49 protein-coding genes and 1 pseudogene (1 of these 50 only partly in view) are annotated in these 56,700 nt (G+C 73.6%); 25 read left to right on the top strand and 25 right to left on the bottom strand.

What is annotated here, in order from left to right; all coding sequences use genetic code 11:
* Nucleotides 1–323, bottom strand: partial view of a LysR family transcriptional regulator gene (locus tag ABT232_RS32860; protein ID WP_351846901.1) — the 5' end (the start) only. 547 nt of this gene lie to the left of the window's left edge; only the first 323 of its 870 coding nucleotides appear in the window; the start codon lies at nucleotides 321–323; its stop codon lies beyond the left edge, outside the window.
* Nucleotides 324–479: 156 nt separating this feature from the next.
* On the opposite strand from ABT232_RS32860, the gene ABT232_RS32855 reads away from it, so the two are divergent.
* A complete protein-coding gene (locus ABT232_RS32855) occupies nucleotides 480–1,283 on the top strand; it encodes an EamA family transporter (protein ID WP_450871953.1) in 804 nt (267 codons plus the stop codon).
* A gap of 169 nt (nucleotides 1,284–1,452) precedes the next feature.
* Nucleotides 1,453–1,797 (top strand): cupin domain-containing protein, encoded by a 345-nt coding sequence (locus ABT232_RS32850; protein WP_351846895.1) that lies wholly within the window; start codon nucleotides 1,453–1,455, stop codon nucleotides 1,795–1,797.
* On the opposite strand, the gene ABT232_RS32845 is transcribed toward ABT232_RS32850, so the two are convergent.
* Nucleotides 1,787–2,794, bottom strand: coding sequence for a LacI family DNA-binding transcriptional regulator (locus tag ABT232_RS32845; RefSeq protein WP_351846892.1), 1,008 nt, complete (start codon nucleotides 2,792–2,794; stop codon nucleotides 1,787–1,789). The genes ABT232_RS32850 and ABT232_RS32845 overlap by 11 nt on opposite strands.
* A 121-nt stretch (nucleotides 2,795–2,915) precedes the next feature.
* Here ABT232_RS32845 and ABT232_RS32840 point away from each other — a divergent pair, with 121 nt between their 5' ends.
* Both ABT232_RS32840 and ABT232_RS32835 read left to right on the top strand, forming a co-directional pair.
* Nucleotides 2,916–4,073: a Gfo/Idh/MocA family protein gene (locus ABT232_RS32840; RefSeq protein ID WP_351846890.1), complete on the top strand. Its 1,158-nt coding sequence runs from the start codon at nucleotides 2,916–2,918 to the stop codon at nucleotides 4,071–4,073.
* 44 nt (nucleotides 4,074–4,117) lie between these two features.
* Nucleotides 4,118–5,122: a Gfo/Idh/MocA family protein gene (locus tag ABT232_RS32835; protein WP_351846887.1), complete on the top strand. Its 1,005-nt coding sequence runs from the start codon at nucleotides 4,118–4,120 to the stop codon at nucleotides 5,120–5,122.
* 1 nt (nucleotide 5,123) lies between these two features.
* Here the strand turns inward: ABT232_RS32835 and gad are convergent, their stop codons facing one another.
* The 3 genes from gad to ABT232_RS32820 all read right to left on the bottom strand — a co-directional run bounded on the left by gad (nucleotide 5,124) and on the right by ABT232_RS32820 (nucleotide 8,862).
* Nucleotides 5,124–6,506: a glutamate decarboxylase gene (gad, locus tag ABT232_RS32830; protein ID WP_351846885.1), complete on the bottom strand. Its 1,383-nt coding sequence runs from the start codon at nucleotides 6,504–6,506 to the stop codon at nucleotides 5,124–5,126.
* A 473-nt stretch (nucleotides 6,507–6,979) separates the two neighbouring features.
* Nucleotides 6,980–7,936 carry a GNAT family N-acetyltransferase gene (locus ABT232_RS32825; RefSeq protein WP_351846882.1) on the bottom strand — a complete coding sequence of 319 codons (957 nt, stop codon included), beginning with the start codon at nucleotides 7,934–7,936 and terminating at the stop codon, nucleotides 6,980–6,982.
* Nucleotides 7,933–8,862 (bottom strand): alpha/beta fold hydrolase, encoded by a 930-nt coding sequence (locus tag ABT232_RS32820; protein ID WP_351846879.1) that lies wholly within the window; start codon nucleotides 8,860–8,862, stop codon nucleotides 7,933–7,935. The genes ABT232_RS32825 and ABT232_RS32820 overlap by 4 nt, the downstream gene beginning before the upstream one ends.
* A 59-nt stretch (nucleotides 8,863–8,921) precedes the next feature.
* Here ABT232_RS32820 and ABT232_RS32815 point away from each other — a divergent pair, with 59 nt between their 5' ends.
* Nucleotides 8,922–9,512 (top strand): CGNR zinc finger domain-containing protein, encoded by a 591-nt coding sequence (locus tag ABT232_RS32815; RefSeq protein ID WP_351846877.1) that lies wholly within the window; start codon nucleotides 8,922–8,924, stop codon nucleotides 9,510–9,512.
* A gap of 52 nt (nucleotides 9,513–9,564) precedes the next feature.
* On the opposite strand, the gene ABT232_RS32810 is transcribed toward ABT232_RS32815, so the two are convergent.
* From ABT232_RS32810 to ABT232_RS32795, 4 genes are all read right to left on the bottom strand, one after another.
* Nucleotides 9,565–10,383, bottom strand: coding sequence for an AfsR/SARP family transcriptional regulator (locus tag ABT232_RS32810; protein ID WP_351846874.1), 819 nt, complete (start codon nucleotides 10,381–10,383; stop codon nucleotides 9,565–9,567).
* 329 nt (nucleotides 10,384–10,712) lie between these two features.
* Complete coding sequence (locus ABT232_RS32805) at nucleotides 10,713–11,930, bottom strand: alpha/beta hydrolase family protein (protein WP_351846872.1); 1,218 nt, start codon at nucleotides 11,928–11,930, stop codon at nucleotides 10,713–10,715.
* Nucleotides 11,927–12,658, bottom strand: a complete 732-nt coding sequence (locus ABT232_RS32800; RefSeq protein ID WP_351846870.1) for a TetR/AcrR family transcriptional regulator — start codon at nucleotides 12,656–12,658, stop codon at nucleotides 11,927–11,929. The genes ABT232_RS32805 and ABT232_RS32800 overlap by 4 nt, the downstream gene beginning before the upstream one ends.
* 154 nt (nucleotides 12,659–12,812) lie before the next feature.
* Nucleotides 12,813–13,709, bottom strand: a complete 897-nt coding sequence (locus ABT232_RS32795; RefSeq protein WP_351846868.1) for a 4'-phosphopantetheinyl transferase family protein — start codon at nucleotides 13,707–13,709, stop codon at nucleotides 12,813–12,815.
* Nucleotides 13,710–13,917: 208 nt separating this feature from the next.
* Here ABT232_RS32795 and ABT232_RS32790 point away from each other — a divergent pair, with 208 nt between their 5' ends.
* The 8 genes from ABT232_RS32790 to ABT232_RS32755 all read left to right on the top strand — a co-directional run bounded on the left by ABT232_RS32790 (nucleotide 13,918) and on the right by ABT232_RS32755 (nucleotide 23,508).
* Nucleotides 13,918–15,813: a fatty acyl-AMP ligase gene (locus tag ABT232_RS32790; protein ID WP_351846865.1), complete on the top strand. Its 1,896-nt coding sequence runs from the start codon at nucleotides 13,918–13,920 to the stop codon at nucleotides 15,811–15,813.
* A 114-nt stretch (nucleotides 15,814–15,927) separates the two neighbouring features.
* The gene (locus ABT232_RS32785; RefSeq protein ID WP_351846862.1) at nucleotides 15,928–16,224 is read left to right on the top strand and encodes an acyl carrier protein; all 297 of its coding nucleotides are present in this window, start codon (nucleotides 15,928–15,930) and stop codon (nucleotides 16,222–16,224) included.
* Nucleotides 16,221–19,310 (top strand): type I polyketide synthase, encoded by a 3,090-nt coding sequence (locus ABT232_RS32780; protein WP_351846859.1) that lies wholly within the window; start codon nucleotides 16,221–16,223, stop codon nucleotides 19,308–19,310. The genes ABT232_RS32785 and ABT232_RS32780 overlap by 4 nt, the downstream gene beginning before the upstream one ends.
* Entirely contained in the window at nucleotides 19,310–20,332 is a 1,023-nt protein-coding gene (locus ABT232_RS32775; protein WP_351846857.1) for a 3-oxoacyl-ACP synthase III family protein, read from the top strand. Before ABT232_RS32780 ends, ABT232_RS32775 begins: the two co-directional genes overlap by 1 nt.
* Nucleotides 20,329–22,290: an HAD-IIIC family phosphatase gene (locus tag ABT232_RS32770; protein WP_351846854.1), complete on the top strand. Its 1,962-nt coding sequence runs from the start codon at nucleotides 20,329–20,331 to the stop codon at nucleotides 22,288–22,290. Before ABT232_RS32775 ends, ABT232_RS32770 begins: the two co-directional genes overlap by 4 nt.
* Nucleotides 22,287–22,526, top strand: a complete 240-nt coding sequence (locus ABT232_RS32765) for a phosphopantetheine-binding protein (RefSeq protein WP_351846851.1) — start codon at nucleotides 22,287–22,289, stop codon at nucleotides 22,524–22,526. Before ABT232_RS32770 ends, ABT232_RS32765 begins: the two co-directional genes overlap by 4 nt.
* The gene (locus ABT232_RS32760; protein ID WP_351846849.1) at nucleotides 22,523–22,705 is read left to right on the top strand and encodes a hypothetical protein; all 183 of its coding nucleotides are present in this window, start codon (nucleotides 22,523–22,525) and stop codon (nucleotides 22,703–22,705) included. Before ABT232_RS32765 ends, ABT232_RS32760 begins: the two co-directional genes overlap by 4 nt.
* On the top strand, nucleotides 22,702–23,508 hold the full coding sequence (locus tag ABT232_RS32755) for a thioesterase II family protein (protein ID WP_351846846.1): 807 nt from the start codon (nucleotides 22,702–22,704) through the stop codon (nucleotides 23,506–23,508). Before ABT232_RS32760 ends, ABT232_RS32755 begins: the two co-directional genes overlap by 4 nt.
* Here the strand turns inward: ABT232_RS32755 and ABT232_RS32750 are convergent.
* The 4 genes from ABT232_RS32750 to ABT232_RS32735 all read right to left on the bottom strand — a co-directional run bounded on the left by ABT232_RS32750 (nucleotide 23,447) and on the right by ABT232_RS32735 (nucleotide 28,998).
* The gene (locus ABT232_RS32750) at nucleotides 23,447–24,325 is read right to left on the bottom strand and encodes an MBL fold metallo-hydrolase (protein ID WP_351846843.1); all 879 of its coding nucleotides are present in this window, start codon (nucleotides 24,323–24,325) and stop codon (nucleotides 23,447–23,449) included. The genes ABT232_RS32755 and ABT232_RS32750 overlap by 62 nt on opposite strands.
* Nucleotides 24,326–24,501: 176 nt before the next feature.
* Nucleotides 24,502–26,493 carry an AMP-binding protein gene (locus ABT232_RS32745; protein WP_351846841.1) on the bottom strand — a complete coding sequence of 664 codons (1,992 nt, stop codon included), beginning with the start codon at nucleotides 26,491–26,493 and terminating at the stop codon, nucleotides 24,502–24,504.
* A complete protein-coding gene (locus tag ABT232_RS32740) occupies nucleotides 26,490–27,665 on the bottom strand; it encodes a thiolase family protein (protein ID WP_351846838.1) in 1,176 nt (391 codons plus the stop codon). Before ABT232_RS32740 ends, ABT232_RS32745 begins: the two co-directional genes overlap by 4 nt.
* Before the next feature lie 4 nt (nucleotides 27,666–27,669).
* Nucleotides 27,670–28,998 (bottom strand): MFS transporter, encoded by a 1,329-nt coding sequence (locus ABT232_RS32735; protein ID WP_351846837.1) that lies wholly within the window; start codon nucleotides 28,996–28,998, stop codon nucleotides 27,670–27,672.
* A gap of 141 nt (nucleotides 28,999–29,139) precedes the next feature.
* Between ABT232_RS32735 and ABT232_RS32730 the strand changes: the two genes are divergently transcribed.
* Complete coding sequence (locus ABT232_RS32730) at nucleotides 29,140–29,769, top strand: TetR/AcrR family transcriptional regulator (RefSeq protein ID WP_351846835.1); 630 nt, start codon at nucleotides 29,140–29,142, stop codon at nucleotides 29,767–29,769.
* 183 nt (nucleotides 29,770–29,952) lie between these two features.
* A pseudogene (locus ABT232_RS32725) lies at nucleotides 29,953–30,243 on the top strand (porin PorA family protein); the annotation flags it as partial.
* Between the two features lie 147 nt (nucleotides 30,244–30,390).
* On the opposite strand, the gene ABT232_RS32720 reads toward ABT232_RS32725, so the two are convergent.
* The 9 genes from ABT232_RS32720 to ABT232_RS32680 all read right to left on the bottom strand — a co-directional run bounded on the left by ABT232_RS32720 (nucleotide 30,391) and on the right by ABT232_RS32680 (nucleotide 41,746).
* Nucleotides 30,391–31,293: a sugar phosphate isomerase/epimerase family protein gene (locus tag ABT232_RS32720; protein ID WP_351846832.1), complete on the bottom strand. Its 903-nt coding sequence runs from the start codon at nucleotides 31,291–31,293 to the stop codon at nucleotides 30,391–30,393.
* A 1-nt stretch (nucleotide 31,294) separates the two neighbouring features.
* Complete coding sequence (locus ABT232_RS32715) at nucleotides 31,295–32,170, bottom strand: ATP-binding cassette domain-containing protein (RefSeq protein WP_351846830.1); 876 nt, start codon at nucleotides 32,168–32,170, stop codon at nucleotides 31,295–31,297.
* Nucleotides 32,171–32,178: 8 nt separating this feature from the next.
* Entirely contained in the window at nucleotides 32,179–33,255 is a 1,077-nt protein-coding gene (locus tag ABT232_RS32710) for an ABC transporter permease (RefSeq protein ID WP_351846827.1), read from the bottom strand.
* On the bottom strand, nucleotides 33,255–34,310 hold the full coding sequence (locus ABT232_RS32705) for a sugar ABC transporter substrate-binding protein (protein WP_351846825.1): 1,056 nt from the start codon (nucleotides 34,308–34,310) through the stop codon (nucleotides 33,255–33,257). Before ABT232_RS32705 ends, ABT232_RS32710 begins: the two co-directional genes overlap by 1 nt.
* A gap of 149 nt (nucleotides 34,311–34,459) precedes the next feature.
* Nucleotides 34,460–35,446: an aldo/keto reductase gene (locus ABT232_RS32700; protein WP_351846823.1), complete on the bottom strand. Its 987-nt coding sequence runs from the start codon at nucleotides 35,444–35,446 to the stop codon at nucleotides 34,460–34,462.
* Between the two features lie 65 nt (nucleotides 35,447–35,511).
* Nucleotides 35,512–36,231, bottom strand: coding sequence for a ScbR family autoregulator-binding transcription factor (locus ABT232_RS32695; RefSeq protein WP_351846820.1), 720 nt, complete (start codon nucleotides 36,229–36,231; stop codon nucleotides 35,512–35,514).
* Between the two features lie 197 nt (nucleotides 36,232–36,428).
* Nucleotides 36,429–37,193 (bottom strand): glucose 1-dehydrogenase, encoded by a 765-nt coding sequence (locus tag ABT232_RS32690; RefSeq protein WP_351846818.1) that lies wholly within the window; start codon nucleotides 37,191–37,193, stop codon nucleotides 36,429–36,431.
* On the bottom strand, nucleotides 37,183–40,752 hold the full coding sequence (gene car, locus ABT232_RS32685; protein WP_450871952.1) for a carboxylic acid reductase: 3,570 nt from the start codon (nucleotides 40,750–40,752) through the stop codon (nucleotides 37,183–37,185). The genes ABT232_RS32690 and car overlap by 11 nt, the downstream gene beginning before the upstream one ends.
* A gap of 85 nt (nucleotides 40,753–40,837) precedes the next feature.
* Complete coding sequence (locus ABT232_RS32680; protein ID WP_351846815.1) at nucleotides 40,838–41,746, bottom strand: quinone oxidoreductase family protein; 909 nt, start codon at nucleotides 41,744–41,746, stop codon at nucleotides 40,838–40,840.
* 217 nt (nucleotides 41,747–41,963) lie between these two features.
* Here ABT232_RS32680 and ABT232_RS32675 point away from each other — a divergent pair, with 217 nt between their 5' ends.
* Entirely contained in the window at nucleotides 41,964–42,704 is a 741-nt protein-coding gene (locus ABT232_RS32675) for a ScbR family autoregulator-binding transcription factor (RefSeq protein ID WP_351846813.1), read from the top strand.
* Here the strand turns inward: ABT232_RS32675 and ABT232_RS32670 are convergent.
* Together ABT232_RS32670 and ABT232_RS32665 are read right to left on the bottom strand one after the other, a co-directional pair.
* Entirely contained in the window at nucleotides 42,674–43,471 is a 798-nt protein-coding gene (locus ABT232_RS32670; RefSeq protein ID WP_351846810.1) for an aminotransferase class IV family protein, read from the bottom strand. The genes ABT232_RS32675 and ABT232_RS32670 overlap by 31 nt on opposite strands.
* A gap of 85 nt (nucleotides 43,472–43,556) precedes the next feature.
* The gene (locus ABT232_RS32665) at nucleotides 43,557–44,183 is read right to left on the bottom strand and encodes a TetR/AcrR family transcriptional regulator (protein ID WP_351846807.1); all 627 of its coding nucleotides are present in this window, start codon (nucleotides 44,181–44,183) and stop codon (nucleotides 43,557–43,559) included.
* Nucleotides 44,184–44,364: 181 nt separating this feature from the next.
* On the opposite strand from ABT232_RS32665, the gene ABT232_RS32660 reads away from it, so the two are divergent.
* Nucleotides 44,365–45,873, top strand: a complete 1,509-nt coding sequence (locus ABT232_RS32660) for an MFS transporter (RefSeq protein ID WP_450871951.1) — start codon at nucleotides 44,365–44,367, stop codon at nucleotides 45,871–45,873.
* A gap of 99 nt (nucleotides 45,874–45,972) precedes the next feature.
* On the opposite strand, the gene ABT232_RS32655 is transcribed toward ABT232_RS32660, so the two are convergent.
* Entirely contained in the window at nucleotides 45,973–46,860 is an 888-nt protein-coding gene (locus ABT232_RS32655) for a ScbA/BarX family gamma-butyrolactone biosynthesis protein (RefSeq protein ID WP_351846805.1), read from the bottom strand.
* 130 nt (nucleotides 46,861–46,990) lie between these two features.
* Between ABT232_RS32655 and ABT232_RS32650 the strand changes: the two genes are divergently transcribed.
* The 8 genes from ABT232_RS32650 to ABT232_RS32615 all read left to right on the top strand — a co-directional run.
* A complete protein-coding gene (locus ABT232_RS32650) occupies nucleotides 46,991–47,641 on the top strand; it encodes a ScbR family autoregulator-binding transcription factor (RefSeq protein ID WP_351846803.1) in 651 nt (216 codons plus the stop codon).
* A 113-nt stretch (nucleotides 47,642–47,754) separates the two neighbouring features.
* Nucleotides 47,755–48,999, top strand: a complete 1,245-nt coding sequence (locus ABT232_RS32645) for an IS701 family transposase (RefSeq protein ID WP_351846801.1) — start codon at nucleotides 47,755–47,757, stop codon at nucleotides 48,997–48,999.
* 165 nt (nucleotides 49,000–49,164) lie between these two features.
* Nucleotides 49,165–50,367 (top strand): IS701 family transposase, encoded by a 1,203-nt coding sequence (locus ABT232_RS32640; protein WP_351846799.1) that lies wholly within the window; start codon nucleotides 49,165–49,167, stop codon nucleotides 50,365–50,367.
* 388 nt (nucleotides 50,368–50,755) lie between these two features.
* A complete protein-coding gene (locus ABT232_RS32635) occupies nucleotides 50,756–51,958 on the top strand; it encodes a 3-deoxy-7-phosphoheptulonate synthase (RefSeq protein ID WP_351846796.1) in 1,203 nt (400 codons plus the stop codon).
* A 230-nt stretch (nucleotides 51,959–52,188) separates the two neighbouring features.
* A complete protein-coding gene (locus ABT232_RS32630; RefSeq protein ID WP_351846794.1) occupies nucleotides 52,189–52,863 on the top strand; it encodes an isochorismatase family protein in 675 nt (224 codons plus the stop codon).
* Nucleotides 52,860–54,776: an anthranilate synthase family protein gene (locus ABT232_RS32625; protein WP_351846792.1), complete on the top strand. Its 1,917-nt coding sequence runs from the start codon at nucleotides 52,860–52,862 to the stop codon at nucleotides 54,774–54,776. The genes ABT232_RS32630 and ABT232_RS32625 overlap by 4 nt, the downstream gene beginning before the upstream one ends.
* A 91-nt stretch (nucleotides 54,777–54,867) precedes the next feature.
* A complete protein-coding gene (gene aroA / locus ABT232_RS32620; protein WP_351846790.1) occupies nucleotides 54,868–56,142 on the top strand; it encodes a 3-phosphoshikimate 1-carboxyvinyltransferase in 1,275 nt (424 codons plus the stop codon).
* On the top strand, nucleotides 56,139–56,700 hold a 562-nt coding region (locus ABT232_RS32615; RefSeq protein WP_351846787.1), incomplete at its 3' end, for a chorismate synthase. The genes aroA and ABT232_RS32615, both read left to right, overlap by 4 nt.

Genomic DNA, 56,700 nt, shown 5'->3' with positions numbered 1-56,700 from the left:
TGCCGGCCGAGCGCAGCCCAGGCGTAGCCGATCCGCAGCTCGGTCCGGCCCGAGGTGGCGTCCCGGACCAGCTCGTCCACCTCGGCCAGCACCCGGCGGGCGTGCGCCACCACCCGCAGCCCGGTCGCCGTCGGCGTCACCGAGCGGGAGGTGCGCCGCAGCAGCCGGACACCGAGAGCGCCCTCCAGCGCGGCGAGGGTCCGCGAGACGGCGGCCTGGGAGACGCCGATCGCGATCGCGGCGTCGGTGAAGGTGCCCTCGTCGACGATCGCGACGAGACACCGCAGTTGACGCAGGTCCACACCTGCGGACCGCATATCCATACGCCAAGCGTATAGATCGTGGCGTGCATGCATTATGTGCAACCAGGCCTCACCCGCACGATACGACCCATGCGCACAGCCACCACCCCGCGAGAATTCCGCGCCCTCGCCGACGACGCTCCGTCCGCCACGCACCGGCTGGCCGGCGTCGCCACCATGCTCGGCAGCGGACTGTCCAACCAGACCGGCGCCGCCGTCGGCGCCCTCGCCTTCCCGGTCCTCGGCCCGCTCGGGGTCGTGGCGGTACGCCAGTACGTCGCCGCCGCCGTCCTGCTCGCCGTCGGCCGGCCCCGGCTGCGGGAGTTCGCCTGGTCGCAGTGGTGGCCGGTGCTGCTGCTCGCCCTGGTGTTCGGCACCATGAACCTCAGCCTCTACAGCGCGGTCGACCGGATCGGCCTCGGCCTCGCGGTGACCCTGGAGTTCCTGGGCCCGCTGGCCATCGCCCTGGCCGCGGTACGCCGCCGGCTCGACGCCTGCTGCGCGGTGCTCGCCGCGGCGGGCGTGATCGTGCTGATGCGCCCGCAGCCCTCCGCGGACCACCTGGGCATGGGGCTCGGGCTCCTGGCGGCCGGCTGCTGGGCGTCGTACATCCTCCTCAACCGCACGATCGGCCACCGCGTCCCCGGCGCACAGGGCGCGGCGGCCGCGGCCGGGGTGTCCGCGGTGCTGTTCCTCCCGGCCGGACTGCTGGTGGTCCTGCACCGCCCCCCGAGCGCCGGAGCGGTGGCCTGCGCCGTCACCGCGGGCGTCCTGTCCTCCGCCGTGCCCTACCTCGCCGACCTGCTGACCCTGCGCCGCGTCCCGGCCCAGACCTTCGGCCTCTTCATGAGCGTCAACCCGGTCCTGGCCGCACTGGTCGGCTGGATCGTCCTCGACGAGGGCCTGGGCGCCTGGGAGTGGGCAGCCATCGGCGCGGTGGTCACCGCGAACGCGACGAGCATGCTGGGGCGGCGGGGGTGAGGGCGTCCTGGCGGACGGCTGCCGGGCGGCGGCGAGCAGCGTGACCCATCCGTGTGGCGGCAGCGGGTGGAGTCCGGCCGGCGACCCGACGGAGTGTCCGGTGGGCAGGGGTGATACCCCACACTCTGTCAGCGTCGGGGCGGGGGCGGGGGTGGCTAGGGTCGGGGGTATGGACCACAGCTTCGCAGTGCACATCCCCGACGCCGTGCTGGAACCCGAGCCGCTGCGGCCCGAGCAGATCGTCTCCGGCGCGCCCGAGGTGACCGGGAAGGTGGTCTGGGAGTCGGCGGACGGGCGTCAGGTGCGGGGGATCTGGCAGATCACGCCGGGCGTGGTGACCGACACCGAGGCCGACGAGCTGTTCGTGGTGATCAGCGGGTCGGCGACGATCGAGGTGGAGGGCGGGCCGACGCTGACGGTCGGGGCCGGCGACATGGCGGTGCTGCGCGAGGGCGACCGCACGACCTGGACGGTGCACGAGACGCTGCGCAAGGCGTACGCGATCACGCTGTGAGCGGTGGCGGGCCAGTCGTGCCGCGGATCTCCAGCGCGGGTGCGGCGAGATGGGTCCGCCCCGCTCCCCCGGGCCGCTCGAAGCGGTCCAGCAGACAGCCGGCGGCGCGGCGGCCCACCTCGTGGCTCGCGTTGTCGACGGTGGTGAGCCACAGGTGGCGCAGCCGGGCGATGGCGGTGTCGTCGTACCCGGTCACGGAGACGTCCCGCGGCACGCGCAGGCCGAGTTCGGCCGCCGCCGACAGCGCGCCGACGGCGGTGATGTCGTTGACGGCGAGCAGCGCGGTGGGCCGGTCGGCGCGGCTCAGCAGCCGTACGGTCGCCCGGTAGCCGCCCTCCTCGGTCATGTCGCCGGCCTCCACCGACGCCTGCGCGGCCAGGCCGTGCGCCCGCATGGTGTCCTCGAAGCTGCGGCGGCGCAGTTCCCCGACGGCGCCGTAGCCGGCGAGGTGCGCGATCCTGCGGTGGCCGAGCCCGACGAGGTGGTCGGTGACCAGCCGCGTCCCTTCCGTGTCGTCGCCGGCGACGACGTCCACGCCGGGCGGCACCGGCTCGCGGGCCCCGGCGACGACCACCGGCATCCGCGCGGCGGCCGGGCCGAGCGCGGCCGGGTCGGGCATGGTGCCGACGACGACCAGTCCCGCGACGCCGAGGTCGAGGAAGGGCCCGGCCGGGTCCTGGCCGCCGCGGCGGTTGAGGCGGGCGTCGGTGAGGACGGTGTGCAGTCCGGCGGCGTGCAGCGGGGCGTTCAGACCGTCGAGCAGTTCCACGTACCAGGGGTTGCGCAGGTCGTGCAGGAGGACGCCGATCGTGCGGGTGCGCCGCTCGCTGAGGGTGCGCGCGGCGGCGTTGGGGCGGTAGCCCAGCTCCCGTACGGCCCGCAGTACGGCGTCCCGCTTCTCGGGCCGCACCGGTCCGGAGCCGCGCAGCACCAGCGAGACCAGCGACTTGGACACTCCGGCCCGTTCGGCCACATCGCGGATGGTGGGCGGTCTCATGGTATGGACCGTTCCACGCGGTCGTCCTCGTTGTCAAAGGGCCGCGATACCTTGACACCCTGGAGCAGCGCCGCCCAAGGTGGGCTGCACAGGACATGGACCGGTCCAACGAAGGGCTGTCATGGTGGACACGCTGGGCGTCGCCGTCGTCGGGTTCGGCTGGATGGGCCGGGTGCACACCCAGGCGTACGCCAGGGTCCGCCACCACTTTCCGCGGCTGCCCCTGCGTCCCGAGCTGGTGACCGTCGCCGAGGAGGTGCCCGGCCGGGCCGAGGAGGCCGCCGACCGGTACGGGTTCGCCGGGACGGCCCGCGACTGGCGGGAGGTCGCCGCCGATCCGCGCGTAGGGGCGGTGAGTGTCACCGTCCCCAACTTCCTGCACCGCGAGATCGGCGTCGCGATGGCCGAGGCGGGCAAGCACCTGTGGATCGAGAAGCCGGTGGGCCTGACCGCCGAGGACGCCCGCGCGGTGGCGGACGCGGTCGCGGCGGCCGGGGTGCAGGGCTCGGTCGGCTTCAACTACCGCAACGCGCCCGCCGTGGAGAGCGCCCGCGCGCTCATCGCCTCCGGCGGGATCGGCGACCCCACGCATGTCCGCGTCCGCCTGTTCAGCGACTACGCCGCCCACCCGGAGGCGGCGCTGACCTGGCGGTTCCAGCGGGAGCGGGGCGGCGGCGGCGTCCTCGGCGACCTGGCCTCGCACGGCGTGGACCTGGCCCGCTTCCTGCTCGGCGAGATCACGTCGGTGGCCGCCGACACGGCGGTGTTCGTGCCCCGGCGGGCCCGGCCCACCACCGCCGTCGCCGGTCACGCCCGTGCCGCCGGCGGTGAGCCGGGCCCGGTGGAGAACGAGGACTACGTCAGCTGTCTGCTGCGCTTCGCCTCCGGCGCGCGCGGGGTGCTGGAGGCGTGCCGGGTCTCGGTCGGCGAGCAGAACAACTACGGCTTCGAGGTGCACGGCACCGAGGGCGCGGTGTTCTGGGACTTCCGCCGGATGAACGAGCTGGGCGTCTGCCAGGGCACCGCGTACCAGGACCAGCCCGTCAGCACCCGTTACGTCGGCCCCGGTGACGGCGAGTTCGCGGCGTTCCAGCCGGGTGCGGCGAACGCCATGGGCTACGACGATCTGAAGGTGATCGAGGCGTACCGCTTCCTCCGCTCGATCGCCGAGGGCACGCCGTACGGGACCACCCTGTCGGACGCCGTGCACAGCGCGACCGTGCTGGACGCCATGACGCGTTCGGCGCGCGACGGCGCCTGGGTGACGGTCCGTTCCTGACCGCACCCGCCTCCCCCGTACGTCCGCAAAGGAGCAGCGAACCCATGCGCATCGCCATCCTCGGCCTCGGCCGCATCGGCGCCTTCCACGCCGAGACCCTGTCCGGCCTCGACGCCGTCGACTCGCTCGTGTTCGCCGACCCGTTCGCGGACGCCGCCAAGGCCGCCGCCGAACGGCTCGGCGGCCAGGTCGCGGACTCGCCCGAGGCGGTGCTGGCCGCCGGGGTCGACGGTGTGGTGATCGCCGCCGCGACCGACGCCCATCCGGCGCTGATCCTCGCGGCCGTCGGCGCGGGCGTCCCCGTCTTCTGCGAGAAGCCGGTCGCCAGGACCATGCGTGAGGGCGTCGAGGTCCTGAAGGCCGTCGAGGGCGCCGGCGTGCCGATCCAGATCGGCTACAACCGCCGCTTCGACGCCGGTTTCGCGGCCGCCCGCGCGGCCGTGCGCGCCGGTGAGCTGGGGACGCTGCACACCGTACGGTCGACGACGCTGGACCCGGCGCCGCCGCCCGCCGCGTACGTCGCCGCCTCCGGCGGCATCTTCCGTGACTGCTCGGTGCACGACTTCGACATCATCCGCTGGGTGACGGGCCGCGAGGTGACCGAGGTGTACGCCGTCGGCGGCAACCGGGGCGCCGGCCACATCCGGGCGGCGGGCGACGCGGACACCACGGCCGCGACCCTCACCCTGGACGACGGCACGCTCGCCGTCGTCTCCAACTCCCGCCACAACGGCCGCGGTCACGACGTCCGGATGGAGATCCACGGCTTCGAGGACTCCATCGCGGTGGGTCTCGAGGAGAAGCTGCCGCTGCGGTCCGTGGAGCCCGGTGCCACCTTCCCGTCCGGTGTCCCGCACGACTTCTTCATGGACCGCTTCGCCGCCGCCTACCGTGCCGAACTCCAGGCGTTCACCGAGGTGGTGGCCGGTTCCCGGCCCTCGCCGTGCACGGTCGAGGACGCGCTGGAGGCGGGCTGGATCGCGGAGGCGTGCACGCTGTCGCTGGCCGAGCACCGGCCGGTCCGCGTCGCGGAGGTGCGCGGCCGCTGACTCAGTGGTGGAACCCCGGCTGCTCCGAGGCGTGCCCCCCGGTACCGCTCTCCAGGCGGTCCACGGCGGCGCGCAGGTCGTCGGCGAGGAGCGCGATCTTGTCGTAGCCGGTGCCGTGCCGGACCAGGACGCGCTGCACGACGGTGTCCTCCCGGCCGGTGGCCAGCGGGTAGGCGGGGACCTGCCAGCCGCGGCGGCGCAGCTCGTCGGTGACGTCGTAGAGCGTGAAGGGGCTCGCGGCGGGGTCGGTCAGGGTCCAGGTGACGGCCGGGAGGGCGCTCTGGCCGTCGTAGAGGACGGTGAACGGGCCCAGGGACGCGACCCGTTCGGCGAGCATCCCGGCGGTGGCGGCGCAGGCGCCGTGGATCTTGGCGTAGCCCTCGCGGCCGAGCCGCAGCAGGTTGTAGTACTGGGCGACGATCTCGCCGCCGGGGCGGGAGAAGTTCAGGGCGAAGGTGGGCATGTCGCCGCCGAGGTAGGAGACGCGGAACACCAGGTCCTCGGGGAGCAGGTCGGCGGACCGCCAGACCACCCAGCCCACCCCCAGCGGGGCCATGCCGTACTTGTGGCCGGAGACGTTGATGGAGGCGACCCGCGGCAGCCGGAAGTCCCACACGAGGTCGGGCTGGACGAAGGGCGCGACGAAGCCGCCGCTGGCGGCGTCCACGTGCACGGGGATGTCCCAGCCGGTCTCCTGCTGGATCCGGTCGAGTTCGGCGGCGATCTCGGCGACCGGCTCGTAGACGCAGGTGTAGGTGACGCCGAGGATGGCCACCACGCCGATGGTGTTCTCGTCGACGTACTCACGCAGTTGGTGGGCGCGCAGTCCCAGGGCGTCCGGTTCCATGGGGACCTGGCGCAGTTCGACGTCGAAGTAGCGGGCGAACTTCTCCCAGCAGACCTGGACCGGGCCGACGACGAGGTTGGGGCGGTCGGTGGACCTGCCCTCGGCGCGGCGGCGCTCGCGCCAGCGCCATTTCAGGGCCAGGCCGCCGAGCATGCCGGCCTCGCTGGAGCCGGTGGTGGAGCAGCCGAGGGTGTTGGCGCCGTCCGGGGAGTTCCACAGGTCGGCGAGCATGTGGACGCAGCGGTTCTCGATCTCCGCGGTCTGCGGGTACTCGTCCTTGTCGATCATGTTCTTGTCGAGGCACTCGTCCATCAGGGCGTGCACCTCGGGCTCGGCCCAGGTGGTGCAGAACGTCGCGAGGTTCTGCGAGGCGTTGCCGTCCAGGCTCAGCTCGTCGTGGATGAGCGCCCGGATGGCGCGGGCGTCCGACACCTTGTCCGGCATCCGGAACTTCGGCAGCGCCTGCTCGCTGATCGGCAGGGCGTAGACGTCGTCGAAGGGACCCGCCGACTGGCGGTCGGTCTGGTGCAGGGCCACGGGTCTCTCCCGGTCGCAGGGGCTCTTCGAGGAAGGCCGGGGGCGAGCACCCGAGCAGCACTTGTGTGGGGGACAGCGAGCCCGCACCCGGCTTCCCTCTGTCCGCAATCTGGCACACCGGCGGCCGGGCCGCCCGGCGAGCGCGTCCGGACGGCGGTCGGGCGGGGGCGGGATCGGGTGGGGGCGGGTGCGGGCCTGGGTTAGGGGCCTGGGCGGAGGGCCGGGCGGGATCGGGTGGGGGCTTGGGTTGGGGGCCTGCGCGGGGGCCGGGCGGGGGCCGGGCGGGGGCCGGGCGGGGGCGAGCCCGCCGGTCGCCCGGTCCCCGCTGAGGCCGCTCGGTCCGGTCAGTCCGTCAGTCCGGTCGGTCCGGTCAGTCCGTCAGTCCGTCAGTCCGGTCGGTCCGGTCGGTCCGGTCGGTCCGTCAGTCCGGTCGGTCCGGTCGGTCCGGTCGGTCCGGTCAGTCCGTCAGACCGTCAGTCCGCCGAGAGGACCAGTCGGCGGGCGAAGTTGCGGTAGCCGAGGCGGGTGAAGGCCGCGGCGGTCGGGCCGTTCGCCAGGTCGGTGTCGGCGCGCACGACGTCCGCGCCGGCCTCCTCGGCGAGGAGACGGGTGATCTCGGCGATCAGGTCGTCCACATAACCCTGGCCGCGCTGCTCGGGGAGGACACCGAGGTAGCCGACGACATGCACGCTGGTGTTGCGGGAGGGCAGCGCGAAGCCCACGGGCCGGCCGTCGGGCGTCTCGGCCGTCCGCCACCAGGACCGGTCGCCGGGCATCTCGTCGCGGTAGAAGGCGACGTCGGCGCGGGCCTGGGCCTCGGCGCCGACCGTCTCGGCGCCGGTCCGGGACCCGGCGTCCAGGGTGCCCTTCAGCACCTGGCGGAACAGGTCCACGAAGACCTCGTCGTCCGGTTCGGCGCGGAAGCGCAGCCGGCCGGAGGATCGCGGGAGGCCGGTCTCGGCGGTCCACTCGAAGCGGAGCCGTTCCAGGGCGGCGGTGAGTCCGGCCCGGCGGGCCGCCTCCTGCCGCCAGGCGAGGGCGGCGACCGCCTCGGGCCGCTCGCGCCAGTCGCCGGGCAGCAGCACGTGGTAGTCAGGCGGCGTCTTCACGCCGGCCTCGGCGAAGGCGGCGTGCGCGGTGGTGAGGAGGCGGGCGGCCAGCTCGGTGCGGTCGTCGTCCGAGCGGCCGGCGGTGCTGACGTTGAGCGCGTCGAGGGCGGCGGGCCGGGTGTCGTCGGGGCCGCCCCACCAGGTGGCGACGGCGTGCGGCTCGCCGCCGTCCTCGGCCAGCCAGGTCCACTCCCGCCGGTACTCACGGGTGGCGAGCCGGTCCCGGAAGGTGTCGGCGTCGGCCCAGACGCCGATCTCGTCCGCCGGGAACAGCGGCAGGACGCGGTCGACGTCGGCGTCGGTGAGGGTGCGGACGATCACGAGGCCTCCCGGCCGGTCGTCGGGGCGGGGCCGTCCCAGGTGCGGTCGAGGAAGCCGGCGATCAGGGGGGCGATCTCGGGCAGCCGGTCCTCCAGCGCGAAGTGGCCGGTGTCGAACAGCTGCAGTTCCGCGTCGGGCAGGTCGCGCAGGTAGGCGCGGGCGCCGTCGGGGGTGAAGAAGGGGTCGCCGGTGCCCCAGGTGATGAGGGTGGGCGGGCGGTGGGCGCGCAGCCAGGCCTGCCAGTCGGGGTAGGCGGCGAGATTGCTCTTGTAGTCGTGGGCGAGGGCGAGCTGGGCCCGTTTGCGGCCCGGCAGGTCGAGGAAGTACTGGTCGAGCAGCCAGCCCTCGGGAGCGACGAGCGCCGGGTCCGCGGTGCCGCCCTCGTACTGGGCGCGGGTGGCGGCGAGGGTGAACAGGTCGAGGACGGTCCGCTCGGCGCCGGGGGTGTCCGGGGTGAGGGCGGTGAACTCGCGGGCGGCGTCGGACAGTCCGTCGAGGTAGGCGTTGCCGTTCTGCACCACGAGCCCGGCCACGCGCGCCGGATGCCGCAGCGCCAGGCGCAGGCCGACCGGGGCGCCGAAGTCGAAGAGGTACAGCGTGTACCGGGTCAGTCCGAGCCGTTCGGTGAAGCCTTCGACGACGTCGGTCAGCCGCTCGAAGGTGTACGTGAAGTCCTCCGGGGCGCGGGTGTGTCCGAAGCCGGGGTAGTCGGGGGCGATCAGCCGGTAGTGCCGTCCGAGGGTGTCGATGAGCCGCCGGAACTGGTGGGACGCGGACGGGAAGCCGTGCAGGAGCAACAGCACGGGGGCGTCGGGCCGGTCGGGCAGGGACTCCCGGTAGAAGACCTCGACGCCGCCGACGTCGAGGTGCCGGTGGGCCGTGCGGGCGGGTGTGCTGATGCGCGGTGCGGTCACCGAGGAGGTCATGGGTCAGTCATACGCCGACGTCTTCTAATGCGTCAATCGATTTGTGTAGCATTAGAGTTGTGTACGCCAGTGAACCGCCGACCGGCGAGCCCCTGCCCCTCGACCTCGTCAACACCCGTCCGCTGCACGGCGGGCGACGTGTCGACCTGCTCGACTCCGCCTCCCGGCTGGCCGCTTGGCTGGCGCTGGAGGCGGACCGGCTGGACGGGGAGACGGCCGGCGCCGCTCCCGAGGAGGCCGACCTCGCCCCCGTGCACGCCGTGCGGGAGCACACCGAGGCGGCGCTGCGGGCCCTGCTGGCCGGGCAGCGGCCGCCCGAGTCCGCGCTGCGCGCCCTCGCCGACGCCCAGCGCGCGGCCCCCGCGGTCCGCGAACCGGTGTGGGACGGTACGTCGGTGAGCGCGCCGCCGCGCCGCACCGGCCCTCTGGGCGTCCGGCTCGCGGCCCTGCTCGCGGAGTCCGCCGTCGCCCTGCTGGCCGGCCCGGCGGTCAGCCGCGTCCGGCAGTGCGAGGCGGACGACTGCGTCCTGCTGTTCCTCCCGGCCCACCCCCGCCGCCGCTGGTGCTCCCCCACCCGCTGCGGCAACCGCACCCGCGTCGCCCGCCACTACCGCCGGCGCCGGGAAGGAGGCGCGGCGGAGGGGGCGTGAAGACGCGGACACGCATGGGCCCTCCGCGCCTTGCGGTCCGGGCCCCGCGTTCTCAGGGAGCCGCCGCCGGCAGAACCCCCGCCTCCTGGAGGCGGGACGGGTCCGCGCGCAGGATGGCCTCCTGGGCGAGGCGGAGGGACGGGCCGGGCTCGACGCCCAGCTCCTCCCGGATGACACGGCGGGCGTGGTGGTAGACGTTCAGGGCGTCGCCCTGGCGGCCGGCCCGGTACAGCGCGGCCATCAGCTGGCGGTAGAAGGGCTCCCGCAACGGGTGCTGGACCAGCAGGCCCTTCAGTTCCTCGATCACCTCGTGGTGGCGGCCGATCGCCAGGGCCGAGTCGATCCCCAGCTCGGTGCAGTTCAGCCGTTTCTCCTCCTGGACCGCCGCGAACGACTCGATCGCCAGGGAGCCCGGCAGCCCTTCCAGAACGGGGCCGCGCCAGCGGCTGAGCCCACGCCGGAGGAGTTCGAAGGCCTGGCGGAAATCAGCCGCGAAGTAGCGTTCGCGGCCGAGTTCGTACAGCGCCTGGAATTCCTGGAAATCGGTCATGGCGGCACCGGCGTCGAGAATGTATCCGGACGATGTCGTGACGATCGGGGACGCCTCCCGGGGCCCGCTGAGGAGTTTGCGCGCCTGCGAGACGTACACCCGCAGGCTCGCATGGGCGCAGCGGGGTGGCCGCTGCTCCCACAGCTCCGCGACAAGCTTCTCCCCGGGTACCGCCTCCCCCGCCCTGACCAGCAGAAGGGCGAGCAGTTTGGTGAGTTTGGGCGCCTCGGGCGTCAGATCGACGCCGCCGCGGGTGATCCGCAGCCGGCCCAGCAGTTCGTAGCGCAGTGGATGGTCGGTGCGTGCAGAGGACAGGGACACGACTACCCCCCGAATGCGCGGTGCGCATTCAACTAAATTCCGGTCTCCCCCGTACGCCCCCTGGTCCGGGACGTCCATTACTCGATGGTAGCTCTTTAGCCGGAAGCCTATGTCAGCTCGTTGCCCGATACCAGTCCCGCCCCGTTACACCGGCATTAAAGAGAATGGAACTCGGCCGGTTTTGGAGCGACCGCGGAAAACGAATCAGCCATTCACCGAAGCCGGTCGCCGGAAAACGCGGACAGCCCGGACCGCCGTGGAGGCGGGCCGGGCCGGGCCGTTCGCGCGGTGGAACCGGTCGGAGTGGGCGGAGTGGGCGGAGGCGGCGGTCAGGCCGCCGCGGCGGGCCGCTCCCGGTCGAGGGTGTGTCCCAGCCAGGAGAACAGCCGGTCGTGGAAGAGCCGCATGGCGCCGGAGTGACAGTGCGCGCCGCCACCCTCGTCCGCCGTGAAGACGTACAGCGTCTTCGGCGCGTTCAGGCCGGTGTACACCTTCTTCGCGTGTTCGAGCCCGGCGAAGAACATGTCCTCCTCGGCGTCCAGCACCAGCACCGGGCAGCGCACCCGGCCGATCACCTCGGACAGTCCGAACCGGGGCAGGATGCGCAGCAGCTGGGAGGGGGTGCGGGCGCCGAAGGTCCACAGTGCCTGCCGCAGCAGCCAGCGGGTGAAGGTCTGCTGGGCGGCGATGCCCCACATCACCGGGTCGGCGAAGTCGTCGCAGCCCTGCTCGACCCACTCCAGCACGAACGGCGGCAGCGCCACCACGTCACCGAGCTGCCAGACGGCGTCATGGGCGACACAGCCGGCGAGCCGGTGCTCGTACGCCGCCGCCCGCACCGCGAGCAGCCCGCCGAGGCTGGTGCCGACGAGCACCACTCGGTCGGGGTCGACGCCGGGCAGGTCCAGCGCGTAGTCGAGCACGGGGGTGACGACCCGCTCCCAGTCCGGCCGGAACACCAGCCCCTGTTCCCGCAGGACCGAGCCCTGCCCGGGGCCTTCGAAGCACAGACAGTCGTAGCCGCGGGCGAGCGCGGCCGCGGCGACGAAGAACCAGCCCTCCTCCAGGGTGGAGTCGATGCCGCCGTGGTGGACGACGAGCGGCCGGGGCGCGCCGGTGTCGGCGGCGCGGTAGAGGTAGGCGGGCAGCGAGGTGTCCTCGTAGGGGATGCGGACGAACTCGGGGGGCCGGTCCATGAGTGCGGCGGCGTCGGCGAAGGTCTCCCGGGACAGCCGCATCAGCCGCAGCGCCTCCGCGTCGTGCGGGTCGTCGCGCTGGAAGAACTCGGCGGTGCGGTAGTAGTTGTGGGCGCGCAGCAGGGCCGCGCGGGCGTCCACGGGGCGGTGCTCGTCGCGGGCCGCGGCACCGAGGCGGTGGACGCGCTCGGCGAGCGCGGTCCAGGCCTGCCGCCAGGCCTCGGTGTCGCCGTCGCCGATCCGGGAGGCGACCGCGACGACCTCGCCGAGCTGGGCGCCGCCGTAGTCGGCGTAGCCGGCGGTGCGCAGGGCCTGGTAGTCGAAGGCGGGGTCGTCGAAGAGGAAGGTCATGGCAGCGGCTCCTCTGCTGCGGGCAGGTGCTCGTGGGGCGTGCCGGGGCCTGTTCCGGCACGGGGTGCGCGGGTTCCGTTCAGGAAGGTGTCGACGATGGTCTCGGCGAACGCGACCGACTCCACGGGGCGTTGCCGCAGGATCAGCCGGGAGGCCATGGGTCCGACGAGCAGTTCGACGGCGTCGTCCGGGTCGAGGCCGGGCCGCAGTTCGCCGCGGGCGACCGCGTCGCGCAGCACCTGGACCATGGCCTCGCGGCGGGCGGCGACGACGGTCTCCTCGAAGCGCGCCACCAGGTGCGGGCGGCGCACCGCCTCGCCGAGGAGGCTGCCGATCAGCCGGTGCAGCGCGGTGTCCTGGCCGCGGTGGCGCAGCTGGTCCACGAGCGTCACCAGCTGCTCGCGCAGCCCGAGCCCGGCCAGCGGCGGCACGGGCAGGTCGAGGGAGCCGAGCGCGGTGAGCACCAGTTCCTCCTTGTTGCGCCAGCGGCGGTAGACGGTGGCGCGGGCGACTCCGGCGCGCTGGGCGACCTGGTCCATGGACAGCTCGGCGAAGCTGTGTCCGTCGGCGAGCAGGCCGAGGGTGCTGTCGAGGATCGCCCGGTCGGCGGCCGGGTCGCGCCGGCGGCCACCTCGGTACGTCCGCTCCGAGGCGGCCGCCGGCTGGTCGGACCGGTCCTGACGGTCCACCGGCTGGCCGGACCGGTCCTGGCGGGGCGGTGTACGCATCGGGTCTCCCTGGTCTGACGGCCAGTCAACTGTCGCCGGTGGGACGGGAAAACGAGCCCGACTCACAGCGGCCCGCGTTCGACGCTAGACCCGGCGAGCAATCGAGTCAACGGTGTATCGAAACATCGTTGACTCGTTTGCGGGCCCGACGAGTTCACGCGCTGCCCGGCCCGCCGACCGAACCACTGACCGAACCGCCGACCGAACCCCCGACCGAACCGCTGACCGAATCGCCGACGGAACCGCTGTCCGTCCCGCCGCCCGGCCCCACCGCCACTCCGACGAGGAAGCCCCCGCGTATCTCACGGCAGTCCAGCCGCCAGCCGTCCCGGCCGCCGGACCGCGCAGGCGACCGGGTGTCGAGCCGGGTGAGGTCCTGGGCCAGCCCCACGCCGAGCGCCTTCGTCCAGGCCTCCTTCAGCGTCCAGAGCCGCACCAGTGCGGTCTCCCGCTCGGCCGGCGGCAGGCGCCGCAGCTCCGCCGACTCCCGCGGGTGGCAGATCCGTTCGGCCAGATCGCGCAGCGAGCGGCCGCGCGCCTCGACGTCCACGCCGATCAGGCGTCCCCGGGCCACACCGACGACGAGCAGGTCCCCCGTGTGACTCAGGCCCGCGTCCAGGCCGGCGGGCGCGCACACCACCGGCCGGCCCCGGGCGTCCCGGCCGAGCCGCACCTCGTCCGGTGCGCAGCCGCCGGCCGCGGCGACGGCCCAGCGCAGCAGCAGCCGGGAGCCCACCAGCCGGTCCCGCGCGGCGGGTTCGCGGGCCGCGTGCCAGCGCGACAGGTCCGCTCCGAGCAGGTCGGCCAGGGGCGGTGCGGCGGCCCGCGCCCAGTCGGCCGAACGCCCGTGGCACACCGCGTACCCGTGCCGCCGCACGGCGTCGCGGATCGCACGGGCCGCGCGCCGGAGGTCGGTGACGGCGTCGGTGTCTGTGTCGATGCCGGTGTCGGCCTCGATGTCGATCCCGGTGTCGGCCTCGATGTCGGTCCCGGTGTCGGCGTCGGCGTCGGCGGGGCGGACGGGTCCGACGAGTGACGGGGTCTCAGACACGGACGACTCCTTCCCGGCACCGCGTGCCGGTACGGACGGTTCCCTCGCGGACACCCACCGTTGTACCGGCTCGTCGCGCCGCCGTCCGGCGGAGCCCCGACCTGTGACGTGCGCAGCAATTTCGGCTTTACGCCGCCTTTTCACCGGTCCCCGAGGCTGAACCCACTCCCTGGCACTCGGTGCCGACCCGACCGTGAGAGGACAGCCTGTGCCGCACCAGCCCCAGCACCGAACGCTGACGGACGCCGTACGCCACGGGGTGGACCGTCACCCCGAGCGCGCCGCGTTCGTGTACCTGCACGAGGACGGCCCGACGATGCGGCCGCAGCAGCTCGACTACGCCGCACTGGACCGGCGGGCCCGGGTGGTGGCGAACCGGCTGCGCCGGTCGGCCAAGGGCGACCCGGCGCGCCCGGTCCTGCTGCTCTACCCGCCGACCCTGGACTTCGTCACCGCGTTCCTGGGTTGCTTCTACGCCGGCCGCACCGCGATCCCCGCGCCGCTGCCCGACGAGCCCGGTGAACGGCTGGCGCGGGTCAGCGGCATCCTGCGCGACGCGCGGGTCGGGGCGGTGCTCACGCTGCCCGAGTACCGGCAGGCGATCGGCGCCTGGCTGGCCGCCTCCGGCGAGCAGGACGTGGTGTGCCTGTCGGCCGCCGTGGGCGACGACGAGAGCGACGACGACCCGGACCTGTGGACGCCGCCGGTGGTGAAGGACACCGACATCGCGTTCCTCCAGTACAGCTCCGGCTCCACCAGCGAACCGAAGGGCGTGATGGTCACCCACGGCAATCTGGCCGCCAACGAGGAGGCCATCCGGTCCGCGATGCGCACTCAGGACGGCGTGGTCGCGGGCAGCTGGCTGCCGCTCTACCACGACATGGGCCTGATCGGGATGACCCTCCAGCCGCTGTGGGTGGGCGGTACCAGCGTGCAGATGTCACCGATCGCGTTCGTCAAACAGCCGCACCGCTGGCTGCGGATGATCCACGACTACCGGGTGGAGGGCACCGCCTCGCCCGACTTCGGCTACGAGCTGTGCGTACGGCGGGTCACCGAGGAGCAGTCCGCCGGGCTGGACCTGTCCAGTCTGCGGGTGGCGCTCGACGGGGCGGAGCCGGTGCGCGCGCAGACGCTGCGGGCGTTCGCCCGGCGCTTCGCCGGGAACGGACTGCGGCCCGAGGCGCTGCTGCCCTCCTACGGCCTGGCCGAGAACACGCTGCTGGTCTCCAGCGGCGACACCGAGGCCCCGCACCTGGAGATCACCGTGGACTCCCACGCCCTGGAGCGGGACGAACTGCGTCCGGCGCGCAGCGACCGCGCGGCCCGCACCCTGGTCGGCTGCGGCCGACCGAAGGACACCGAGGTGCTGATCGCGGACCCGGTCTCGCTGGAGGTGCTGTCGGACGGCCGGGTCGGCGAGATCTGGCTGCGCGGCCCGTCGGTGGCCGCGGGCTACTGGAACCGCGACCGGCTGACGGACGAGTCCTTCCGCGCGGCGACGGCGGACGGCCGCACCGGGTACTTCCGCACCGGCGACCTGGGCGCGCTGCTGGACGGGGAGCTGTTCGTCACCGGGCGGATCAAGGAGATGCTGATCCAGCACGGCCGCAACCTCTACCCGCAGGACATCGAGCAGGCCGTGCAGGACTCCGGGGACGCCTTCCGGCGCGGCGGCGGCGCGGTGTTCACCGTGGACGGGGGCGACGACCGCTCCCATGTGGTCGTGGTGCAGGAGTTGCGCGACCGGGCCGCCGAAGACTCCGATCTGCCGCGGCTGGCCGCCGATGTGCAGGCGCTGCTCAGCCGCCGGTTCCAGCTGGCCGCGGCGGGCGTGGTGCTGGTGCGTCAGGGGGTGATCCGCCGGACCACCAGCGGCAAGACTCAGCGCACCCTGATGCGGCAGCTGTTCCTCGACGGCGCCCTGTCCGTGCTGCACCAGCGCCTGCCCCGCCCGGTCGCCGCCCTCCTCCCCGCGACGGCGACGGCGACCGCGACGGCACCGACGACCGCGACGCCCACAGCCACGGCCACGGCCACGACCACTGCGACGGCCACGGCGACGGCCGCGCAGCCCTCCGCCACCGCCTCCTCCCCCACCTGAGCGACCACCGCGCCGCCCCGGCCACTGCCCCCGGCCACCGCCGGCGACCGCTGCCGCCGGCCGCTGCCGCACCGCCGACGGACCACCGCCCGACCGCGAAGAGAGAGCCACGCCATGAGCATCGCCCCTGACACCACCCGTACGCCCCTGGACCGCCGTCCGGCCGCCGGTCTCGCCGCCTGGCTGACCGAGCGGGTGGCCTTCCACCTCCATCAGGCGCCCGAGGAGATCGACCCGGACATCCCGCTCGCGGACTACGGCATCGACTCGGTCGCGGCGATCAGCATCTGCGGCGAGATCGAGGAGCGCCACCGGATCGCGGTCGCCCCGACCGTCGCCTACGACTTCCCGACCGTGCGGGCCCTCACCGAGCACCTCGCCGAGCTGCTGGCGCGCGCGGGGCGGTCATGAGCGAGCGCGAGCCGATCGCGGTCGTCGGCCTGGACTGCCGGTTCCCGGGCGCCCGCGACGCGCGGGAGTTCTGGTCCCTGCTGATGGACGGCCGCGACGGCACCGGCCCGGTGCCCGCCGGCCGCTGGGACGCCGACCGGCACCGCACGACCGTGGCGGACGGCGGCACGCCGGGGCGGCCCGCTCCCGGCCGTACCAACACCACGCGCGGCGGGTTCATCGACGACCCGGACGCCTTCGACCCCGACTTCTTCGGGATCGCCCCGGCCGAGGCGGAGGCGATGGACCCGCAGCAGCGGCTGCTGCTCCAGTGCGCCTGGCGGGCCGTGGAGGACGCCGCGATCGCGCCGCAGGACCTGGCGGGCACCGACACCGGCGTGTTCGTCGGGGTGATGGCGAACGAGTGGGCGTTCCTCCAGCTGGCCGACTACGACCGGATCACCGCCCGGCACGGCTCGGGCAACGGCTACTTCATGGGCGCCAACCGGGTGTCGTACCACCTCGACCTCAGAGGTCCGAGCCTCGCCGTGGACACCGCCTGCTCCTCCTCGCTGGTGGCCGTGCACCTGGCGGTGAACGCGCTGCGCTCCGGCGAGTGCGACCACGCGCTGGCCGCCGGAACCAACCTGATCATGACGCCGGTCATCAACATCTTCTACGCCCAGGCCGGGCTGTCCGCGCCCGACGGCCGCTGCAAGCCGTTCAGCGCCGACGCCGACGGCATCGGCCGGGCCGAGGGCGTGGCTGTGCTGGTGCTGCGCCGGCTGCGCGACGCGCTGGCGGACCGTCAGCCGGTGTACGCGGTGCTGGCGGAGAGCGGCAGCAACCAGGACGGCCGCAGCAACGGCATCACCGCGCCCAGCCGGTGGGCGCAACGGCGGCTCATCGAGTCGGTGTGGCGGCGGGCCGGGGTGACGGCCGACGACATCGCCTTCGTGGAGGCGCACGGCACCGGCACGCTGCTCGGCGACCACATGGAGGCGCAGGCGCTCGGCGAGCTGACCGCCGGGCGCGGCAGCGGCAGTGTGGCGCTCGGCTCGGTGAAGAGCAACCTCGGGCACGCGGAGGGCGCCGCCGGGGTCGCGGGGCTGGTCAAGGCGGTGCTGGCGCTGCACCACCGCACGGTGCCGCCGAGCCGGTTCGCGCAGCGGGAGAACCCGAAGCTGGACCTGGCCGGGCGCCGGCTGGCGCTGCTGAGGGCGCCGCTGCGGCTGCCGCCCGGCCCGGTGCACGCGGCGGTCAGCAGCTTCGGCATGGGCGGCACCAACGCGCACGCGGTGCTGGCCGGCGCGCCCCGGACGGCCCGCCGCGGCACACCGGGCGCGCCGGGTGTGTTCACGGTCTCGGCGCGCACCCCGGAGCGGCTGCGGGCCAATCTGCTGGCGCAGGCCGCGGGACTGGCGCGGCGGCCGGCGGACCAGTTGGCGCAGCTGTGCTGGACCAGCAACCGGGTGAAGTCGCGGCTGCCGTACCGGGCGGCCGTGGCGGCGGACGGTCTGTCCGCGCTGGCCGAGGGATTGCGGGCGGCGGCCGGGCGGGCCGAGGAGCGGGCGGACCGGGACAGCGGGCACCGGGCGGCGCCGTCGGTGGCGTTCGCGTTCACGGGCCAGGGCGCCCAGCACCCTCGTATGGCCGCCTCCTGGTACGGGTCGTGTCCCGCCTACGCCCGGCACCTCGACGGGATCGACGAGATGCTCGCCCCGTACACCGGGCGCTCGGTGCGGGGGCTGGTGCTCGACGGGGACGCGGAGGTGCACCGGGCGCGCTTCGCCCAGCCCGCGCTGTTCGCGGTCGGGTACGCCATGGCGGCGACGCTGGCGGAGGCCGGGATCCGGCCGTCGGCCGTCCTCGGGCACAGCATCGGGGAGTTCGCGGCGGCGGTCGTCGCCGGGGCGCTCGATCCGGCGGACGCCGCCCGGCTGGTGGCCCGGCGCGGGGCGCTGATGGAGGCGCTGCCCGAGGACGGCGGCATGCTGGCGACGGGCCTGGACGCGGCGGCGGCCGAGGCGCTGCTGGCGGGCCGGCCCCGGCTGTCGGTGGCCGCCGACAACGGGCCGCGGAACACGGTGATCTCCGGAGACCTGAGCGAACTGGACGCCCTCGCGGACGAGTTGCGCGGGCGGAAGGTGGGGGCGCGGCGGCTCGGTGTCTCGCACGCCTTCCATTCGCCGCTGATGCGGCCGATGGTGGCGGAGTTCCGCGCCGAGTGCGCCGAGGTGACGGTGCGGCGGCCGGTGCTCCCGGTGTTCTCCACGGTGTACGGCCGGGCGCTGGACGACGAGGAGAGCCTGGACGCCGCCTACTGGGCGCGGCAGATCACCGCGCCGGTCCGGTTCGCCGGGGCCGCCGAGGCCCTGCTGGGCGGCGGGGTCACGCATGTGGTGGAGCTCGGCCCGCGCGCGGTGCTCACCCCGCTGCTGGCGCGGCTGGCGGCGGACGGCGGGCATCCGGCGCGCGCGCACGCCGCGCACCCCGGGGAGCACGCGCCGGCGTACCGGCCCCAGCAGCTGCTGGGCGAGCTGTGGTGCGACGGGCTCGCCCCGGAGTGGGACGTGCTCTACGCGGACGCGGACCGGGTGCCGCGGCGGCTGCCGCCGTACGTCTTCGACGACACCTTCCGGTCCTGGCGCTCCGGCGACGCCCCGGCACGGCCCGCGCCGGGCGCGTCGGCCACGGCGACCGCGACGCCGCCCACGGAGACCGAGTGGGCCGAGCGGGCCGGGCGGGCCGGGCGGGCCGGGCGGGCCGGGCGGGCCGAGCCGTCCGCCGCCGCACCCGCCGCCCTCGCGGAACCGGACGCGGCGGACGGCGCGGCGCGGTCGCCGGACGAACTCGCCGCAGTGACCCGCCGGCTGGTGTGCCGGGTCGGCGGGCACGCACCGGACCGGGTGCACGACCGCTCCCGGCTCCACGAGGACCTGGGCTTCGACTCGATCCGCGTGATGGAGCTGAAGGCCCGTATCGAGCACGAGCTGCCGCGCCTCGGCTCGCTGCCCGTCGAGGAACTGCTCGCCAGTCTGCGCACGGTGGGCGACCTCGTCGGCTATCTGCGCGGCCGCCACCCCGTCCCGGAGGGAACCCGCTGATGACCGAACCCACCGTCCGGCTCGCCTCCGTCGGCACCTGCCTGCCCGGCGATCCGGTGGACAACGCGACCCTGGCCAAGCTCGTCGGTGTCGACGAGACCTGGGCCGAGATGTTCATCGGCAACGTCAGCCGCCACTTCGCCGTGGACCTGGCGACCGGCCAGGTGCGGCACACCCTGGCCGACCTCGCGGCGACCGCCGCCGACCGGGCGCTGGCCCAGGCCGGTCTGGAGCCGTACGACATCGACGGCATCGTGATGGGCACCGCCACCCCCGACCAGCTGATGCCCGCCACCGTGAACCTGGTCGCGGACCGGCTGGGCATCGACAACGTGCCGACCTACCAGCTCCAGTCCGGCTGCGCGGGCGCCGTGCAGGCGCTGGACGTGGCCCGCACCCTGCTGCTCGCGGGGCGCTGCCGGACGGTACTGGTGATCGGCGGCGACGTGTGCGCCAAGCATCTGGAGACCGACTTCGACCCGGCCGCCCGCACCTCCGCCGAACTCGTCAACTACGTGCTGTTCGGCGACGGGGCGGGCGCCGCCGTGCTCACCGCCGAACCGGCCGCCGGGGGCGTCGCGGTCCGCCAGGTGCTCAACCGGCTGGTCGGCCTGGGCCGGGAGCCAGGCCAGATCGTCGACTGGTTCGGGCTCGGCGACCGCCACAGCGGGCGCACGGCCGTCTTCGAGGACTACAAGGCGATCGAGGAGGCGGTACCGGCCCTGGCCCAGCAGATGTTCTGGGAGCTGCTGGAGGATCTGGGCTGGGGCGCCGACGAGGTGGACTTCCTGCTGCCGCCGCAGTTGTCCGGGCGGATGAGCGACCGGATCTCCGCCGAGCTGCCCGCGCCGGACGCCCGCCGCGTCAACGTGGTCCGGCACGTCGGCAACAACGGCAACGCCCTGCCGTTCCTCCAGCTCGACGAGTTGCTGCGGCAGTGGGACGGGCCCGGGCGGGCCGTCGTGGTGGCCGTGGAGTCCAGCAAGTGGATCAAGTCCGGTGTCGCCCTGGAGCGGTCATGACGCAGACGTACTCCCCGCCGGCCCACGCGGCCGACGCCACCTGGCACGACCCCGGCGCCCTGCCCGCCCTGCGCGCCCTGCACAGGTCCGGGCGGCTCGCCGCCGAGTACGGCGCCGTCCGCGGACTCCTGGCGCGGATGCCCGCGACGGACCTGCCGGCCGCCGGCCAGCTGCTGGCCCGGCTCGACCCGGAGGAGGTACGGCGGCACTCCCCCGACGTGCCGGTGGTGCCGGTGGCGGTCACCGGCCACTCCACGGTGGCGCCGGTGGTGGCGCCGCTCACCGCCGAACTCGCCCGCCACGGCCTGCTGTCGGCGGCGACGGTCGCCCCGTACGGGTCGTATCTCCAGGATCTGACGCGGCCCGCGGACGACGGGCAGCCGCAGCTCACGCTCTGTCTGCTCGACGCGCACACCGTCTTCGACGACGTCACCGTGCCCTGGCGGGCCGAGGACGTGGCGGCGGCCGCGCGGGCCCGGCTCGCGCTGCTGGCCGGTGCGGTGCGCGCCCATCAGGAGGCCGGGCGCGGGCTGCTGGTGCTCAACACCGTGCCGCTGCCGCGCCGTTACAGCCACCAGCTGATCGACCTCCGGTCGCGGGCCCGGCTGGGCGCGGTGTGGCGGGAGTTCAACAGCGGGCTGCTGGAGCTGGCCGAACGGCATCCGGCGGTGGTCACCGTCGACCTCGATCCGCTGGTCGCCGAGGGCGTCCCGGCCATCGAGCCGCGCACCGCGCAGTACGCGCGGGCCCGGCTGTCCGGACCGCTGCTCGCCGCGTACGCCCGGGAGGCCGCGCACCTCGTGCGGGCCCGTCTCGGCCGGACCCGCAAGGTGCTGGTGCTGGACCTGGACGGGACGCTGTGGGGCGGGGTGCTCGGCGAGGCCGGGCCGGACGGCGTCGAACTGGGCGCCGGGCTGCGCGGCGAGGCCTTCCGGGAGTTCCAGCGGACGGTCGCCCAGCTCGGCTCGCAAGGGGTGCTGCTGGCCGTCAGCAGCAAGAACGACGACGCTCCGGTGCGCGAGACGCTGCGCACCCATCCGGCGATGGTGCTGCGCGACGACGCCTTCGTGCGCGTCAACGCCAACTGGAAGGCCAAGCACGACAATCTGCGGGACATCGCGGACCGGCTGGGGCTCGGACTGGACGGCTTCGTCTTCGTCGACGACAGCCTCTTCGAGTGCGGGCTGGTCGCCGAGCGGCTGCCCGAGGTGGCGGTGGTGCGGGTCGACGAGGAACCGGCGCTGCATCCCTCGGCGCTGCTGGCGGACGGCTGGTTCGACCTGTTCGAGCTGACCGAGGCCGATGTGGAACGAGCCGGCCGCTACCGCACGGAGGCGCTGCGCCAGGATTTCCGCGAGGACACCGGTTCCTACCAGGAGTACCTGGAGGGCCTGGGCATCGAGGTGGTGCTGCGGCCGGCGTCGGAGGCGGAGCTGGCGCGGGTCTCCCAGCTCACCCTGCGCACCAACCAGTTCCACCTGGCCACCGAGCGCCTCCAGGTGCCGGAGGTGGCCGCCTGGCGGGAGCGGCCGGGCCGCGCGGTGGTCGCGGTGCGGGCCCAGGACCGGTTCGGCGACCACGGGCTGATCGGCGCGCTGTTCCTGCGCCGCGACGGCGAGGGCCTGCGCGTGGACAACTTCGTGCTCAGCTGCCGGGTGTTCGCCCGCGGCATCGAGGCGGCCTGTGTGGCGGCGGTGCTGGACCTGGCGCGCTCCGCCGGGGCGCGCTGGGTGACGGGCCGCTATCTGCCCTCGCCGCGCAACACGGCCTTCGCCGGCTTCTACGCCGAGCACGGGTTCACCGCGATCGGCACGGACCCGGACGACCCCGACGCCGTGTCCTTCCGGCACGACCTGCGGGACATCACCCCCGCCCCCGCCCATCTGCGGCTGGACGCCGCGTTCGGCCCGCTCGACACCCCGACGCTCGACACCCCGACGGACGGAGACCGCCCATGACCACCGCCCTCGCCGACACCACCGGCTTTCGCAGCCTGCTGGAGGAGGAGCTGGGCCTGCGGGTCGGCGCCGCCGACCTGGACCGCCCGCTGGACGACTTCCCCGAGTGGGACTCGGTGCTGCTGCTGCGGCTGGTGACCGTCGTGGAAAGCGCCGCGGGCCGCCGCATCCCGGTGGTGGACCTGCTCCAGGCGCGGACGTTCCGGCAGCTGTACGAGGCGGTGACCGGCCGATGAGCGCCCGGCCGCACGCGGACGACGCCGAGCCGGGCCTGCGCCTGCGCGTCCTGTTCCCCGACACCCAGGTGGACGTGGTCTGCCCGCCGGTCCTGGCGCGGCTGCTCACCGGCCGCCGGACCCCGCAGTCCGCGGGGCGCGGGGCACGGCGGCGCGGGCGCGGGAAGGAGGCGGTATGACGGCGGGTGCGGTGGCGCCCAGTCTGGTCCGGGCGCCTCGCGCGGACGCCCGGCTGCGGCTGTTCTGCTTCCATCACGCGGGCGGCGGCGCCTCGTTCTTCGCACCGTGGGCGGACCGGCTGCCTGCGGACGTCGATGTGCTGCCGGTGCAGTTGCCGGGCCGCGAGGCCCGCTTTCGCGAGCGGCGCTTCCAGGACGCCGGGGAGGCGGTCGAGGCGCTGGACCGCGAGCTGGGGCCGCTGCTCGACGAGGAGCCCTGGGCGGCGTACGGGCACAGCATGGGGGCGCTGCTCGCGGCGGCGCTGACGGCGGCCCGGCTGCGGGCCGGCGGGCGCGGCCCCGAGACGCTGTTCCTGGGCGCGTACGCGGCTCCGCACCGCACGCCCGTCCTGCCGCGGCCGGACGAGCACGACGACGCGGGGCTGGCGCGGGCGCTGGTGGCGTGCGGTGGGCTCGATCCGCTGTTCCTGGGCCGGGAGGACTGGCTGCGGGTGCTGCTGCCGGTGGTCCGGGACGATCTGCGGATCTGCGCCGGCCACCGCGGCGCCGGGCTGCCGGACCCGGCCGACGCGCGGGCCCGGCTGCCGGTGCGGGTCGAGGCCTTCGCGGGCGCCGACGACCGGCTGGTGGATCCGGAGGGGGTGCGGGCGTGGGAGCGGTACGTGCGCGACTTCCGGCTGACCTCCGTCCCCGGCGGTCACTTCTTCCCGCGCGAGGCCCCGGAGCCGTTCTTCGCGCTGCTCAACCGTTCGCTGGCCCGGCTGCCGGCGGCACCGGGCGCAGCACGCGTGGCACCCGGCTGATGCGGCGCTCGATCTCGTCGGCGTTCTTCTCGTGGAGGGTGCGCTGGTCGGCGATGCCGGGCATGGTCCACAGCGGCCGTGCGGTGCCGTCCGCGAAGGAGAGGCCGGGGGTGTCGGGGCGCAGGCCGGTGAGGGTGAGCGAGAAGTCCGCGAGGTAGTCGACGTCGCCGTCCGCGGTGAGCCGGAACGGCCGGTCGTGACCGGGGTAGATCACGTCGGACACGTCCAGCACCCGGTCGATGCTGCGGGCGGCGGCGTCGGCGTCCCAGAAGACCAGCGGGTTGCGGCGGGTGCGGGCGACGTAGGCGAAGTGCAGGGCGTCGCCGGTGACGGTGGCGCGGCCCGCCCCGGTCTCCACGACGACGCCGATGCTGCCGGGCGAGTGTCCGGGCAGGGCGATCACGGTGACGCCGGGGATGATCTCCTCGCCGTCCACGACCTCCCGCACCGGCAGTTGCTCCAGCAGCAGCCCGGTCCAGGCGGGGGTCGCCCAGTCGTTGGCGTGCGGGGTGTGCGCGTACCGGCGCTCGTCGCCGTGCAGGACCAGCGTGGCGTGCGGGAACAGGTCGATGTTCTGCACATGGTCCCAGTGGGCGTGCGTCAGGACGACGGTGTCGATGTCGGCCGCGGTCAGCCCGTGCGCGGCGAGCGCGTCCCACAGGAACGGCCGCCGGCCCACGTGCGCGGCGTCGACGAGCACATGGCGGCGCCGCCCGGCGGCGTCCGTGCCGCGCACCAGGAAGACCCCGCAGAACGCGGGATAGCCCTGGTCGGTGTCGACGGCGAAGCCGGGCAGGAGGATGTCGAGCGTCGGCATGGAACTCCCTCGGGTCGATGGGCTCACGGGGTCGGTGCGCTGACGGGGTCGGTGCGCTGACGGGGGCGGTGGGCTCACGGGGGCGGTGCGCTGACGGGGGCTGTGGGCTCACGGGGGCGGTGGGCTCACGGGGGCGGTGCGCTGACGGGAGCGGCGGGCTCACGGGGGCGGCGGGCTCACGGGGGCGGTTGCGGATCGGTCCGGTGCACGGCGGCGCGGATGGCGTCCAGGCAGCCCGGGTTGACCAGGGTGGACAGGTCCCCCGGTGGTGCGCCGGTGGCGAGGGCGCGCAGCAGACGGCGCATGGTCTTGCCGTTGCGGGTGCGCGGGAGTTCGGGGACGGGCAGGACACGGGCGGGACGGAAGGCGGGGCCGAGGGCGTCGGCGACGCGGGCGCGGAGGCGTTCGGCGTCCGCCGGGCCGAGGGCGCGGCCGGGCGCGGGGACCGCGAAGCACCACAGCGTCTCGCCCTTGACGGGGTGCGGGACGCCGACGGCGGCGGCCTCGGTGACGGCCGGGTCGGCGGTCACGGCGTCCTCCGCCTCGGCGGGCCCGAGCCGTTTGCCGGCGACCTTGATGACGTCGTCGGCGCGGCCGTGCACGAACCACTCGCCGCCGCTGCGGGACACCAGGTCCCCGTGCGACCAGGTACCGGGCCGCCGGCCGAAGTAGGCGTCCCGGAACCGCTCCGGCGCCCGCCACAGTCCTTGTGTCATGCCCGGCCAGGGCCGCCGTACGACCAGTTCCCCGATCGTCCCGTCGGGCACCTCCGCGCCGTCGTCGCCGGCGACGACCGCGTCGATGCCGAGGCAGGGCCCGGCGAAACCGCACGGTGACTGGGGCACGTCCGGGGCGGAGGCGAGCAGGGAGCCGCCGACCTCGGTGCCGCCGCAGATGTTGATCACCGGTCGGCGGGCGCCGCCGAACGAGGCGAAGTACCAGCGCCAGGCCTCCTCGGTCCACGGCTCCCCGGTGGAGGCGAGGATCCGCAGCCGGTCGGGGGCGGCCGGGGACGGCACCGCGCGGTCCCTCAGCATCCGCGACAGGCTGGGCGAGCTGCCGAACACCGTGACCCGGTGGGCGTCGAGCAGCCGCCACAGCCGCCCGGTGTCCGGATGGTCCACCGCGCCCTCGTACGCCACCGCGCAGCCGCCCGCGAGCGTCGTGCCGACGAGGACGAGCGGGAACATGATCCAGCCGGGGTCGGTCACCCAGAACACCACGTCGTCCGGGCGGAGGTCGAGGTGGTACCGGGTCTCGCTGCCGACCTGCGCGGCGAAGCCGCCGTGGGTGTGCACGGCACCCTTCGGAGGGCCGGTGGTGCCGGAGGTGTGCAGCAGCAGGAAGGGGGCGGAGGCGTCGAGGGAGAGGGCGGGGACGGGGTCGGCGGCGGCCAGCCGGGCCCAGTCGCCGAGCCCTTCAGGACCGTCCGGGACCTCCGCCGGGCCCTCCGCGGACCTCTCCTCCGGTGCCTCCTCCGGTGCCTCCTCCGGGACGACCACGAGGTGCCGTACGTCCGGCGCCGCCGCGATCGCCGTGCGGGCCACCTTCTCGAGGTCGTACACGCGCCCGTGCCGCCGGGTGGAGCGGGCGGTCACCAGGACCCGGGCCCCGGCGTCGGCGAGCCGGACGGCGATCGCGTCGGCGCCGAAGCCGGAGAACAGCGGCACGAGGAGCGCGCCGAGCCGGGCGCAGGCGAAGAGCAGCGCGAAGGCCTCGGGGCCGGGCGGCAGACAGCAGGCGACCCGGTCCCCCACGGTCACGCCGAGGGCGCGCAGACCGCCCGCCACCCGTGCGCTGAGGTCGGCGGCCTGACCGTACGTCAGCTCTCCGTGCCGTCCGTCCTCCCGTTCCCAGCGCAGTGCGGGCGCGTCCGCTCGTCCCTGGCGGACGTGCCGGTCGAGGCAGGAGTCGGCGAGGTTGGTGCGCGCGCCGGGGAACCAGCGGGTCGCGGCGATGCCGCCGCTGTCGTCGAGGATCCGCTCGGGCGGGCGGTGCCAGACGATGCCGATGTCGGCCACCGCCCGCCGCCAGAACCACTCCGGGTCGGCGGTGGACCGGGCCCACAGGGCGGGGTAGCCGCCGTCGACGCCGTGGGCGCGGCAGAAGGCGGCGAGGTTGCCGCGCTCGGTGAACTCCGCCGAGGGGTGCCAGACGTACCCGGTCACCGGGCGGCGCCGGGGTTCTCGATCAGCGCGGCGATGCCCTGCCCGCCGCCGATGCACAGCGCGACGACGGCCAGTCGGCCGCCGGTGCGGCGCAGTTCGTGGGCCGCCTTGAGCAGCAGTACGGTGCCGGTGGCGCCGATGGGGTGGCCGAGGGCGATGGCGCCGCCGTTGGGGTTGACCCGCTCGGGGTCGGCCTTGAGGCTGTCGAGGACGGCCAGCACCTGTGCCGCGAAGGCCTCGTTGAGTTCGAGCACGTCGATGTCGTCGAGGGTGAGGTCGTTGCGGCGCAGCAGGGTGCGGACGGTCTCCGCCGGGGCGACGCCCATGATCTCCGGCTCCAGCGCGGTCACGGCCGCGTCGCGCAGCAGGCACAGCGGGTCGGTGTCGTGGGGGAGGTCGCGGGCTCGGACGAGGAGGACCGCCGCGGCGCCGTCGTTCATCCCGGCGGAGTTCCCGGCGGTGACGGTGCCGTCCTGCGCGAAGACGGTGGGCAGCGCGGCCAGTCGCTCGGCCGTGGTGCCGGGACGCGGGTGTTCGTCGCGTTCGACGACGCCGTCGGCGGTGGCGACCGGGACGAGCTGCGCGGCGAACCGGCCGGCGTCGACGGCCGCGGCGGCCCGCCGCTGGCTCTCCGCGGCCCAGCGGTCCTGGCGTTCGCGGGAGATGCCGTACCGCTCGGCGACGATCTCGCCGGTCATGCCCATCGGGTAGTCGCCGAAGGGGTCGGTGACCAGGGAGAGGGTGCCGTCGATCGAGGGCGGGCCGGGCAGTTCGCCGGGGGCGCGTCCGGTGTAGTCGAGCAGCGGCTGACGGGTCATCGACTCGTTGCCGCCCGCCACGACCACGTCGGCCGCGCCGGCCATGAGGGTCTGCGCGGCCGACCACACGGCTTGGAGGCCGGAGCCGCACAGCCGGTTGACGTTGTGGGCGGTGGTCCTCACCGGCAGTCCGGCGGCCAGGGCGGCGCGGCGGGCGTTGAACGCCTCGGGGCCGACCTGGCCGACGCAGCCGAGCACCACCTCGTCCACCGCGTCGAGCCGCATTCCGGCGCGTACGACGGCCTCCCGGACGACGAGGGCGCCCAGGCGGTGGGCGGGTGCCGAGGCGAGGGCGCCCCGGAGCCGGCCGATCGGGGTGCGGGCCCCGGCGACGACGGCGATGTCCATGGGCATCGGGTCACTCCTTCACGTCAAGGTGCGCTTCGGGGGTCGGGCCGGCCGGGTGCGCGGCGGTGCGCAGGGCGCGGGCGTCCCGGTCGGGGCGGATCAGCAGCGCCGCGAGCAGCGCGCCGCCGATCAGCAGAGCGGCGGCCAGGTCGAAGGCGCGGCCGTAGCCGACGGCCTCGGTCGGCGCGGTGTCGATGATGTGGCCGGTGACGTAGGGGGCGAGCAGGCTGGAGAGGGCGGCGACGGCGTACGACAGTCCCAGGGCCGCGCCGCGCCGGGCGGGCGGACAGATGTCGGCGACGGCCGCGTTGGTGAGCGGGGTCTGTCCGTTGCCCGCGCTGAACGCCAGTACCAGCAGCGGCAGCAGCAGCGGGGCCGGGCCGACGCGGGTGGCGAGCAGCAGGCACACCCCGGCGAGCAGCGGCAGCGCGGCGCCGAGCAGCCCCTGGGCGACGCGGGCGCTGGTCCCGTCGCGCAGCAGCCGGTGCGCGACGGCGCCGGCGGTGAGCGCGAGGACGGCCATCGCCAGGGCGGGCAGGCCGACGATCACACCGACCTCGGTGTCGCCGAACCCGGCCTGTTCCTCCAGGTAGAGCGGCAGCCAGGCGAACCCGAGGGCGAGCGTCCACATCACGGCGAAGGTGGAGACGGTGGCGCCGATCCAGGTGCCGGTGGTGACGATCCGCGTCAACGGGAGGGCGGGAGCGGCGGGTTGGGCGGTGACCGGTCCGGTGTGGGCCTGGTACGGGCCGCCGCCTCCCAGACGCAGCCATGCGGCGGTCCACAGCAGCCCGGCCGCGCCGAGCAGGCCGAACGCGGCGCGCCAGCCGAGGGTGTCGGTGACCAGGACGACGAGCGGGGCGGCGAGGACGGTGCCGCCGGCGCCGCCGGCGACGACGACGGCGGAGGGCAGGGCGCGCCGTTTCTCCGGGAACCAGCTGAACGCGGTGTGGTTGGCCAGCGGGTAGCCCGGCCCCTCGCCCGCCCCGAGCACCACCCGGGTGGCGACCAGCGCGCCGTAGCCGGCCGCGGGGAGCAGGATCGGCAGTTGCGCGGCCGCCCACACCAGGGCGAGCACGGCGAGCAGGGGCCGGGGGCTCATCCGGTCGCCGAGCCGGCCGACCGTGATCGCGGAAAGGCTGAAGAGCAGGTAGAAGCTGCTGGCGACGGCGCCGAACTCGGTCGCGGTGAGGCCGAGTTCGTCCTTGATGGGTCCGGCGGTGAGTCCGAGCACCGCCTTGTCGGCGGCGTTGATGACGATGAACAGGGCGAGCAGCGCGAGCACGGTCCGGGGCCGCGGCCCGGTGCCGCCGGTGGTCGTCGTGCCCAGGAACCTCATCCGGGCCCCCTTCGGCCGGCGCGCCCCGAGGAGACCCGGAGCGGATCTCCTACGGAACGGAACGGGTCCGTTCCGTCGGCCGGGAACGTACACCCGCCCCGGACGGAACGCAACCGTTCCGTCCGGTGTTAATCTCCGCCGATGGATCCGACCAGCGACGTGACCGGCGACAGCGCATCCGACCGCCGCCCCACCGGCTCCGCGGTGCTCCGCGAGTCCGTGACCGAGACGATCAGGCGGGCGGTCTTCGAGGAGCTGGCCGAGACCGGGTACGCCCGGATGTCGATGGAGGCCGTCACCCGCCGCGCCCGGGTCGGCAAGGCGGCCCTCTACCGCCGCTGGCCGTCCAAGGAGGCGATGGTGGTGGAGCTGGTCTCGGAGGCCGCCGCCGCCCATCTGCCCGCCCCGGCCGGCTCCGGCTCGCTCCACGCCGACGTGGCGCGGTTCGTCCGCGACACCATCGCCGACCTGAGCCATCCGCTGGTCGGGCGGATCATCCCCGACCTGGTCGCCGAGTCCGCCCGCAACCCGTCGCTGCGGGACGCCCTGCACGAGGCGGTGCTGGCGCCCCGGCGCGCGGCGGTGGCCGCGCTGCTGCGGCAGGCCGTGGACCGCGGCGAGCTGCCCGCCGGCCTCGACATGGGCCTGGCCGTGGACCTGTTCGGCGCGCCGCTGTACTTCCGGATGCTCGCGGTCGGCGGCCCCACCGACGACGCCTACGTCACCCGGCTGACCGACGCGGTCCTGGCGGCACTCGCGGCAAGCCGCTGACTTCGGGCCCGAGGGCGGTGCGAGAGCCCGCTTCTGTCACGCGGGTGCGCAGACGCGCCGCCCGGGCCACCCGTACAGCAGCAGGGCCAGGGAGAGGGGCGAGGCGCTACGGCGCATCGGCACTCCGGCACTCCGGCATTCCGGCACTCCAGGGCTTCGGCGGCGGTGGGCCCACTGCCTGCAGACCCGATCGACATCGACGTCACCGCCGTCCGCACCGGCACCGGCAGCTACTGCGACGTGGTGCGGACGCAGCCGGTCCGTGACCGGCGGATCACCGTCACCCGGCGGGTGCGCGGCGACGTCGCCGGCAGCGAGCGCAGCGGCAAGGCGGTCCGGGACGTGGTCACCACCGACGACACCGACGACTCGCCGCCCGCCGCCGACCCGCACGACGCGCTGGACTTCTCCACCGACCGCTGGGTCACCGACCGCGCCACCAAACGGCTCGCGCACCGCTGCCGCCGCCGTCCGGGGCCACGTCCTCACCGGCGCCGTCCCGCCGACCAGGGTGGACACCCGGCAGGTGCCGGGCGCGCCGGTCCCGCGGGCGGGGGGCTGCCGGCGCGCGGGCGGCGGACCCGGACGGCGGCGGCCGACGGCGTTCCTGAGAACGGGCGGTCAGGCCCCGCAGGAGCGCAGGAACCTGCGGGTGCGGACCGCGATGGGCAGCGGCCGGTCCGGCTCGCAGGGGTACATGTCCTGCTCGACGATCGCGAACAGCTCGACGCCGAGCCCCTGCGCCGCCGCCAGGACCGGGCCCAGCTCCGGTACGCCGCCGGGCGGTTCGCACATCACCCCGCGCTGCACGGCCGGCCCGAACGGCACCCCGTGCGCCACCACGTCGGCCAGGATCTCCGGGTCGACCTGCTTGAGGTGCAGATAGCCGATGCGCCCGCCGTAGGTCTCGATCAGCTTGACGCTGTCGCCGCCGCAGTAGGCGTAGTGGCCGGTGTCCAGGCAGAGGTTGACGAGGTCGGGGTCGGTGGCGTCGAGGAAGCGCTCGACGTGCGCCTCGGTGTCGATGTGGGTGTCGGCGTGCGGGTGGACGACGATGTCGAGGCCGTAGCGCTCCTTCACCTCGCGGCCGAGCCGCTCCATGCCCGTCGTCAGAGCCGCCCACTGCTCGACGGTCAGCTCCGGCGGCTCCAGGATCTCGGCGGTCTTGTCGTCGCGCCAGAAGGAGGGGATGACGACGAGGTGCCGGGCGCCCATGGCCCGGGTGAGGGCGGCGACCTGGCGGACGTGCTCCCAGGTGGACTCCCAGACGGCGGGGCCGCGGTGCAGGCCGGTGAAGACCGTGCCCGCGGAGACCTTGAGGTCCCGCCGGGCGACCTCGTCGGCGAGCCGGGCCGGGTCGGTCGGCAGATAGCCGTAGGGGCCCAGCTCGATCCAGGAGTAGCCGGCCTCGGCGACCTCGTCCAGGAAGCGTTCCCAGGGCACCTGCCGCGGGTCGTCGGGGAACCACACGCCCCAGGAGTCGGGGGCGGAGCCGACCCGGATGCGGTCGAGCACGGGGGCCATGTCAGCTGTTTCCTTCCGAAGGGGGCGCGGCGGGCGCGGACCGGGGGTCCCGCTCGTCGGGGAGTTCCTCGACGTCGACGCCGCGGACCTGGGCGAGTTCGTGCTTGAGGGCGGCGAGTTCGGTGCCGCCCGCCATGTGGTGGGTGAGTTCCTCCAGGGTGACCTCGGTGCGGTCGGCGGACAGTTCGAGAGTGCCCAGCCGCAGCACGCTGAAATGGTCGCCGACCAGATAGGCGTGGTGCGGATTGTGGGTGATGAGGATGACGCCGAGGCCGCGGTCGCGGGCCGCGGCGATGTACTTCAGGACCACACCGGACTGTTTGACGCCGAGGGCGGCGGTGGGTTCGTCGAGGATGAGGACACGGGCGCCGAAGTGGACGGCGCGGGCGATGGCGACGGACTGGCGCTGGCCGCCGGAGAGGGTGCCGATGGGCTGCTCCAGGTCGTCCAGGACGATGCCCATGGCGCGCAGTTCCGCGTCCGCGGTGCGCTTCATCCGCGCGATGTCGAGGCGGCGGACCGGCCACGGTCCCCGGGTCAGCTCGGAGCCGAGGAAGAAGTTGCGCCAGACGGGCATCAGGGGGACGGTCGCGAGGTCCTGGTAGACGGTGGCGATGCCCCGGTCGAGGGCTTCGCGCGGGCTGCCGAAGCGTACGGGGGCGCCGTCGACGAGGAAGTCGCCCTCGGTGTGCTGGTGCAGCCCCGAGATGATCTTGATCAGGGTGGACTTGCCGGCGCCGTTGTCGCCGAGGACACAGGTGACCTCGCCGGAGCGGACGGTGAGGTCGACGCCGTGCAGGGCGCGGACGTTGCCGTAGGACTTGCCCGCCCCGCGCAGTTCCACGAGGGGCCGGCCGGTGGCGTCGGTGGCGGTCATGGGGTGGGTCACCTCCGGGTCGCGGTCCTGCGGACCCACAGATTGATCAGGGTGGCGCCGAGCAGCATCACACCGAGGAAGGCCTTGAACCAGTCGGGGTTCCAGCCCGCGTAGACGATGCCCTGCTGCACCATGCCGAACATGAAAGCACCGAAGACGGGTCCGATCGCGGAGCCGTAGCCGCCGGTGAGCAGACAGCCGCCGATCACGGCCGCGGCGATGTAGATCAGCTCCTGGCCGACGCCCTCGCCGGACTGCACGGTGTTGAAGGAGAACAGCTGGTGCATGCCGACGAACCAGGCGCCGAGGCCGACCAGCATGAACAGCGAGATCTTCGTGAACGTCACCGGCACGCCGACGGCCCGGGCGCTTGCCTGGTCGCCGCCGACGGCGAAGACCCAGTTGCCGTACGTGGTGCGCAGCAGCACCCAGGTGGCCAGGGCGGCGAAGACCAGCCACCACACCACGGTGATCTTCACCTGTACGCCGCCGATGCCGAACGACGACGCGAAGAGGGCCTTGGCCTGGCCGAAGCCGTCCATGTCGCTGATGTCGTCGGTGGCGACGTTCTCGGTGATCAGCTTGGTGACGGCGAGATTGACGCCCTGGAGCATCAGGAAGGTGCCGAGGGTGACGAGGAAGCTGGGCAGGCCGGTCCGGACCAGCATCCAGCCGTTGAACAGACCGATCGCCAGCGACACGGCCAGGGCGACCAGCACGCCGACCCACACGTTCATCGTCAGCTGGTAGCTGATCATGCTCGCGGTGAGCGCGGAGGTGACGACGGCGACACCGGACGACAGGTCGAACTCGCCGCCGATCATCAGCAGCGCCACCGGCAGCGCCATGATCCCGATGGTCGACGACTGGTAGAGGATGTTCGCCATCGAGGCGCCGTCGCGCACCGGCGGCGCGGCGACGAGGAAGAAGACCAGCACGGCGACGGCCCCGAGGAGGACGCCGACCTCGGGCCGGGCCAGCAGCCTCAGCGGCAGGGAGCGCCGCCCGGTGCGCCCGTCGGTGTCCTCGGGGCCGGAGGCCGGCGGTGGGGTCACCGCCGGCGTGGCCTGCCGGGCCGTGCTCATCACCGGGTGCCCTTCGCGGCGAAGCCGGCCACCTGGTCGACGTTGGACTTGTCGACGAAGGCGGGGCCGGTCAGCACGGGCTGCTCGCCGCCGCCGCTGTAGTTGCCGTTGTTCTTGTAGAGCCACAGGGAGTCGACCGCGAGGTAGCCCTGGAGGTAGGGCTGCTGGTCGACGGCGAACTCGATGGTGCCCTTCTCGATGGCCCCGGTGAGGGCCTTGTTGAGGTCGAAGGTGGCCACCTTCGCGTCGCTGCCCGACTCGGCCACCGACTGCGCGGCGGTCAGCGCGAAGGGGGCGCCGAGCGTGACGACGTAGTCGATGGCGCTGTCCTGCTTGAGCTTGGCGGTGACGGTGGACTTGACGGACGGCATGTCGGTGCCGTTGACGTAGAGGATCTGGGTGTCGCCGGAGAAGGTCTTCTTGACGCCGTCGCAGCGCTGGGTGAGGCCGATGTTGCCCTGTTCCTGGATGACGCAGACCGCCTTCTCGGCGCCGGCCTGGTCGAGCCGCTTGCCCAGTGCCTCGCCGGCCACCGTCTCGTCCTGCCCGAAGAACTGCATGAGGCCCAGCCGCTGCCACTCGCTGACCCCGGAGTTGAGGCCGACCACGGGTATGCCGGCCGCGTTCGCCTTGCTCACCACGTCCTTGAGGGCGCCGGGCTTGGCGAGGGTGATCGCGATGCCGTCGACCTTCTGGTCGATCGCGTTCTGCACCAGGTTGGCCTGGTTGCCGGCGTTCGGGTCGGCCGAGTAGACCAGCTCGATGTTGTCCTTGGCGGCGGCGGCCTCGGCGCCCTTGCGGACGATGTCCCAGAAGGTGTCCCCGGCCGACTGATGGGTGATCAGGGCGACCGTCATTCTGGGGGTGGAGGCCTTGCCGGCGGCGGCGCCGTCCGCCGACTCCTCGGCCTTCTTGCCGCCGGAGCCGCTGGAGCAGCCCGCGAGGGCCAGAGCCGCCGCCGCTGCCAGGGCCAGGGCCGGGGTGATGCCGCGGGAGCGGGAGCGGGACGAGCGGGAGCGGGAGCGGGACGAGCGGTCCCGAGAAGAGCGGTCCATCTTTCCTGCACCTCACTGTGCGACGGGGAAGCACGGCTCTTGCGTTGGGACCGGATCAAATCCGCTGACGCGCCCGCTGTCAATACTTTGTCAAGACATCAGTGCACAGAGAGGTCAGGATGTCCGTACATAGAGGAGGGCCGGTCCCGTCAGTGCGCCTCGTCCAGCCGGGCCCGCTGGTCCTCCGTCAGCTCCAGGTCGACGGCGGCCAGGTTCTCCTCCAGCTGAGCCACCGAGGAGGCGCCGGCCAGCGGCACGATCGGCAGCGCGCCACCGATCTGCCAGGCCAGCACCACCTGGCCCACGGTGGCGCCGGTCTCCCGGGCCACCTCGCGCAGCACCGCGAGCCGGCGCGGGGTGCCCGGGTGGTCGTAGTCCGGGGGCAGCGGCTTGTCGTCGCGGGAGTAGGCGCCCGCCAGCAGCGGCGAGTAGGCGACCAGGGTCAGGCCGGACTCCGCCCGCAGATAGCCGAGGAGTTCGGGGCCCGCGTGGCCGAGGCTGCCGTCCGGGAAGAGGTCGCTCGGCACGTCGAACCGGGGGCGCAGATGGCTGTGCTGGTACTGGAGCACCTCGTAGCCGGGCAGTCCGGCCGCGGCGGCCAGGGCGCGGGCCCGCTCCACCTTCCAGATCGCGTGGTTGCTGACGCCGAGCAGTCCGACGGTGCCCTCCGCGACCAGCGCGGCGAAGCCCTCGACGGTCTCGGACTGCGGTACGGACGGGTCCTCGATGTGCGCGTAGAGCAGGTCGATCCTCTCCACCCCGAGCCGTTCCCGGCTGCGGTCGGCGGCCTCGCGGATCACCTTCGCCGACAGGCCCTCGGGGTTGTCGGTGTAGCCGGTGCCGGGGGCCAGCGGGCGGGCGCCGAGCTTGGTGGCGATGACGATCTCGTCGCCGATGCCGCGGCTGCGCCGCCACCGGCCGAGCAGTTCCTCGCTCTGCCCGCCCTGGCCGCCGTCGAACCAGTAGGCGTAGTTGTCGGAGGTGTCGATGAAGTTGCCGCCGGCCTCGACATAGCGGTCGAGGACGGCGAAGGAGGTCTTCTCGTCGGTGTACGAGCCGAAGAGCATGGCGCCGAGCGCCAGGACGCTCACCTCACGGCGGTGCGCCGGGTCCGTGCCGATGGTGCGGTACTTCATGCCGTTCCTTCCCGAGGGGCCCGGTCGTCCGGGCGCTGACGGGAGTCTTCAGCTTGAAGCGCACTTCAACGCAAGGGCTTTGCCGCGGGACCGCCGGCCGTCTCCGCCCCGGTCGTGGGCCCCGCCTCCGCCTCGGCCCCCGCTTCCGCCTCGGCCTCCGCCTCGGCGGCGAGCAGGCGTTCCGCGCGGTACGGGGAGGTGTCCAGCTTGGCGAGGACGCCGATGCTGGCGACGTTCGGCAGGATCAGCTGGTAGAGCCGGGCGATCTCCTCGGACAGGTCCAGCCCGTCCGGCAGGGCCTCGGTCACCAGTTGCACACCCGTCCAGGCACCCACGGTCAGCCGCGCGATCTCGGCGGGCACGGCGTGCGGCAACAGCTCGCCGCGCTCCTTGGCCTCGACGAGCATGTCCTGGCCCAGGTCGATCCAGTCCGGCCAGCGGGTGCCGAACAGACTGCGCGCCTTGGGGTCGACGGAGAGCTGGACGGCGGCGCGCAGCATCGGCTCGCGGGGCAGCCGGTGGGCGAGCAGCAGTCCGAGGTCGACCCACTCCTGGAGCTTGTACGTCTGGGGCCGGATCCCGTCACGGGTCACCGCCCGGGCGAGCACGCCGTGCGCCATCGCCTCCTTGGTCGGGAAGTGGAAGTACAGGGCGCCCCGGGTCAGGCCGGTGCGCTCGACGAGCGCCGCGATGGTGGCGGCCTCGTAGCCGACCTCGATGAAGAGGCTCGCCATCGCCTCGAGAATGGACTCACGCGTGCGGATCGCACGCTTCTGCCGCGCCACTCGGCCGCCCCCAGACTCTCCCTGCGCTCCGCCGGAACGTCGATCCGGCGTCGATGCCACTGATCCCGCTGATCCCGCTGTTCCGTTGAGCACTCAACTATGAACTACCGAAGGTTCGGTATGTTACCAAGCCTTCATATAGCGGGACGCGGAGCCGGAGACGGGGGACTGCTCCGGCTCCGCGTCCCGGCGGTCCGTCACTGGTTGACGAAACCGCCGTCCACGGGCAGCACCGTCCCGGTCAGGAAGGGGCAGCGGTCGCTCAGCAGCCAGGCCGCCGCGGCCGCGATCTCCTCCGGAGCCGCCGTACGGCCCTGCGGGGTCATGGAGTTGACCTTCTGCTCCAGACCGGGGTTGCGGCGGAACCAGTCCTCGGTGATCTCGCTGCGGGTGGTGCCCGGCGCGACCGCGTTCACCCGGATCCCCTGCTGGGCGTACTCGTCCGCCGCCGCCCTGGTCAGGCCCACCACCGCGTGCTTGGCGGCGATGTAGGGCGCGGCGGCGGGGATCGCCACCAGTCCGGCCACACTGCTGTTGTTCACCACCGCCCCTCCCCCGTGCCGCAGCATGGCGGCTATCTCGGGGCGCAGACAGTTCCAGACGCCGCGCACATTGATGTCCATGACGGTGTCGTAGACGTCGTCGGACATCAGGTGCAGCGGAGTGCGGTCACCGCCGATGCCGGCGTTGTTGAACGCGCCGTCCAGCCGGCCGTACTCGGTCTCCGCGAACTCCACGGCACGCCTCGCGTCGTCGGCGTCGGTGACGTCGCAGACCACGTACGCCGCCTCGGCTCCCTTGGCCCGTACCTCCTCGGTGAGTTCCGCCAGCCGTTCCGCGCGGCGCGCGGCGAGCACCACCGTCGCGCCCTCCTGGCTGAAGACCCTGGCCGCCGCGGCGCCGATGCCGCTGCTCGCTCCGGTGATCAGGACGACTTTCCCGGCAAGGAGATCACTGTTCATGCGGTGTGCCTACCACAGGGGCCGCCAGCGCCTTGAGGTCCCTCGCGTATTTCGCGACAAGGCCGCGGGTGAGGCTCGGGATGTCCTCGTGCCCGGCGATCCCGCCGGCCCGGACGGCGGCGCGGAACCGCTCCGACGGGACGACCGACCCCGGCACCGGCTCCTCGGGCTCCTTGAAGCCGTGCAGGATGGGCAGCGCCGCGTACTGGCGCTGTGCCTCCGGCAGGGAACGCATCGCCGCCTCGAACCGGACGTACCAGTCGGCGTAGTCGTCGACCCGTTCGATGCGGTGGCCCTCCTCCGCCAGCCAGTCGACGAAGGTGTCCAGGGAGACGCCGTCGTCGTTCGGGTTCACCAGACTGAATGTCCGGTACTCGCCGGTGGCGGCGGCGCCGTGCAGTCCGCCCAGGGCGACCACGGCCGCCGCGGTGAAGTCGACGGGCAGGCCGTCGTAGTGGGCCCGTGCGGCGTCCGCGCGGTAGAAGGTGCGCGGCGCGACACCGGTGGCCAGGACGCTGAACAGCAGCCTGCTGAACATGTCGGGGACGTTCAGCTGTCCGCCGTAACGGCTGTGCGCGAGGATCATGTTGGAGCGGAAGGTGGTGACCGGCAGTCCGCACAGGTCGTGCGCCTCCCGCAGCAGCACCTCGCCCGCCCACTTGCTGGTCGCGTACCCGCCCGCGTAGCCGCCGTCGGTCTGCTGCACGGGCATGGCCTCGCGGACGTCGGAGTCCTCGTCGAGGGCCGGCTGTCCCGGGCGGGAGTTGGCGACCGCGACGCTGGAGATGTAGGTGAACGGCTTGATCCGGCGGGTGAGGGCCAGCTGGATCAGCTCGGCCGTGCCGACCACGTTGGCCTCGAACAGGTGCGGGTAGGGCAGCACATGGTTCACCAGCGCGCCGGCGTGCACGATCAGGTCGACCTCGCCGGCCAGCCGGTCCCAGGTGTCCTCGTCCAGGCCGAGGCGCGGCTCGGCCATGTCGCCCGCCACCACCTCCAGATGCCGGTCGGCCAGTTCCCGGTACGTCCGCACCAGCTCCGGGTCGCCGCTGTCGAAGGCCGCGTCCAGCCGGCGCCGGGCCGCGGCGGCGTCCTTGCCGCGCACCAGGGCGATCAGCCGGCCGCCGGCCGGGGCCAGTTCGCCCAGCCACTGCAGGGCGAGGAAGCGGCCGAGGTAGCCGCTGGCCCCGGTCAGCAGCACGGTGCGCGGCGCCCCCTCGGCGCGGGGCAGCGCGCGGGCGTCGGTGAGGGTGCGCGCGTCGATGAACTTGTCCAGGGTGAGGTCCTTGGCGTGGACCTCGGTGCCGCCCTCGCCGTGCACCGAGGCGTAGGTGGGCCGTTCCTGGGCGGCGCCGCGCCGCGCCTCGATGTGCCGGGCCAGGTGTCCGAGGTCGTAGCCGGGGCTGATGACCATGTCCACCGGCACCCGGACGCCGAAGGTGTCCTGGAGCAGGTCGGAGAAGGAGACCGCGGACAGCGAGTCCCCGCCCAGGTCGCGGAAGTGCGCGTCCGGACCGATCTCGGCCGTCGAGCCGGCCAGCAGCGCCCGCGCGGCCCGCCGCACGGTCTCCAGCACCGGCCGGTCCGCGCCGCCGCGGCGGATCTCCGCCAGTTCCTCGTGCTCGCGGGCCGCGGTGTCGGCGTAGAGCTGTTCGAGACGCTTGCCGTAACGTTCCACCAGGCGCGGCCACAGCAACTTGCGGTGGTCCGAGAGCAGTCCGTTGGCCTGGCTGAACGGTTCCGTCTCGATCAGTACGTCACGGGGGATCTCGTAGGAGTTGAGCCCGACCTCCTTGGCGAGCTCCTGGAACGACTCGCTCAGCCGCCGCTTCAGGGCCGGATCGTCCGGACCCGTCCCGGCCAGCGCGTCCGGGGTGGGGACGACCACGGCGAGCAGGTAGGAGCGTTCGCTGTTGCCGTACACGAAGATCTGCCGGACCAGCGGGCTCGCCGCGAACACCGCCTCCAGCCGGGAGGTCGCGACGAACTCGCCCTGGGACAGCTTCAGGACGTTCTTGCGCCGGTCGACGATCGCGATCCGGTCGGGTTCCAGCTCGGCGACGATGTCACCGGTCCGGTAGTAGCCGTCCTCGTCGAACAGCTCCGCCGACAGCTCGGGCTGCTTGTAGTAGCCGGGGATGATGGCGTCCGTCTTCAGCAGCAGCTCGCCGCGCGGATGCGGCGTGTCGGTGCGGAAGTAGCCGAGTTCGGGGACGTCGGCCAGCTTGTAGTCGACCACCGGCGGGCGCAGCAGCACACCGTCGACGGAGACCCCGGCGGCCTCGGTGGAGCCGTACACGTTGTGCAGTTCGAGGCCCAGCAGCGACTCGGTGAACGCGGTCAGTTCGGCGGACAGCGGCGCGGAGCTGCTGCTGGCCCAGGTGACCCGGCCGCCGAGCACGTTCTCCCGGATGTCCGCCCGGACCTCGGCCTCGGCCGCCGCCCGGTCGGCGCCGGCGGTGACGCGCCGGTCCACCTCGCTCAGGAACCGCTGGTGCAGCATCTCGCACACGCGGGGCACCAGGGACAGTTCCGTCGGCCGGGCCAGCGCGATGTCCTCGAAGAACGTCGACAGGTCGCTGCTCGCGGTGAAGTAGCTGGTGCCGCCGCGGACCATGGTGGCCTTCAGCGAGGAGTGCCCGGCCACATGGCTCATCGGCATGTAGTGGAAGGTGACCGCGTAGGTCTCGTCGAACAGCTTCGCCCAGGCGCCGCCCCACATCGCGCCGGCCAGCCGCTCGGTGTACATGGCGCCCTTCGGCGTGCCGGTGCTGCCGGAGGTGTAGATGAGCATCGCCAGCGGGTCCTCGCCGTCGGCGGCGGTGAACAGCGGCGCGTCGGGCAGCGCCGTCCCCCGTTCCAGGACGTCCGTGAGGGTGTCCACGACCACGGCGGGCCGGATCGCGGCCAGTTGCTCGCGTGCCGCGGCCAGTTGCTCCCGGTGGTCGTCGACCTCGGGGTGGAAGTCGAAGACGACCAGCCGCCGCACCGAGTCGCTGTCACGTATCAGGTCGACCGCCGCTTCGAGGCGCTCGGCGGCGGCGGCCACGACGAACGGCTCGGTCTCCGCGACGATCGACCGCAGCTGCGCGGGCGCGGCGCTGGTCTGGAGCGGGACGGCGACGGCGCCGAGGTGGATGCAGGCGAGGTCGATCGTGGCGTAGTCGCGGCTGGTGAAGCCGAGGATCGCGACCCGCGCACCGGCGCTCAGCGGACGGTCGGCACTGTGGTGCCACTCGCTCGCCACCGCGCGGACCCGCGCCCACAGCTCGTGGTAGCTGGTCGTCTCGTAGCGGGGCAGCAGCCGGATCGCGACCCGGCCCGTCTCGGCGTCCCGCGCGAATTCCTTCACACGTTCACCGATGGCGGGCCGGTCCGCGTGGCGCTCCATGACAGATGCCACCACTTGCGCAAGTCGCATTCTGGGTCTCCGCGTCGCATGATTGGCCGACTTCAGGGATGGGGAATCGGACGACTGGCGGGCGCGCGCCGGCGTGCCGGTGGGCGACGCCGCGCGTGCTGCGGGCCGTGGTACGGATCGGCCCCGCGCCGGGTCCAGCTCGTCACCCGATGCTAGGCACAGGCGACGCGATCCCTGAGCAATCGACCGACGATCTGTCAGGTCCGTCGGAAGACCCTCGCGGTCAGGGGCGCAGCAGCACCTTTCCGGTCGTGCGCCGGCCCAGCAGGTCCTCGTGGGCGCGGCGGGCCTCGGTCAGCGGGTACGGCTCGTGCACCACCGGCTTCAGCCGGCCCTCGGCGGTCAGCGCGAGGAGTTCTCGCAGCGGGCCGGTGAAGGCGCCCTTCGCGGCCAGGGTGGGGCGCAGCCAGAAGCCGACGACGGCGGCGTTCAGCCGGCTGAGGCGGGCGGGGTCGACGGGGGTGAAGCCGGTGCGGGCGGCGTTGCCGTAGCTGACCAGGCGGCCGCCGGAGGCGAGCGAGTCGAGCGCGCTGTCGAAGAGTTCGCCGCCGACGGCGTCGAGGATCACGTCGGCCGGTTCGGGCAGCGGGTGGTCGACGGCGGCGTCCGCGCCGAGCTGAACGGCGAGCCGCCGCTTCTCGGGCGTGGAGGCCTGCGCCCACACCCGTCCGGCGCCGAACTCCCGGGCGAGCTGTACGGCGAGGCTGCCGACGCCGCCCGCCGCGGAGTGCACGAGCACGGTCTCGCCGGCGCGCAGCCGGGCAGCGGTGCGCAGCAGGTGCCAGGCGGTCAGCCCCTGCACCAGCAGCGCGAGGGCCGCCCCGGCGTCCAGTTCCTCGGGGATCTCGACCAGTGCGGACTCCTTGGCGACCGCTTGCTGCGCGTAGCCGTGGGAGACTCGCGCGAGCACCCGGCGGCCGTCCTCGGTGCGGCCCACGACCTCGCTGCCGGGGATGTGGGGCAGCTGGTCCGCGGCCAGGTAGGAGCCGTCCACCTGGTGGATGTCGGCGAAGTTCACGCCGGCCGCCTCGACGCTGATCAGGACCTCGTCCGGGCCGGGCCGGGGGGCGGGGATCTCGACTGCGGTGAGCACTTCGGGACCGCCGAAGCGGTCGAACCGTATGGCGATCATGGCAGGCACGATATCGCGCCAGTGTCGGTAACGTTCCGTACACGCCCGGTTGTTGACGTGGTAAGAGTGGACGGTGCACGGGGACGTGCGCCTGCGAATCCGCCGTGGCCGGGTGCCCGGTATCGCCGCCCGGCACGTCCGCGCGGGTCGCTCCTCGTTCACACCTCCACCCCCCACTCCCCCGCTCTTCTCTCCCTCTCCCGGAGTGCGCATCGTCATGCAGGACCGTGCCGCAAAGACACGTCGACAACTGATCCGATCCGCCGCCGAGGTCTTCGACCGGGGCGGATTCGCGGGATCCTCCATCGGGCAGATCTGCGCCCTGGCCGGAGTCAGCCAGGGCGCGCTGCACTTTCATTTCGGGAACAAGCAGGCTCTCGGTGAGGCGGTCGAGTCGACGGCCGCCGAGATACTGCTGTGCGTGACCGGGCAGGTCCCGGCCGGGCACCCGGACCCGCTCCAGCTGCTCGTCGACACCTCGCACACCCTCGCCCACCGCCTCTCCCACGACCCGGTGCTCAGGGCGGGGTTCGGCCTGGGGCACGACGCGGCCTGGCACAGCGAGGTGAGCCTGTGGCAGCACTGGCGGGACTGGGTGCGCGGGCTGCTCGCCGTCGCCGGGCGGCAGGGCAGTCTGGCCCCCGGCGTCGACCTGGACGACGCGGTTTCCGCCATCACCGCGGTGATGGCGGGGGTGGAGGGCCTGGAACGCGATGCGGCCCGCGCCCGGTCCGCCCGCTCGGTGACCCCGTTCTGGCGGCTGGTGCTGCCGCAGCTGGCGGCCGAGGCGGTGCGCGGCCGGATCGAGGCGGCGGGCAGCTGTACCCCGGAGGACGGCGAACCGCCGCTGGAGAGCTGGCGGTTCGACGACGGGACGGCACCCCACGAGTGCGCCGCGATGCCCGACGGGCAGCTGTGCTGTGTGCCTTACAGGGAGATGAGCGGCTCGGCCTCGTAGGCCCGGTGCAGCGCGTTCAGGAAGTCCGGTGCCTCGGGCAGGGGCACCGGGCCGATCCGGTGGACCGCGACGCCGGGCGTCCATGAGTTCATGACGGCGGCGCCCGCCAGATCGGGCAGGTCGGCGGTGGTGATCTCGCGGACGCGTTGGGGGACGCCGAGGCGGTCCAGCTGCCGGCGGACGACGCCCATGGTGACCCCGGCCAGCATGCCGGCGGCCGGCCACACCACGGCGCTGCCGTCCCAGAAGGCCAGGTTCCAGATCGAGGCCTCGCTGAGCCGGCCGCGGCGGTCGACGAAAGCGACGTCGTCCTGGCCCTGCCGGACGGCCTGCCGCAGGAACCAGGTCTTGGCGGGTTCGCCGACGTGCTTCACCGACGGCAGGAACCGCTCGTGCTCCACGACGGCGAGGGCCAGTGGGCCGGCCGGGCCGGTGGCGGGCGGTGCGGTGCGGACGAGGAGTTCGGGTTCCTCGTCGTCCGCGGCGACGGTGAACTCCCCGGACGGGGAGTAGACGGTCGCCGTCAGCGAGAGGTCGGCCGGTCCGTCGGCCTGGGCGGCGGCACTCAGCCAGGAGCGCACCCGGTCGTCGGGCAGGGCGCGGCCGAAGAGTTCGAGCGAGGCGTGCCGCAGCCGGGCGAGGTGCAGATCGAGGCCGCGTACCCGGCCGTCGCGCACCTGCATCGCGGTGAAGTGGGCGTATCCGGCGAAGGCGAGGGGCGCCAGGTCCGCGGCGTCGGCGTCGCGGTCGTTGCGCCTGGTGTTCATCGAATGGGTTGTCGTCACACCGTGGTGAACGACCCGGCTCCCGGGCGGACACCCCAGGTCGTCCACCGGGAGCCGGGCGCCGGGTTCACCGGCCCGCGACGGCCGGGAAGGTCCGGGCGGGCGCCGTGTCCGCGCGGTGCGGCCTGGCGCCTTTGGCCCGCTGTTCCATGCCGTCGAGGAGGATTTCCAGTCCCGTCTCGAAGTCCTCCTCGGTGGCTCTGAGCGGGGACTGCTCGGGCTTGTCGCCACCGGGCAGCAGTTGCTGGGACACGTGCTGGATGCACACGCCCTGCACATAGGACCAGACGGCGATGGAGAAGGACCGCGCGAGGTCCGGGTCGTCGGTGAGGTCCGCGAGCGCGTCCACCATCCAGTCGAGGCAGGTGGTGTCCGAGAAGTGCCGGGCGGAGCTGGACGTCACCAGCGCCCAGGGGTGTTTGCAGTACACCTCCCAGTCGAGCCGGGCGGCCAGCCGCATCGCCTCCCGCCAGTCGGGCGGCGCGGGTTCGGGATAAGGGTGTTCGTCGCAGGCCGCGCGGGTGATCAGGGTGAGCAGCGCGTCCTTGTTCGCCACATGCCGGTAGAGCGACATGACGCCCGAGTCCAACTCGGTGGCCAGGCGCCGCATCGAGAGCGCGGCGATGCCCTCGGCGTCGGCGACGCGCACCGCGGCCGCCACGATCGCGCCCCGTGACAGACCAGGTGAACTCACTTGCCTGCCTTGTGCATTGAAGGTCATGCGGTAGTATACCCAGCAGCTTGCGTACGATGTACGCACGAAATTCGCGTACGCTGTACGCCAGCTCTCGCGTACATGGTACGCATCACCTTTCGCGTACACCGTATGCAGCGCATTCGAACTTCCTCGCACCTTCTCCTGAAAGGTTGCCCCCGTGACTTCCCAAGACTTAGTCGCGGAGCGTGCCGACCGACGGGCCTGGCTCGGCCTCGTCATCGTGCTCGGCCCGGTCGCACTCGTCGCGATGGACGGCTCCGTTCTCTATCTCGCGATGCCGAGCATCACCTCCGCGATCACGCCGAGTACCGACCAGGCACTGTGGATCCTGGACATCTACGGCTTCGTGGTCTCGTCCCTGCTCATCGCCTTCGGCAGCCTCGGCGACCGCTACGGGCGGCTCAAGTTCCTCCTGACCGGCGCCGTCGTCTTCGGCATCGGCTCGGTGGGCGCCGCCTTCTCGCCCAACCCCGAAACCCTCATCGCCTGCCGCGCCCTGATGGGCCTCGGCGGCGCGACGCTGCTGCCGGCCGGTCTGGCGATCATCAGCAACCTCTTCCACAACCCGCGCCAGCGCTCCCAGGCCATCGGCATCTTCGCGGCGACCTTCGCCGCCGGTTTCGCCGTCGGCCCGGTGATCGGCGGTCTGCTGCTCAGCCGCTTCGACTGGGGCTCGGTCTTCCTCATCAACATCCCGGTCGTCGTCCTGTTCCTCGCCTTCGCGCCGACGCTGCTGCGCGAGGTCCGCACCACCGACCCCGGCCGCGTCGACGCCCTCAGCGTGGTGCTGTCCGCCGTCGGCATCCTGCTCGCCGTCTACTCGGTCAAGTCGGCCGCGGCGGAGGGCTTCTCCGCCGCACAGGCCGTCACCGGCCTGGTCGGCCTGGCGATCCTGGTGTGGTTCGTGCGCCGCCAGTTCGGCCTGGAGCACCCGCTGCTCGACCTGCGGCTCTTCAAGGACCACGTCTTCACCGTGGCGATCCTCACCGGCCTGCTGTCGCTCGTCGCCTGGGCGGCCGCCGGCTACCTCACCGGCGTGTACCTCCAGTCCGTCCTCGGCTACAGCGTGCTGGCGGCGGCCCTGCTGGTGCTGCCCGGCGCGGCCGTCCTGACCGCCGCGTGCATCGGCGCCCCGGGCGTGGTCGAGCGGATCGGGATGCGCTCGGCGCTGATCGCCTCGCACTTCTTCATGGGCGTCGGCCTGCTGCTTCTGCTGCTGACGACCACCGAGCACGGGGTGGCGGCCTTCATCGCCTCCTCCGTCGTCACGGGCGTCGGGTACGGCTTCTCCTTCAGCCTGGTCGCGGACACGGCCGTCGCCGCGGTGCCCGCCGAACGCGCCGGGTCGGCCGCCTCCATCGCCGAGATGAGCAACGAACTGGGCAACGCGCTGGGCATCTCGCTGCTCGGTTCGCTCGCCGCGCTCTGCTTCCGGCTGAGCGGCCCCGACATCGCGGGCACCCTCAACGAGACGCTGGACACCCCCGGTCTGTCCGCGGCCACCGTCGCGGAGGCCGAGGACGCCTTCCTGACCGGTCTGCATGTGGCGGTCGGTGTGGCGAGCCTGCTCTGCCTGGGCCTGGGCGTTCTCGCCCTGCGCTGGGTGCCGAAGGAGGCGAAGGCCGAGGAGAAGGCGGAAGCCGACTCGGTCGCCGCCACCCGATAGGACACGGACACTCCCGGCCCCGCGGCCGGCCCCTGACGACAGGGGCGGACCGCGGGGCCGAGTCGTGCGCCGGGACCGCCGGCCGGCCGACGTGGAACGTCAGCCGCCCGCGCGGAAGTCGACGCGGAAGGCCGGCTCGCTCTCCTGCGTCCCGGTGACGCGGACCGAGCCGGGCTCCGGCAGCGGCTCGGCCTCGATCCAGCAGGGCAGGTCGAACTCGACGTACCGCCAGTAGGTGGCCTCGATCGCGGTGGCCGCCAAGGGGACGGGGGCGAGCAGGGCGCGCGCCGCCTGGTCGGCGGCCTCCAGCAGGGCCAGACCCGGCACATGGTCGACGGGATGGTCGAACAGCAGATGATGGCCGGGGTCGTTGCGCAGCAGCCAGCGGTGCGGGGCGTCCCCGGCGGCCAGCACCACGTCCGCGGCGGTGGCCCGCGAGACCGACCGCGCGTCCACCGGCGCGGGCACCGGCCAGGCACCCCAGTCGACATGACGGCGGGCGCCGCGGACCCGCTCGTAGACCCGCTCCGCGATCCACGCGAACTCGGCCTCGGCACAGGCCAGGACGATCCCGTCCCGCACGACCTCGAAGGACATCCGCAACGCGCTGGTGGTGCGCCGTCCGCCGCCGCTGCGCGCGACGGCGACCCGGACGTCCAGCGTGGACGTCCGGCCGCGGGGTATGCGCAGGCCGGGGGTGACGGTGAAGGACAAGGTGCTCAGCATGGTCTGGTGCGTGAGCGGCACGTCGTATGCGCCGTGCGCGACGACCAGCCCGGTCTGGCGGATCGTCTGCGCGAGGATTCTGGGGTCGTAGGGTAAGTCCCCGTGTACGGCGGGCCATCTGACGCCCAGGCGGAAGTCCTGGTCGGTCAGCCGCTGCCAGCCGGTGACGAGCAGGTGCTCCTCGCGCCTGAGATGGGCGTAGGAGCCGAGGAGAGTCGGTGACGGCGTGGACGTACGAGGGGCGAGATTGACGTCGAACAACGTTCCCCCTGAGTCAGATCGGTCATGCCTTACTCAGTACGCTGTTAAAGTACCGGATCTCCGTTCGGTTTTGGCCATAGGTAAGCGTGAGCCCAAGCACGGGTAAAGGACTTGGTCGGGGAGGCGCTGCGTGGGGAGGCAGGTACGGGCGGTCCACACCCGGAGGATCATCCTGGAGACGGCCGCCGAGATGTTCAACGAGTTCGGGTACGACGCCACCACGATCGGCGGCCTCATCGAGCGCACCCGGCTCACGCGGGGCGGTCTGTACTTCCACTTCGCCTCGAAGGAACAGCTGGCGCGCGCCATCCTGGACGAGACGGCGATCCTGGACCGGATCCCGCCGCGCGCCGTCAAGCTGCAGGAATGGGTCGACCTGGCCCTGCTGATGGCCTACCGGCTGCCCCGGGACCCGCTGCTCGGCGCCACCGTGCGGCTGTCGGTCGACCTCAGGGCGCGCGGGCTGTTCGGCACCCGCTGGCCGCAATGGATCGGCGCGGGCGAGGAGTTGCTGTGCGCCGCGCGGGAGCAGGGCGAGCTGCTCGGCCATGTGGAGCCGTCGGAGGTGGCACGGCTGCTCGCCGGGTCATGGACCGGGATCCAGCTGATCACCGAGACCCTGCCCGACGGGGAGCTGTGCAAAGAGGTGTCGGCGTTCCTGGAGCTGGTGCTGCCCAACATCGCGCGGCCGGGCGTACTGGCCAAGTTGGACACCTCGCCGCACCGGGGCGTCGAACTCGCCCACGCCACCTGGGGTGATGAGGCTCCGCCGCCGACCTGAGGGGGGTCCGCCGCCGTCCCGTTGGCGCAAATGTGCGGTTGCCGTGCGCGTGACCCGTATAAAGAAACAGGACGTCAGTCCTTTTTCGCTGGACGGGGGCACGGGGAGCGGCGGTGCGGGAGTTGCGCAGGCACGGGGAGACGGCGGGCGCGGAGCCGGCGGCGCAGGTCCTGGACGCGGAGCTGTGCCGGCGGCTGTTCGGCTCGCTGCACCGCAACGGCCAGCGAGTGAAGGCGGAACAGTATGTGCGCGGGCTGCTGTCGGTGCCCGGACGCAAGACGCTGCGGAGCATCGCGACGCGGTTCGAGGGAGCCTCCGCGCAGCAGAGCGTGCACCACTTCATCACCACCTCGCCCTGGGAATGGACGCCGGTCCGGCACGCCCTGGCCCGCCAGGCGCAGCGCGCCCTCGCCCCGGAGGCCTGGGTGATCGGCTCCACGCTGATACCGAAGGCCGGCCCGCACTCCGTCGGCGCCGATCCGCAGCCCACCCCGCTCGGCACCGTCAACGGCCAGTGCGCCGTGGGCACCTGGCTCGCCTCGGAGCGTACGGCCGTGCCGGTCGACTGGCAGCTGCGGCTGTCCGCCCGCTGGACGGCCGAGCCGCTGCGGCGACGGGCCGGTGTCCCGGCGGACGCCGCGCCCGGCACCCTCGAGGAGTGCGTGCGCCAGGCCGTGTCCGGGCTGCCGGACCTGCCTGAGCTGCCGGAGACGGCCGGGCTGCCCGTCGTCGTGGACGTCAAGGAGGCGGACGGCACCGCGATCGCCCGCCATCTCGCCACCACCGGGCTGCGGTTCGTGGTGCGGGTGGGCCCGTCGGCCCCGGTGCGGATCGACCGGTCGGCGCTGCCCAAGTACGGCGACCTCCAGCGCACCGCGGGCGAGCTGGCCGACTCCCTGCCGCAGCTGCGGCGGCGGGTGGAACCGGGTGACGGGCCCACGACGGCGGTGGCGGTCCCGGTGGTGGCCTCGCCGGCGGGGCGGGACGCGATGACGCTGGTGGGCGAGTGGGGGCCGGGCCGGGGCGCCGACCGGCGGCTGTGGCTCACCAGCCTCACCACCGCGGACCTCGCCGCCGCGCTGCGGCTGACCCGGCTGCCGGACGTGGTCGAGCGGGACTTCGCCGAGATCTCCGACGACGTCGGCCTGCGGGACTTCGCGGGACGGTCGTTCCCCGGCTGGCACCGGCACATCACGCTGGCCTCGGTGGCCCATCTGATCGCCGCGGTGGGGCGGCTGGAGACGGGCCGGCGGTCCGGCCGGAAGCCGGGTGGGCGGTCCGGCGGGCGGTCCAGCGGGCGGTCGGCCGGGCAGTCGGGTGTGCGGTCCGGTGGGCGGTCGAACGGAGATTCGGAGTGATGTCTTGCACATCAACAGGACTACCGTTCGGTAACTTGACACTCTCGACCGCCTGGTGATGACTCACCTCCCCCCAAGCCCCTTACTCTCAGGCCGGGCCTCACCCAGCGCCCTCGTCCCCATCACAGCGGATGTGCAACAGCACGGGTTGTAGTTAGGAGATTCATGCTCAGCCTCGACCTGCGTCCCACGACCGCAGCACGAGGGACACCCCCCACACCCTTTCCACCCCCCTCCCACGACGCCGTCCTGTCCGAGATCTCCTCCGTACTGTTCGCCTCGCTGTCCCGCAGCGATCAATGCAGAAAGGCCATGCAGTACTTACGCGGCCTGCTGGAGACACCGGGGCGCAAGTCCATACGCAACATCGCCGCCCTCCTCGGCGAGCAGGTTTCGGAGCAGAACCTGCACCACTTCATCTCCGCCTCCACCTGGGACTGGATCCCGATCCGCCGGGCGCTCGCCGGCCATTGGCTGAGCGTCAGTCCGCCGCGGGCATGGGTGGTGCAGCCGGTCATCATCCCCAAGACGGGACGGCATTCCGTCGGCGTGGACAAGCACTTCTTCCCCACCCTCGGACAGGTGCTCAACGCGCAGCGCGCCATAGGTGTGTGGGCCGCCTCGGACACCACCAGCGCCCCGGTCAACTGGCGGCTGCACCTGCCGCAGGCCTGGCTCAAGGACGATCTCCGGCGCAGCCAGGTGTCGATACCGGACGGTGTGCCGGTGGAGACCCTGAGCGAGTGCGTGGTCGAGGCCTGTCTGGAGGCGGTCGATCGCTGGCGGCTGCCGGTGCGGCCGTTCGTGCTCGACTCCTGCGAAGTGCACGCCGCACCCATCTTCGAGAGGCTGCACGCCGCGGGCCTGCCTTTGCTGGTGAGCGTCTGCGAGGAGATGCCGCTCACCCTCACCGATCCGGCCCTGCCGGCCGCCGGGCGGGGCCAGCTGACCGCCGAACAGATCATGATCATGGCCAGGGACCTGCGGCGCCCTGTGACGGCAGGCGGCCACCGGCCCGGCACCACGCCCCGTACCCACTGGGCCGCCACCGTACGGGTCGCCGGGCCGTCCGCGGCCGGGCCGGCCTCCGGACAGGGCGAGGTGACCCTCCTCGGGGTCGGCGAGGAAGGCGGGCGCTGGCCCGCGAAGCTCTGGCTGACGAACCTCTCCACCGCGCCGCCCGCCTCCCTGGTCCGGCTGAGCAAGCTGGCCGACCGGGTCGACCGGGACTTCGCGGAGATCGCCGACCGGGTGGGCATCCGGGACTTCTCCGGGCGCTCCTTCGACGGATGGCACCGCCATATGACCCTCGCGTCGGCCGCGCACGCGGTCGTCGCCCTCGCCCGCAGCGGTCCTGACCGTCCCTGACCCGTCCCACCCCGGCCCCACTCCCGATCAGCGCCCGATCAGCCACTCCCCCGTCGCGACCGGCGGGCGGACGGTCCTGCCGACCGTCCGCCCGCCGGTCGTTCCGTATGCGCGCGGAGACGAAGAGATGACGGGAATTCGGCCTGTGCGAGGCGAATGGACAACGCGGCTGCGATCGCGCCGACTTGACATATCCGCGACCACTTGACGGATCGCGCGTCACCTGACGGAGTACCGCACACCTTGTTGGTGGCGTCGCTGAATCCATCGGACGATTCATTCGCGCCGCGGAGTTCTCACTCCCCGCCTTCTTCCCCCGCACTCGCTCTCCATCCCTTCCTTCTTTGCGTCCCGCATCGCCGTACGCCCTTCGCGATTGGAGAAATCAGTGGACAACGCTCTGCTCGATATTCGATATGAACAGGCGTTGCAGCAGCCGCCGTGGGAGGACGAGGGGCAGGTGCTGCGGGTGCGGAAGGAACTCGCCGCCCGGCCCGCGCTCGTCGACGCCGAGGACGTGCGCACCCTGCGCTCCGTGCTGGCGCGGGTCGCCGCGGGCGAGGCCCATGTGGTGCAGGCCGGCGACTGCGCGGAGGACACCGCCGAGTGCACCCCGGGCTATGTCGCCCGCAAGGCCGGCCTGTTGAACATGCTCGCCGGTCAGCTGGAGATGGACACCTGCCGGCCCGTGGTGCGCGTCGGCCGGATGGCCGGCCAGTTCGGCAAGCCCCGCTCCCGCCCCACCGAGCGCGTCGGCGACCTCGAACTGCCGGTCTACCGAGGCCACATGGTCAACAGCCCGGAGCCCGACCCCGAGCTGCGCCGCCCCGACCCCGAGCGGCTGCTCTCCGGCTACGAGGCCGCCCACGCCGTGATGGGCTACCTGGGCTGGCTCGACGCCCCCGGCCGGGCCCGTATCGGCGCGCCCGTCTGGACCAGCCACGAGGCGCTGCTGCTGGACTACGAGGTCCCCATGCTGCGTCGGCAGGCGGACGGACGGCTGCTGCTCTCCTCCACGCACTGGCCGTGGATCGGCGAGCGGACCCGCCAGCTGGACGGCGCCCATGTCGCCCTGCTCTCCGAGGTGGTCAACCCGGTGGCCTGCAAGGTCGGCCCCGGTATGGCGGTCGACGAGCTGCTGTCCCTGTGCGAGCGGCTCGACCCGGCGCGGGAGCCGGGCAGGCTGACCCTCATCGCCCGGATGGGCGCCGGGACCGTCGCCGAGCGGCTGCCCTCGCTGGTGTCGGCCGTGCGTGCCGCCGGGCACCCGGTGATCTGGCTGACCGACCCGATGCACGGCAACACCGTCAGCACCCCGGACGGGCTCAAGTCCCGCTTCCTGGAGACGATCACGCGCGAGATCGACGAGTTCCAGCACGCGGTCGTCGCGGCGGGCGGTGTCGCGGGCGGCCTCCACCTGGAGACCACCCCCGACGACGTCACCGAGTGCGTCCGCGACAGCTCCGAGGTCGACATGGTCGGCACCCGGTACACGAGCTTCTGCGACCCGCGCCTCAACCCCGGCCAGGCCCTCACCGTGGCCTCGGCCTGGTGGCAGACGGCCCGCCCGTCCCAGCCGGCGGCGGCGTAGCCCCACGGCCCCGGCCACCGGCCGCCGGCCACCGCCCGTGGCCACAGCCCGTGGCCGCCGCACGGCAGCCCGGCGTACGGAAGGCCGTCCTACGGCAGCCCGGCGTACGGAAGGCACGGAAGCGGGCCGTACCGCTGCCGCGTCGCCGCCGCACCACCGCCGGTTCACCGCACCGGCCCGGACCCCGCGGGCGGCCGCCCCACAGAACTTCGCTTGAGGAGAGGACAGTCATGGCGGGCATACCCCCCATCGAGCCGTATCCGCTGCCGTCGGCGGAAGACCTGCCCGGCAACACCGCCCGGTGGTCCGCCGACCCGGACCGCGCGGTGCTGCTCGTCCACGACATGCAGCGCTACTTCCTGCGCCCGTTCCCCGCGTCCCTGCGCGATCCGCTGGTGCGCAACGCCACCGCGCTGCGCGAGCGTGCCGTCGCGACCGGCATGCCGGTGGCGTACACGGCGCAGCCCGGCGGGATGACCGACGAACAGCGCGGTCTGCTCAAGGACTTCTGGGGTCCGGGCATGCGCGTCGACCCGGCCGACCGCGAGGTCGTGGAGCCGCTGGCGCCGGGGCCGGACGACCGGGTGTTCACCAAGTGGCGGTACAGCGCGTTCTTCCGTTCCGGCCTGCTGGAGTGGATGCGCGAGCGGGGCCGCGACCAGTTGGTGGTGTGCGGTGTGTACGCCCACGTCGGGGTGCTGATGACCGCGGTCGAGGCGTTCACCCATGACATCCAGCCGTTCCTGGTCGCCGACGCGGTCGCGGACTTCTCCGCGGAGTACCACCGGCTGGCCGTGGAGTACGCCGCCCAGCGCTGCGCGGTGGTCACCACCACGGACACCGTCCTCGCCCAGCTCGGCACCACCGCCCGCACCACCGCCCGCACCGCCGGAGCGACGGCATGACCGGGGCCGCGGAACTCCTCGGCCGAATCCTCGGTCCGCGCCCCGGCCCGTTCGCCCTGCTGCACCGCCCGGAGGCGGGCGGACCGGACTGTGTGGACGTCCTGCTCGGCACGATCACGACACCGCGCACCCTGGCGGACCTCCCCCTGCCCGACGAGGCTCAGCCCGCCGACGGACCCCGCCACGAGCTGCTGACGCTCATCCCGTACCGGCAGATCACCGAACGCGGCTTCGCCGGCCCGGACGACGGCGAGCCGCTGATCGCGATGACCGTCACCGAGCAGGCCGCGCTGCCCCTCGACGAGGTCCTGCGCCGGCTCCCGGACGTGCCGATCGAGCTCACCGACGGCCACTTCGACATCGCCGACGACGCCTACGCCGACACGGTCCGCCGGGTCATCCGGGACGAGATCGGCACCGGCGAGGGCGCCAACTTCGTCATCAAGCGGTCCTTCGTCGCCGACATCACCGGCTACACCCCGCACAGCGCGCTGTCCTTCTTCCGGCGGCTGCTGCGCGGCGAGTCGGGCGCCTACTGGACGTTCCTCGTGCACACCGGCGACCGGACCTTCGTCGGCGCGACCCCGGAGCGGCACATCAGCCTCGCCGGAGGCACCGCCGTGATGAACCCGATCAGCGGCACGTACCGCTACCCGCCCGCCGGGCCGAACCTGCCCGAGGTGCTGGACTTCCTCGCCGACCGCAAGGAAGCCGACGAGCTGTACATGGTCGTCGACGAGGAGCTGAAGATGATGGCCCGGATCTGCGACTCCGGCGGCCGGGTGGTGGGCCCGTACCTCAAGGAGATGGCCCGCCTCGCGCACACGGAGTACTTCATCGAGGGCCACAGCACCCGCGATCCGCGCGAGATCCTGCGCGAGGCGATGTTCGCCCCGACGGTCACCGGCAGTCCGCTGGAGAGCGCCTGCCGGGTCATCGACCGGTACGAGCCCGAGGGCCGCGGCTACTACAGCGGGGTGGCGGCGCTCATCGGCCGTGACGCCACGGGCGCCCGGGCGATGGACTCGGCCATCCTCATCCGCACCGCCGACATCGACGCGACGGGCCGGGTGCGGATCGGCGTCGGCGCCACGCTCGTGCGGCACTCCGACCCGGACTCCGAGGTCGCCGAGACCCGTGCGAAGGCGGCCGGGCTGCTCGCGGCGCTCCGGTCGGACGGCGCGGCGGCCGGAAGGGCCGCCGGCGCCGACGCGGTGCGCTTCGGCGACCACCCGGACGTCCGGGCCTCGCTGGAGCGGCGCAACGCCACGCTCGCCGGTTTCTGGCTGGCGGACGGCGCCGGCCGGGCCCGGCCCGTCCCGGAGCTGGCGGGCAGCCGGGTGCTGGTGGTGGACGCCGAGGACACCTTCACCTCGATGATCGACCACCAGCTGCGCTCGCTGGGGCTGGAGGTGACGGTCCGCCGCTTCGACGAGCCGTACGCCTTCGACGGTCACGACCTGGTCGTCATGGGTCCCGGTCCCGGTGATCCGCGCGAGGCCGGCCACCCCAAGATCGCCCATCTGCGGTCGGCGATCGACACCCTGCTCGCCGAGCGGCGGCCGTTCCTCGCGGTCTGCCTCAGCCACCAGGTGCTCAGCATGCGGCTCGGTTTCCCGCTGGTCCGCCGGGAGGTGCCGAACCAGGGCGTGCAGCAGCCGATCGACTTCTTCGGCGCCCGCGAACGGGTCGGCTTCTACAACACGTTCGCCGCGCGCGCCGACGAGGACAAGGCCGAGTGCGAGGGCGTGGGCCTGGTGGAGGTGAGCCGTGACGCGCTGACCGGTGAGGTGCACGCGCTGCGCGGTCCGCACTTCGCCTCGATGCAGTTCCACGCCGAGTCGGTGCTCACCGAGGACGGCGTACGTCTCGTCGGCGCCCTGATGACGGAGGTGCTGGGCGCCCGGCTGTGACCGCACGGGGCGGCCGGCGACGGCGGCCGGCCGCCCCGCCCCACCCGGCCCGAGAGGACGACCCGGCCCTGGCCCGAGAGGACGACCGACCATGCATGGCGACCCGCTGTCCCGCACCGCCCGTGTCCCGGGCTCCAAGAGCATCACCAACCGCGCGCTGCTGCTGGCCGCCGCCGCGACCGGCACCACCACCCTGGCCGCTCCCCTGGTCAGCGACGACACGCTGGCCTTCCGCACCGCCCTCACCGGCCTCGGCGTCACCGTGACCCCGGACCCGGACGACTCCCGCTGGACGGTCGGCGGGCTGGGCGGGGGTCCCGTCCGGGGCGGCCGGGTCTGGTGCGCGGACGCCGGGACCGCGGCCCGGTTCCTGCCGCCGTTCACCGCCGCCGGCCGTGGCACCTATCTGTTCGACGGCTCCGCGCAGCTGCGGGCGCGCCCGCTGCGGCCGCTGGTCGACTCGCTCGCCCGGCTCGGCGCCACGGTCCGGTCGGCGGACGGCACCTTGCCGCTGGAGGTGACCGCGGCCGGCCTGGACGGCGGCGAGCTGGCTCTGGACTCCTCGCTCAGCAGCCAGTATCTGAGCGGTCTGCTGATGGCGGCCCCGCTGCTGCGCACCCCGCTGGTGCTGCGGCCCGAGAGCCTGGTCAGCCGCCCGTACGTCGACATGACCCTGGCCCTGATGCGCCGCTTCGGCGCCTACGTCGAGGAGTCCGCCGACCGGATCGCCATCCGGCCCGGCCGCTACCGCCCCACGCACCTGGCGATCGAACCGGACGCCTCCACTGCGTCGTACTTCTTCGCGGCGGCCGCGGTCACCGGGCGCAGCGTCACCGTGCCGGGTCTGGGGACGGGCAGCCTGCAGGGGGACCTGCGGTTCGTGGACGTGCTCGCCAAGGCCGGGGCGCGGGTGACCGTCACCGCCGGGACCACCACGGTCACCGGCGACGGGCGGCTGCGCGGCGGCTTCGACGTCGACATGGGCGAGATCTCCGACACCTTCATGACCATGGCCGCGATCGCGCCGCTCGCCGACGCGCCGGTGACGATCCGGGGCATCGGGCACGCCCGGCTGAAGGAGTCGGACCGGATCGAGGCGGTGGCGTCGAACCTGCGCGCCTGCGGAGTGCGGGTCGAGGAGGGCCGCGACTGGATCACCGTCCATCCGGGCGTGCCGGCCCCGGCGCGGATCGACTGCCGCCGGGACCACCGGATCGCGATGTCCTTCTCGGTCCTCGCCCTCGGCTCGGGCGTGCGGCTCGACCTGGACGACCCGGCCTGTGTGGCCAAGACCTTCCCCGGGTTCCACGCCGAACTCGACCGGCTGTTTCCCGACATTCCCACGAGAGCTGAGGAGCGGCAGTGAGCAGGTTGCGCTGGCTGACCGGAGGTGAGTCCCACGGACCGGCCCTGGTCGCCGTGTTGGAGGGCCTGCCCGCGGGCGTCCCGGTCACCACGGAGATGGTGGCGGATCACTTGGCGCGGCGGCGGCTCGGCTATGGGCGCGGTGCGCGGATGAAGTTCGAGCGGGACGAGGTCACGTTCCTGGGTGGTGTCCGGCACGGTCTGACGCTGGGTTCTCCGGTGGCGGTCATGGTCGGGAACACGGAGTGGCCGAAGTGGGAGAAGGTGATGGCGGCCGACCCCGTCGATGCGGGTGAGCTGGCCGCACTGGCGCGCAACGCGCCGCTGACCCGTCCCCGTCCCGGTCACGCCGATCTGGCGGGTATGCAGAAGTACGGTTTCGAGGAGGCCCGGCCGATCCTGGAGCGGGCGTCGGCGCGGGAGACGGCGGCGCGGGTGGCGCTGGGCGCGGTGGCGCGGTCGTTCCTGAAGGAGACGGCCGGGATCGAGATCGTCTCGCACGTGGTGGAGCTGGCGGCGGCGAAGGCGCCGTACGGGGTGTATCCGGCGCCGGGTGATG

Source organism: Streptomyces sp. NPDC001532 (genome assembly GCF_040298625.1).
GTDB lineage: Bacteria > Actinomycetota > Actinomycetes > Streptomycetales > Streptomycetaceae > Streptomyces.
Note: the sequence above shows the minus strand (reverse complement) of the source record. Positions and strands in the feature narration are given on the sequence as shown.

Bases quoted from the DNA above. Each gene is read 5' to 3' on its own strand.
- ABT232_RS32855 (WP_450871953.1), top strand. From the start codon at position 480: ATGCTCGGCAGCGGACTGTCCAACCAGACCGGCGCCGCCGTCGGCGCC.
- ABT232_RS32850 (WP_351846895.1), top strand. From the start codon at position 1,453: ATGGACCACAGCTTCGCAGTGCACATCCCCGACGCCGTGCTGGAACCC.
- ABT232_RS32845 (WP_351846892.1), bottom strand. From the start codon at position 2,794: ATGAGACCGCCCACCATCCGCGATGTGGCCGAACGGGCCGGAGTGTCC.
- ABT232_RS32840 (WP_351846890.1), top strand. From the start codon at position 2,916: ATGGTGGACACGCTGGGCGTCGCCGTCGTCGGGTTCGGCTGGATGGGC.
- ABT232_RS32835 (WP_351846887.1), top strand. From the start codon at position 4,118: ATGCGCATCGCCATCCTCGGCCTCGGCCGCATCGGCGCCTTCCACGCC.
- ABT232_RS32820 (WP_351846879.1), bottom strand. From the start codon at position 8,862: ATGACCTCCTCGGTGACCGCACCGCGCATCAGCACACCCGCCCGCACG.
- ABT232_RS32805 (WP_351846872.1), bottom strand. From the start codon at position 11,930: ATGACCTTCCTCTTCGACGACCCCGCCTTCGACTACCAGGCCCTGCGC.
- ABT232_RS32800 (WP_351846870.1), bottom strand. From the start codon at position 12,658: ATGCGTACACCGCCCCGCCAGGACCGGTCCGGCCAGCCGGTGGACCGT.
- ABT232_RS32785 (WP_351846862.1), top strand. From the start codon at position 15,928: ATGAGCATCGCCCCTGACACCACCCGTACGCCCCTGGACCGCCGTCCG.
- ABT232_RS32780 (WP_351846859.1), top strand. From the start codon at position 16,221: ATGAGCGAGCGCGAGCCGATCGCGGTCGTCGGCCTGGACTGCCGGTTC.
- ABT232_RS32775 (WP_351846857.1), top strand. From the start codon at position 19,310: ATGACCGAACCCACCGTCCGGCTCGCCTCCGTCGGCACCTGCCTGCCC.
- ABT232_RS32770 (WP_351846854.1), top strand. From the start codon at position 20,329: ATGACGCAGACGTACTCCCCGCCGGCCCACGCGGCCGACGCCACCTGG.
- ABT232_RS32765 (WP_351846851.1), top strand. From the start codon at position 22,287: ATGACCACCGCCCTCGCCGACACCACCGGCTTTCGCAGCCTGCTGGAG.
- ABT232_RS32760 (WP_351846849.1), top strand. From the start codon at position 22,523: ATGAGCGCCCGGCCGCACGCGGACGACGCCGAGCCGGGCCTGCGCCTG.
- ABT232_RS32755 (WP_351846846.1), top strand. From the start codon at position 22,702: ATGACGGCGGGTGCGGTGGCGCCCAGTCTGGTCCGGGCGCCTCGCGCG.
- ABT232_RS32750 (WP_351846843.1), bottom strand. From the start codon at position 24,325: ATGCCGACGCTCGACATCCTCCTGCCCGGCTTCGCCGTCGACACCGAC.
- ABT232_RS32740 (WP_351846838.1), bottom strand. From the start codon at position 27,665: ATGCCCATGGACATCGCCGTCGTCGCCGGGGCCCGCACCCCGATCGGC.
- ABT232_RS32735 (WP_351846837.1), bottom strand. From the start codon at position 28,998: ATGAGGTTCCTGGGCACGACGACCACCGGCGGCACCGGGCCGCGGCCC.
- ABT232_RS32730 (WP_351846835.1), top strand. From the start codon at position 29,140: ATGGATCCGACCAGCGACGTGACCGGCGACAGCGCATCCGACCGCCGC.
- ABT232_RS32720 (WP_351846832.1), bottom strand. From the start codon at position 31,293: ATGGCCCCCGTGCTCGACCGCATCCGGGTCGGCTCCGCCCCCGACTCC.
- ABT232_RS32715 (WP_351846830.1), bottom strand. From the start codon at position 32,170: ATGACCGCCACCGACGCCACCGGCCGGCCCCTCGTGGAACTGCGCGGG.
- ABT232_RS32710 (WP_351846827.1), bottom strand. From the start codon at position 33,255: ATGAGCACGGCCCGGCAGGCCACGCCGGCGGTGACCCCACCGCCGGCC.
- ABT232_RS32705 (WP_351846825.1), bottom strand. From the start codon at position 34,310: ATGGACCGCTCTTCTCGGGACCGCTCGTCCCGCTCCCGCTCCCGCTCG.
- ABT232_RS32700 (WP_351846823.1), bottom strand. From the start codon at position 35,446: ATGAAGTACCGCACCATCGGCACGGACCCGGCGCACCGCCGTGAGGTG.
- ABT232_RS32690 (WP_351846818.1), bottom strand. From the start codon at position 37,193: ATGAACAGTGATCTCCTTGCCGGGAAAGTCGTCCTGATCACCGGAGCG.
- ABT232_RS32680 (WP_351846815.1), bottom strand. From the start codon at position 41,746: ATGATCGCCATACGGTTCGACCGCTTCGGCGGTCCCGAAGTGCTCACC.
- ABT232_RS32675 (WP_351846813.1), top strand. From the start codon at position 41,964: ATGCAGGACCGTGCCGCAAAGACACGTCGACAACTGATCCGATCCGCC.
- ABT232_RS32670 (WP_351846810.1), bottom strand. From the start codon at position 43,471: ATGAACACCAGGCGCAACGACCGCGACGCCGACGCCGCGGACCTGGCG.
- ABT232_RS32640 (WP_351846799.1), top strand. From the start codon at position 49,165: ATGCTCAGCCTCGACCTGCGTCCCACGACCGCAGCACGAGGGACACCC.
- ABT232_RS32630 (WP_351846794.1), top strand. From the start codon at position 52,189: ATGGCGGGCATACCCCCCATCGAGCCGTATCCGCTGCCGTCGGCGGAA.
- ABT232_RS32625 (WP_351846792.1), top strand. From the start codon at position 52,860: ATGACCGGGGCCGCGGAACTCCTCGGCCGAATCCTCGGTCCGCGCCCC.
- aroA (WP_351846790.1), top strand. From the start codon at position 54,868: ATGCATGGCGACCCGCTGTCCCGCACCGCCCGTGTCCCGGGCTCCAAG.